We start from the raw sequence: 54,014 nt of genomic DNA, 5'->3' as shown, positions 1-54,014 counted from the left end.
GCCTGCTGGTGCGCGGTGACGTCGTACGCCCGGCCCCGCACGGCGTTGGCGGTGGCGGTGGCGCGCAGCTTCTCTCGGACCACCGCACCAGCGAGGACAGCGCGCTCGTACTGCAACGGGATGCGGGGGATCTCCCGCTCCCCCGCGTCCTGGCCCTGGGGCCGGGGCGCAGCCGGCTCGCCGGGACCGGCCGGGGGCGGTCGGTCCGGATCGGGCACGGCGGGCGTGCGGCGGCGGGCGGGGAGATCGGACAGGGACCACCGTGCGGTGTAGAGGCGGTAGTTGGCCTCCAGGCCGCGTACGGTCTTCGGCTCGCTGATGTCCAGGCAGTGGATGGAGATGGCGGTGGTGACGATCCGGTCGTCCAGGCCGGGGTCGCGGCGGCGGCCGCGCAGGACGAGAGCGAGGTGGCGGCGGGCTTCGGCGAGCAGGTGCCGGCGGTGGAAGCGGCCGCCGTCGTTCATCACGAACACGGTCGCGGTGACGTCAACGGCCGCCAGGGCGACGTCGACCACGGCGGCGACCCGTGCCCGGATCGCCCCGGCCGCGGCACGGGCGTACTCGAGGAGGGAGGTGATGACGTCGGCGGCCACACCGGAGGTGAGGATCGCGCTCGCCTTCCACCACGCGCGCAGCTGCGCGAGCGGCAGGGTCTTCTGCTTGGGCGGGCGGGTCTTGCGGGCGGCCATCTGTTTCAGCTTGGCGCGGGCCCTCTCGGAGACCACGGGCAGGAACCTCAGCTCGCCGTCGTCGTCGACGGCGGTGACGTACTCGTGCTCCAGCTCGGCCAGGCAGGCGGCGATCTGGTCGCTGCGCCGGGAGGTCCAGCGGATCAGCTCGTGCGGCACCCCGGCAATCTCCATCACCGGCCGGCGCCCCGGCGTGACGGTGCGGGGCCCGGTCGCCAGCCCCAGCGCCTCACAGACCTCAGCGGCCACGATCTCGTTGTAGAGCGCGGAGGCGGCCACGGTGTTCTCATGCAGGGCCAGAGTGTGGATCGAGCCCCACTTCCCGTCCAGGCGCTGCCCCTTCACCGACAGAAGCAGATGGTCATGGAGCAAAGGCATCCCGGAGCGTGCCTCGTAGTGGCGGAAGCGCGCAGCGACCAGACCGCCGGGCGGCCGCACCCGGTAGATGCCGTCCTTGCCGTACCGGATCACCGCGACCTCGTCCTCGATCCACTCCAGCACGCGTACGATCGCCCGCTCGTGCGCGGCCTCGATCACCAGCCGGGTCTCCTCATCGCCCAGCGCCCACAGGAGGTAGATGCTCGGCTGCGGCCGGAACACGAAGTCGACCCCGGTGACCGTCACCCGGCGACCGAGGGCGCCGGCCTTGAACGCCTGCTTCGGTGAGGCGCCCGCAGCGAGCAGGTCGGCCTCGATCCGGTCCGCGTCGGGATGGCGGCCGCGCTCGCCGAACAGGTTCCGCAGCTGCGCCTCGGTGACTTCCTCACCCGGCGCCAGCCCGAGCGCGGCAAGGCCGCGGCCCATCCAGCGCCCGGCCGGGACCCCGGCCTGCTCCTGGGCGGCGCGCAGCGGCGTGCGGGCCGGGCGGCGGGCGTCGCCGACGACGGTCTCGCGGAGGTAGTAGCGGTACATCTGACCGGCCCGGATCACCCTGATATCCACTGTCATACAGACCACGGCACACGGCTCTGACCTGCATGAAAAGGCCGATCAGCGGGACGTCCCGCCAGGCGGGAGCAGGGGCCGAACTTTCTTCGTCGGTGCCCGCCGGGCGGGACGCGGCCCCGGGCCGGACGCGAATGTCATCGCTCTCCGGCAACCCACCCGACACGACTTGAGACGACACCGAGCACCAACTGAGCACCACCGAGTGCCAAGGAAGACGCACCGCCAAGGAAGCACCGCCTACACAGCCCCCGGCACCCGCCGGGGGCTTCGTCGTGCTGCCCGGAGGAGAACACCGTGCCCACCTTCGAGACCCTCTCCCGCTTCACCGCCGACCTAAAACGCCTCAGCCCAGCCCAGCGCCAGCGCTTCCGCTGCGTCGTCCTCGACTCCTTCGTCCCCGATCTCCGCACCGGCCACTTCCGCCCCGGCCTGCGCATCAAGCGCATCCAGCGCGCACCTGGCGTCTACGAGCTCACGTGGGCCGGCAACGGCCGGGCGACCTGGTCGTACGGGAAGGAGAAGATACAGAGCACGCCACACGTCATCTGGCGCCGTATCGGCACCCACGACATCCTCACCGGACCATGACCACCAAGCCAGGCTCGAAGCCGCATGGCTCTGCTACCCGGTGTCCGCCGGTGGAGCGGCGCCATGTCGGCCCCGGGCGCGGGTTCGTTCGAGAGGCTGTTCACCTGCTCTGAGCAAGAGTGAGACAGGGCGTGCTTCATTGCAGCGGCTGCGGCTTCCGGCTGCGGTCCGTCTCGCCCGCCGGGCCGGATACTGGGCAACGCCGCCGCGCCAGGCCAGGCCGGTACGGCGGGTGCCTGGCCGCACTGCCTTCCGGGCGGTCCGGACCATACGGTGTGGGACATGGCAACGGACAGCTGGACCGCGCACCGGGAACTCGTGGTGCGCTGCCTGACCGAGGCGAAGATTCTGTGGCAGGAAGGCAAGTGGACCGTCAGCGATGCAGAACGGACCGCGGCCCGCGCGACCGGCCTGACGATGGCGGCCGCGTACGACTACCCGGCCCTCCCGGTCCGCGACCTGGCCGCCCCGCCGTCGTGGCTGCAACGGGCCTGCCGCCTGGCCGCCCTCGCCGGAACGCTGCGCGCGGCCGCCGACTCCCTTCCCGCGCAGGGGCCGTTGCCGATGCTCCTCGGCGCGACGGCGGATCTATGCGAGCAACTGCGCGACGACGTCGACCGACTCGAGTCGCAGTGGGCCGCCGACGCCTCGGAGGACGGGTCGGAGGCGTGGGAGCTGGATAACATCTCCAACGACGTGTGTCGCCGGGTGATCGAGGCCGACATCACGGTGGCCCGCCTCACCCGGTTCCTGAGCTCGATGCTGGTCGCGGACTGAGCGCCAGGCGCTCACCATCAACAAGGGGGACGGATGCGGGACTTCTTCGCGGGTGTCGAGACTCGGTGGCCGGCCTATCGGCGTGATCTGCACTGGCATCTGCTGCCGCCCTCCACGGAGCAGGCGGTGGACGACCTGCTGGGTCCGTACGCGGAACTGATCCGCTATCCCGGCATGGAGATGGTGACGCCGAAATGGCTCCACGCGACCGTTCTCCACGCCGGGCCGCGCGAGGAGGCCACCGATGACGAAATCGACGAGATGGTGGCACGGGTCCGCGACGCCGTGACCGGCACGGGGCCACTCACGCTGACTTTCTCACGGCCGTCCATCGGCACCGTCGCGATCGGGCGGGCCGCCCGGCCGGGGGCGACGGTCCGGCAGCTCTGGGATACGACCTGGACCGCGACGACCGCAGTGGTGGGGGAGCGCTGGAACCTGCTGCCCGAGATCCCCTACCCGCACATCACGATCGCCTACGCCGGGCGCGACGCCGCCCACGCCGACCGCGCCGCCATGAAGGCCATGCTGAGCGACATCGACGCCGGCGAGGTGACGCTCGATTTCCCCGCCCTGACGCTCGTCTCGCAGTGGCACACCCACCAGCACATCGTCTGGGAGCCCCTGGCGACGGTCCCGCTGTCGTGAGCCCGTTGTGAGTGGCAGGCCCTCAGGGCGTCGGTGCGGCTCAGGATGTCCTTCATGTCGTCGGCAGCTGCGGACAGCCGGCCCGAGTACTCCGGGTCGGCGACCGCCTCCCGTCCCGGCGGAGAAGCTGAGCAGTTGGAAGCAGGCACTGAACCGCGCGGCGCTACAGGTGCTTCTTCTGCTCCAGGCCGTCCAGGCGCTCCCACAGCCTGCGCACCGCGAGCGCCAGGACAGCCTGGTCGGCTCCGTCCAGCCGATCCGAGTCCACCTCGGGTGCGGCGAACTCCCCATCGCGGATCCGGCCGGCGTGGAGGGTCACCCAGGTGGATTGCAGGCTGCTGGTGACGCCGATCCACCGACCGTCGTCGTGGTGCTCGATGCGCTCCTGGTCCGGGGCGAGCCACGTCGTGCGGACCGTCTGCCAGCCCATGACGCTGATGATGGTCTTCGCGACGTCCGCCGCGAGCAGCCCGTTGATGTCCGCCACGGCCTCCCCTTCCTCTTGGTAATCGCCGCCGACCCTACTCTGCGAATAGCCCGGAAAATCTGACTTCGCACAGAACCCCTCGCTGTGGGGAAGTAGACGCGGGTCCGGAGCCGATACGACCAGGAGTGCGACGAGAGGCCCTACCCGTATCGGTCTGGCCGCCACGTTTGTCGCCGCTGCCGTCCAGGCCCGTGACTCAGGCCGCGACCGACGAGCCACGCTGGAGCAGTCCGAGGTCCGATCCGCGCAACCGTCTTTCTACGCAGTGAAGAGCACCGAGTTTCTGAGCTGACCGAAGGACTGCAACAGGCCAGCGACACGGCAGAGGGCCGGTTTCCCAGAAGGTCTGGGGACCCGGCCCCCTGCTTGCTGGTTCGGATCAGCTCATGTCGCCCGCGAAAGGAAGGCGTTGGCCCTCGCGGCGGCCTTGTCCGCTGCGGTCTTGGCCGATGCCAGAACGGTGGCGGTCGCGGTCGCGTCCTGTTCGAGCGCCTTCTTGATGCTGGCCGGGGCCAGGGCTCGGTGGCCGGCCTCCAGTTGCGTCACGGCGTCGCGCAGTGCGTCCAGCGCGGACGCCCGCTCGCCGCCCGTCTGCTGCCCGTGGCTGGTCTGGGGCGGGTTGCCAGCGAGTTCTCGAACGAGTGCGGTCAGCTCGTTCTGCGAGAGCTCCTTGTCTTTCTTGCGGGGCAACTGCTGGACGATGCCCGTGATCGCCTTCACGCTGACCGTCTTGCCGGTGGCGTCCTTGATGGTCTCGTGGACAGCGACGGAGGTCTCGGGGCCGTAGTCCTTGGTGATCGGGTTGAGGGCGCCAGCCGCCTTCTTACCGATGGCGGGGGTGTCTGCACGTGCAGACATTCCGTTCGAATTCTCTTCGAACGCTTTGTCTGCACGTGCAGACACCAGCTCACCGATCGCGTACGCAGTCATCTCTTCGTAGGCTATCGGCCGGGACTTGTTAAAGACTTCCTGGGCGAAGTCGCCGAAGGTGGCGTGGGTCTTGCGGTACAGACGGCGGTTGTTGATGTTGGCCATGGCCTTGCCCATGACCCACCAGGCGTCCTCGAACTGCTGGACACCTCGCATGCAGAGCAGGAGGATCTGCTCTTCTTCGTCGCTGAGGTCGCCCGCCGCGTCCGGGGTCTCGATGGGCTCCGGCAGGTCGGCGAGCGTCATCATCTTCTCCGGCCGCCCCTGCGCGAAGGTGACCGTGTCCTGGACGTGCCCTGAGTCGGCGTCAGCGCTCGGCCCGGCAGACAGAACTCCCTGCTGACCAGGGACGGTCGCCTGCTCAGCAGCCTTGCGAGCCTGACGGTCCTTGAAAGGGTTGGGCTTGGTCACGGCAGCAGCCCCCGCTCTTCCATCTCTGTGACCAGCGATTCGAATGCCGATCCCTTGGCCAGGATGTCGCTGCCCTCGTGGGTGCGCATGTACTTCACGACGGATGGCACCACGGTGGTGAAGACGTTGTAGCCCTCTTCCTCCAGGTACTCCCTGACCTGCTTGATCTCGCTCACGCCGGTCGGAGCCTTGCACAGCAGAATCCAGGTGGCCGGCGGCTTGCTATCCGCCCGTAGCGGCGCGACGTTCTTGATGAACTCCTTTGTGGGGAGCTCCTCCATGCGCTCAACGTCGTTCATCGACGGTGGCAGGTTGATGACGGCCAGGTCCGCGAGGCGCAGTACGGACGCGCCTACCGCTTGATGGTCTTCGAGGTGGCCGACGTCAACGACACCCACACCGTCCTCGAACCCGGCTGGGATCGTCTGGGGAACGTTGAGGTGGAAGGCTGGGGTTGCCGCCTGTTGGACGATGAAGGGATAGGTGCCCGCAGCCTGCCAGCGGCTGAACTGCCTGGAGTCATCCGCGTCGTAGCCGATCACCTTACGTCCGCGCTCGTGCAGTGCGTGACCCATCCACGCGGAGTTCGTGGTCTTGCCCGTACTGCGAGGGCTGACATTGGCGATGTAGTACATGGCGTGAGCGTACCGAGCCGACAACCTCCCCGAGCACCAGAGGCAGGGGTGAACTGCGCCCGAAACGCAAAAAAGGCGCCCCCTTTCTCCGGTAAGTCCCGGGAGAAAGGGGCCGCTTCGTGGTCACGGCGCCTTGGTGGCGAGGGGACAACTTCCCTGGGCGGGTCGCCGTCCGACTGCAGTGGGAGCGGCGGCCGCCGCTCGTCCGTCGGCCTATCGGCGATGCCCGGCTGCGGTCCGCTAAGTGTGCTGGTCGGGTAGCCGGAACCCATTGCTGGGTCCCGGCTACCCGAACACACAGCTAAGGCGCTTCGGCGGGGCCACGGATGGTCTGTCTATGGTTTCGTCATGACGAAAGACCACCCGTCGGCGGCCGAGAGCGACGGCGTCCAGGAGCACGAGCACGGCGATGTCGTCGCAGTGCACGAGACGGCCGTTGTCCAAACGCGCCTGCTGAAGCGTACGTGCGGGTATTGCGGCAAGCCGGTCACCTATGCGGGCACGGGGCGGCCTCCGAAGTACTGCAGCGACGGCCATCGGAAGTTGGCCTCTGCAGAGCGGCTCGCGCTGGCGCGGGCCGGCCGGTCAGGCGACGACGACCAGTCTTCGGAGCCGGTACGGGAGGTGGTGGAGCGTACGGTCACGGTGACCCAGACAGTGGTGCGCCAGGGGCCGGTTCGCCAGGTGCCGGCGACGCGCTTGAGCGGTGAGCCGTACACGCTGCCCGCAGATCCGATCGAGTGGGCGCAGGCCTTGGCCTATCTCCGGGGTGAAGCTACCCGATTCCTGCCCGCGCACCGCGCGTCGCTGGCGCAGGCTTGTGAGCTGACGGCCCGCGTATTGCGCTCCGTGGAGTAGCTGATGTCTGTCGCGGTCCAGCGGACCTGCGGCCCGCCCATCTCAAGGCAGCCATCCGTACCGTGCCGCCCCCAGTTGATGAAGAACAAAAAAGGCGGCCTTCCGCCCCGGGTGGTCCCGGGGCGGAAGGCCGCTTCGTGATCAGGGCGCCTTGGTGGCGAGGGTGTCGTCGATGAGGATCTCGGGTGCTGGGTCGGAGGTGGAGCGTGCCGTGGTGGCCTTGTCGATAGCGGGGGCGAGTGCGTCGTAGACGCGGCCGGAGAGGGCTTCCCGGTTGGGAAGGTTGGGGCCCATCCAGCCGGGGTGGGCGTCCTTGTCCAGCTCGGTGAGGTAGGTGACGAGTTGGGCGCCGGTGAGCGTGACCCGGATCATGCCGCGCTGTCCGCGGGGGCCATCAGCTGCGGTGGTCGTGACCTTCTTCAGCTCATCCGGGCGGGTGCCCTCCCAGACGTCCTTGTTGCAGATGATGTCCAGGGAGCCGATACCGGCGGCTTTCTTGGCGCGGCTGTCGTGGTGGGCCGGGGACTGAGTGTCGGCGCCGCACCCGGTGAGTGTCAGGACGACGGTCAGGGCGGTGGCGGCCAGGGCTGCGGTGCGGCGGATCTGCTGCACGGGGTTATGCCTCCAGGGTGAGATCGGGTTGGACGGGGCCGCCCGGGCCGTGGTGATCCCGGCGGCCGGGCGGGCGGGAGTCAGCGGGTGGCCGGGGCGAGCGCGGTCTTGTGGCTGTCGCGGTGGGCGCGCTGCGCCGGTTCGGCGAGGACGCGGAGGCCGTGCGGGTCGCCGACCGTGCCGCAGTCGCTGCACACCACGGCGTAGTTGCGGCGGCCGGCGCATCCGGAGTCGGCGTCGCGGGGCTTGCCGGAGGGCCGGACGGCGTGGGTGCATTCGGTGCCGTCCGGGTGGAGCGGGGCGATCTTCACGCTGATGCGGGCCATGGGCTTCGTCTCCTGGTCGGGTTCGGGGAGAGGCAGTTGGTGGAGCGCGGCCGCCGGGACGCGGGCCCGGGTGGGGCGCGGCGGGGTGGGCGGCTCGGTGCGGACGAGGGTCGTCTCGGGGAGGAGCCCGAGCTGTCCGGCAGCGGCCGCCCGGGTGCGCCAGGCCGCAGTGGCCCGTGCACTCGCAGCGGCCGCCCGCCCTCACGAACCGGATCCGCGCGCTGATCTCGTTCCAGTCGCGCGGGTAGCGGTGCAGGTTCTCGGGACGGATGGGCACGGCCGGTCACTCGCCGCCGGCGGCCTGGCGGTGCTCGAACGCCTCGATCAGTTCGCCCAGCGCGCTCGGGTCACCGGCGGTGCCGACCCAGATCCCCGCTTCGGTCCACACCGGGACCTCGCCGAAGTCTTCGGCGTCGAACCAGCAGACGTACGGCCCGTACCGCTCGATGGCGGCCGTGGCGATGGCGGCCGGGTCGGACAGCAGCGGCGCGGTCTCCAGCACGGTGAGGGTGGTGACGGCCAGCCACATCGGCTCGTCCGGCGTGCGGGGCAGCCGGAGGTAGCCGGTGACGCGGAGCTTGTCGCCGGGGACCAGGTCGTGCAGCACCGTGTGTGCCAACTCGGGGTCGGCGACGCTGCACGGCAGGATCATCTCGTCCGTGCGTTCGTCCGTCGGGGAGACGGTGAGGCGGAACCGCGCCGTCGACCCGTGCAGGTCGCCGGGCACGGTCTCCTCGTCCAGGAAGCCGTCCAGGGCTATCGCGTCGCTGGCGGCCACGGTCAGCCGGCCTTCCGGACCGGCGCCTGGTGCGCGGCGTCGTATGCCTCGAGGACCCGCTTGGGCACCATGCCCTGGTCGGCGACCTGGTGGCCGTGCTCGCGTGCCCACGTCCTGATGGCGGCGAGTTCCTCCCGGGTGCGGCCGCTGCCCAGGCCCGCGCGGATCGGGGTGGGCGCGGCGGCCGCGGTGGTGGTGCGGGTGCTGGCCTTCACGGTGCGCAGCTGCTCCTGCGCCTTCTCCAGTTCGGCCCGCGCCTTGGCGACCTTCTCCTCCGCCTCGCGCTGCGCGGCCTCGCTGTCACGGCGCTCGGACAGCTCGGAGAGGTCGGCGGTGATGCGGGCGGCGCGGCTGCGGACTCCGGCGGCCGTGTGCGCGGCCGCCCAGTCGAGCAGCTCCTGGACGGCGTTGGTGACGGGCAGCGCGACGACCGGGACGTCGATGGCGGGGGCCTCGGTGGCCGAGGTGTCCGCGGCCGCCGGGGGGAGTTCCAGGGCGTGGTCGGCGATCAGGTCGCTGAGCTCGGTCTCGCTCAGGCCGGTGGCCTCGCGGATCGCCTGCTCGGAGTCGCCGTTGTTGTGCATCGAGATCGCCATGGCCTCGAACGCGGACAGGGCCGGGGCGGGGGTGTTCGTCATGGTGGGTGCGTCTCCGGTTTCCGGGATGAGGGGGAGCAGGGCGGTGAGGGTGTCGGTGTCGGTGGACAGCCCGAGGACGTCCAGGAGCAACCCGAGGTCGTCCTTGTCGCGGGAGCTGCGGGCGGTGACCCGGGCCGCGGCGGCGAGCTGCTGCGCCGGGGTCGGGTCCAGGGGCAGCGACTCGGCTTCGAGGGCCTCGGTCCAGTCGGTGAACATCACGCCGCCTTGCCGCTGGCGACCAGCGCCAGCACGCGCAGGTTCGACGCCGCGCGCTGGGGGGTGATCGGTTCCTTCCAGCGGTTGTACGGCGCGGGCCGGGTGGGGATGGACTCCAGCTCCAGGCGGGCGAGCGCGAGTTCGCGGACGGTCGGCGGGACGACGCGCGCCGCCCGCTGCCGCTCCCTGCGGAGCCGGTCCTGTTCGGCCACCACGCCGACCCAGTCCTCACCGAGCCGCGCCACGAGCTGCTTGCGCAGCTGCGTGCGGTCGCGCTTGGTGGTCGCCGCCCACACCCCGGTCTTCGTCATCGTGGGGTTGGCCAGCGACCACTTCAGGCAGTCCTTGACGATCGGGCAGCCGGAGCAGGCGTGCTTGGCCTGGGCGAGCGCCTTCTCCCGGGCGCGGGGCTCCTTGTCGGTGTCGTGGATGTCCTCGATCTGGAACAGGGCCGGGCTCGTACGGCAGCGCAGGACCTGGTCGGTCTCGGGGAAGGGGATGCGGTCGTCGGCGAGGACGATGGTCGGCGCGTTGGGGACGCCGGTGCGGTTGCCGTTGCCGCTCATGAGGTGACCTCCGGAGCGAGGTGAGGGAGCTGGAGGAGGACCTGGTCCACGAGGTCCTGCGGGGGGCGCCACGGCCCGAGCTGTCCGTGCAGCCACGGGATCGGCAGCGCGAGCTCCTGGACGTCGGCGAGGACGAGGTGGAACGCGTCGGCCTGCGCCCAACGGGAGCACGGCGAGGCGCCGGCGGCGTCCTGGTGGCAGTCAGTGAGGCGGGCGACGCCGATGACGGCCCGGGTGTGCAGGGCGCGGCCGCGGATTGCGGTCGCGACCAACGGGTCGCGCATCGGGGCCCGCTCGGTGGCCTGCCCGGCGTGCAGCAGCAGCCAGCCGCGCCAGGACCAGGCGGCCGGGCGGTTCTCCACGTCCTTCCCGGCGAGGATGCAGGTCGTCCAGGGCTGGCGGATCGTGATGCCCCGGATCCAGGTGCCCGGGTCGACCGGGGTGGGGGTGTTGCTCATGCCGCCTGCCCCAGCGTGTGGGTGCCCGGCCGTCCGGCGCGGCGGCCGTTGATGGATGGCACCGTGGCGTGCGAACGGTTGGCGAGCACGGCGCGGCCGGTGTGCTTGCCCGCGTACATCGCGGCGTCGGCGGCCCGCTGGAGCACGGAAAGGTCCGTCGTACCGAGAACGTCGGGGCAGGCGGCGCCGACCGACGCGGCGACGTCGACCAGGACGCCGTCCTCGACCTCCACCGGCTGCGCGAGCAGCTGCACGAGCTGGGCGAGACGGATCTCGCGGCGGGCGGGTCCGATCCGGACCGCGACGGCAAACTCGTCCCCTCCGAGCCGGCCGACCGCGCTGCGGCTGCCTGCCCAGGCGGTGATCCGGGTCGCGGTGGCGGCCAGGACGCGGTCGCCGGCGGCGTGCCCGCCGGGTCCGTCGTTGATCTGCTTGAAGTGGTCCAGGTCCACCAAGACCACCAGGGCGGCGTCGCTGTACCGGTCGGTGATCTGCCGGGCCCGGGTGGTGAAGCCGTCGCGTCCGAGTAGCCCGGTGAGCGGGTCGCGGCGGGCGGCGGCGAGCTTGCGGTGCAGGCTGACCGCGTGCACGGTCCAACCGGTCAGCGGCACGGCGAGCGTGGTGATGAACAGGGCGCGTTGCCCGATCGGGGCCTGTACGCGCACGGTGGAGGCCATACTGGTCTCTCCCTCTCGTCTTGTACGGGATGGGTAGGCCCGGGGCGGCCGACTGGTTTTCCGGCCTTTGGCGGCCGTCCCGGGGCGGATTCAGAACGTGCGGCGCGTGCCGAACAGGCCGTGGGGGTTCACCCACGGAGCGGCCGTCGCCTTGTTCCAGTCGAGGTCCCAGTCGGGCCGCAGCCCCTGGGCACCCCAACCGCTGACGAACTCGTGCGGGATCTCCTGTCCGGCCTGGTGCAGCAGCCGCGCCTTGTCGTATGCGTCGTGCGCGGCGTTGCGGGCAGCGAGGGGGTCGTCGGCCAGGCCGACGAAGATGTGGATGCGCTGCCCCGGCTGGTCGTGGTGCTTGGTCGGGACGTCAACCTCAAAGTAGCGAAGCGGCATGACGCCCATCTCCTTCCATTGCTGGTCGTGGCGGAACACCGCGACCGCCCCGGCCGGGAAGGACCGGGGCGGCACGGAGGAACGCCGCGCTCGCGCGGAAGGGATCAGCGCTTCGCGGCGGCCGCCACGATCTCGGCGTGGTCGAACGCGAGGTCGGGGAGCTTGTCCAGCGGCCACCAGCGGGCGGCGGTGGCGTCGTCCCCGGCCGCCGGTTCGACCAGCGCGGGCAGGGTGGCCGTGTAGGCGACGCTGACGTACCGGCCGCGCGCGTCACGGCCGACAGCATCGAAGGCGCCCACCTGCCGCAGGTCGGCGGCCGGGACGGTGATGCCGGCCTCTTCCTCCAGCTCGCGCACGGAGGCTTCCAGGCTGGTCTCTCCCTCGTCCACATGACCGCCGGGCAGCGCCCAGCAGCCCGCGTGCGGATCCCAGCCGCGCTCGATCAGCAGGACGTGCCCGGCGGCGAACAGGACGACGTCGGCGGTGAAGCGGATCGTCTCGGGGGTGGTGTCGGTGCTCAAGAGGTGCCTCCGGATCTCGGAGCGGAGCCCCGGCCGGGCGGCCGGGGCGGGGCGGAACGCCGTCAGGCCGGGACGGGGGCGGGGGTCTCCAGTCCGGCACCGAGCAGCAGACCGCGGATCGACTGCTCGTACTCGCCGGAGCGGATCCGGTCGAACATGAGCTGGCCGGCGGCCAGGCAGCGGGCCCGCAGCTGGATCAGGGCGACGGCGTGCGGGTCGGCCCCGGCCTCGGTCGCGGCCTGTCCGGCGGCTTCCCCGGCGAGCTCGTTGGCCGCCTGGAGCGCGGCCTCGCGCCGGGAGTACTGCGCCCGGCAGAACGCCCACCCGGTCAGCGCCCGGGTGCGGTCCACCCTCTTCTCCCACGCCGTGTACGCGGCGCGGGTGCCCTCGGGGTCGGCGGCCCACTCGGTGGCCCACTGCCGAGCGAGGTCGGGCAGCTGCGCGATGGCGGCCAGGGTCTGGACGCCGCGGTGCCCGAACGCACGCCAGGAGTCCGTCTCCTCCACGACGCGGATCTGCTGGGACATCAACCAGTACGGGGAGAAGTCGCCGCCCCAGTTGCCGGTCTCACCGAGCGGCTCCACGATCCAGAGCCGGATCGGCCAGCCGTCCTCGATGCGCTCCAGGATCTCGCCGGGCCGGGTGTACATGTGGAAGTAGCCGAAGGGGCGGTCGGTGTACCACTTGCGGCCGGGGCTCGGGTGGTCGATGACCTGGCCGATGTTGTCGGCGAGGTTGACGGTCGGGATCGTCTCGCCCTGGGCGCGGTGGTAGCGGGCGAGGTAGTTGTCGGTGGGCGGGACGGTGCCGTCGGGCCGGGTCGCCATGTAGTGGATGACGGGCCGGGCGCTGCGTGCCATGACTTCCTCCGTGTCGGTCAGGAAGGTGTGGGCTGACGTGCCCCCGCACCGTCCCGGCCGGGGAGGCCGGGGCGGCACGGCGGCGCGTCAGGTCACAGGCGGCGGGCGAGGTCCGTGGTGATGCGCTCGGCTTCGGCTCCGTCGGCGAGGATCTGCGCCTGGAGCTTGTTGGCCTGCCGCTTGCTGAGCGGTGCCACGTTCATCTCGTGGCGGACCCAGGCGACGCGGTTGTCGCGGGCGCCGGAGCGGATGAGCTGGTCGACCTCGACGAAGCCGCGCAGCAGGCTCAGCTTGAGCTGTTTGGGGTCGCGCATCTTCGGGGCGTTGATCAGCATCCACATCGCGCCCTTGGGGGCGATCACGGTGGCGACGCGGAAGTCCTTGGGCTTGCCGATGATGCTCTGCTGGACGCCGACAGACTTCCAGGTGTTCTCCGGGACGCCGGCGGCTTCGCCCTGCGCCTCGTTGGCGAGGGAGAGCAGCAGGCGCGGCTTGGTCAGGATGATCGTGACCGCGCCCAGCGGGCGGCGTCCGAAGTGGTCGTGGACCAGGTTGCGGACGGTCGGCGCGTAGAAGGTGACGCGCTGTTCGGCGGTGCGGGAGACGAACGCGCCGTAGCGCAGGACGCTGAGCTGGGAGGGCCTGTTCCTGGTCGCGGGCATGGTCGATGCGGTCCTCTCGATGGGGGAACGGGGTGGGCTGATTGGCCACCGCACCGCCCCGGCCGCGCGGGCCGGGGCGGAACGGGTAGCCCGTCAGGCTTCGAGGACGGCCTTCATGTGGGTGTCGAGTTCGGCGATCGTGCCCGCGACCTTGTCCTTGGCGGGCTCGGTGTCGCCGGTCACCGGGACGGCGGGGAGGCCGGCGGCGCGGGCGGCGAGGTGGTGGCGGATCTGCTCCATGCCGGTGATGACCACCGGCTCCTCGCCGTCGCCGGTCAGCAGCGTGAAGTGGTGCTTGTAGTCGTCCCTGTCCGCGCGGTGGTGGAGCACCACGCCCGGGGCGAGGTAGAAGGACGCCTCGCCGTCCTCGTAGCCGCGCCACCGGTCCTCGCTGCGCAGGAAGTTGTCGCTGTCGTCGATGCGGAAGGCGGCGCTGGCGGCGCGGTGCGCGGCGTCCTCCTCGGTCGCGACGACGACCTGGGCGAGGGCCTCGTCCAGCGTGGCGGCGGGGGCCGGGGCGGTGTCCCTGCGCGGGGTGGTCGACTGAGCGCTGCTGCGGGCCTTGGTGAGCAGGCGGCGCAGCGGGGTCAGGATCAGCTCGGCCAGGGAGTTGACGGCGACGGCGGCCACGACCGCGACGCCGCCGGCGAAGGCCAGGCGCCAGTCGCCGGACCAGGTGTCGGGCGAGTAGGTGTAGCCCGCCCAGGCGCCGATGGCGCCGCCGATCACGACGGTGACCATGTCCAGGCCCTCGGTCGCGGCGTCGGCGACGGTGAGGGTGGCGCGGCGAACAGCTCGGTTCATGATGGGGTGCTCCTTCTTCTGTCGGATGCGCTCTGGTGGGGGAAGGGGTGGCTCCGGGGCGGCCGGGTTCGATGCCTGCGGCCGCCCCGGGCGCTCAGCTGGCCGCGTGGAGCGCGGCGGTGGTGCGGACGGTGTCCGCGAGCAGCACGGTCAGCTCGTGGCCGTGGTCGACGACGTCCTCCAGGCGCTCGATGAGCTCCGGGGCCAGGCCGCGTGCGCGGGCTCCGGTCAGGACGCCCTCGAGGTAGAGGACGTCGGCGAGGACGCGGCCGCGGACGTCCAGGACGCCGGGCTGGACGCACAGGGCGTCCGCGTTCTTCGCGGTTGCCAGGGCCGCGTGGTCGGCGGCCTCGGTGTACGCGGTCTCGGTCTGCTCGGTGAGCAGCTCGTTGACGGCGGTGGTGTCGCCATAGGCGCGGCGCCAGCCGAAGCGGGCGGCGGCGGCCTCCATGAGGGAGCGGCGGGCGAGGGACACGGTGACCTCCGGGGGAGGGCCGGTCGTCCGGTCTCGGCTGACCGGGCGGACACCGCGTCGCCCCCGGCCGCCCACGTGCGGCGGGCGGGGACGCGCGGAGAGCGCCGGTCAGCTCTCGATCATGCGACGGGCGTAGTACCGGGCACGGCCGCTGTACTCGCAGCGGTCGGTGCGCAGGATCTCCGGCTGATCGACCGCCAGTTGCTGGAGCGCGGCCTTCAGCGAGTCATCGGTGCGCTGGAGGGTGAGCCTGATCAGGTCCAGCGACTCGATCCAGACCTGCTCGTCCGCGCCGCGGTTGCGGGAGGCGGTCACCCAGGTACTCAGCCGCTCGTGCACGGCGTGGTCGTCCGGGCGGGCCGGGATGTCGCGGGGCAGCGCGCGGCAGCTGGTGGCGTGGTCGTTGGCGACCGCCGCTGCCTCCTTCAGTTCGAGCCACCCGTGGCTGGTGAACTTGTTGCTGGCCTTGACGAAGTGGCAGCCCAGGCATGCGACGTTGTGCCGGTAGTTCTGCGCAGCGGTGTAGACGAGGACAACCGCGTGCGCCTGGTTGTAGTACCGCTGGGCGATGGAGACGCCCTCGGGCTTCCAGGTCTCGCCGATCTCCGGCCACGGCTCGGGGGTGACCTCCGGCTCGGCGGCGTTGCGGGTACGGGAGAAGAGGGTGGGTGCCATGGGCTTACGGCTCCTTGTCGGTGTCGGGACGTGCGGTGAGTCGAGTGCGCCGGGCGGCGATGGCGGCCACGGCGATGAGGACCAGGGCGTGCGCGTACGGCCAGCTGCTCATCCGATGACCGCGAGGGCGGCGGCGACCAGGAGCAGGGCGAGCGCGGTGAGGATCGTGTCGATCGCGCGGGCGAGGCGTGCGTACTTGGCGACCGCGATGTTGGAGAGTTTCTTGATGCGGGCGGCGCGGGTGTCCTGGTCCATGGAGGCCCGGATGGTGTCCGCGTCCTGCTGCGCCCAGTGAGGGAAGGAACCGGGTGCCGGGGAGCGGCCTCCGAGGTTGGGCCGTACGACCAGGAGCAGCAGCACGGCGGCGGCCGTGAGCGCGAGGGCGGCGGCGGCGCCCATGAGCTGGGCGGGCAGTGGCAGTTGCTTGTCGGCGAGTCCGGCGAGTCCGAAAAGGACCGCGCCGTCGAAGGCCAGTAATAGCGAGGCCTTGCTGTCGGTGCGGGCGATCTCGCTGGTGACCGCGGCGCAGGCCGCGTCCAGGTTCTTGCCCGGGTCGCTGGTGAGCGTCGCGGTGTCGGTGGCGAGGGTCATGTCGTCGGTCCCTTCCGGCCGGGCTGTCCGGCTCCCCGTCACCACCCGGCCCGCAGTGTGCGGGGCGGGTGGATCAGGCAGCCGCCAGACCGTCAGCGGGCGGGGTGGTTGTTGTTGATGATCAGCGGGCGCAGGGACAGGCCGCGTAGCGCGAGGAAGCTGCCGGTGGTCCAGGCGAGGACGGCCAGGGCGGCGGCGACGGGGCGCCCGGCTGCGGGGGAGGCGTCCCACACCATGAGCACCGAGCAGGCGCCGTGCGCGGTCCAGGTCAGCCGGGCTCCGACCGCGCCGGTGAGCCATGACAGGGCCAGGGAGGCGATGCCGACGCCCTGCCAGATGACGAACGCGCTGGAGGCCGTCAGCGGGAGGCCGGCGGTGTGTGCGCTCAGGTAGGCGTGGACGGGGTCGGTGACGGTGGCGGTCCACTGGGTGAACCAGGACCAGTCCTGGTGGTGCGACCAGGTGATGACCTTCGGCAGGCCCCACTTGAGGGTGAGGAACATGGCGATGATGCCGACGACGGCGAAGGCGGCGATGGCTCCGGGCGGGACGTCGTCGACGGTGCGGATCGGCTCCGGCCGGGTCGGCAGGGGGCGCCGGGGCGGCGGGACACGCTGGCTGTCGTCAATGGTCTCCAGTGGCGGGACTGCGGGGTCAGGCTTGTTGGGCTCGGTCACCGGTGGTTCTCCTTCGCGGTGCTCGACGGCGTCGCGGACGGTGTGCTGTGTGCGGAGCGGTGGGGCCGTGCTGGGAAGATCCCGGCTATGCAGGACCTGGTGGCGGTGGGCCTCCGCCAGGGCGGCGGGCCGGGTTCGGTCAGACGCCGATCACGGCGGGCGGCTTCTTCGCCATCGGGGGTGGGCTCTCCCAGGCACAGGGGACAGGTCATGTGCGCGGGGCCGGACTGCCTGGCTCCCCTTCACCACCCGGGCCGCGGCGTGCGGTACGGGTGGATCAGGCAGCCGTCAGGGGTGAACGGTCATGCTGCGGCGGCCCGTTGGTCACCGGGTGGGTGCAGGTAGCTGCCGGGTGCGGCTGGCGTGCCGTCGTAGCACTCCAGGCACGAGCCGAGGGATTTGAGCGGGAGGCAGTGGTAGTACCGCCTCGAACACGACGGGCACGTTTGTCGTTTCGCCATCGCTTTGTCGAGCGCGACTTCCTTGGCGAAGGTCATCGGCCGTACCGGCAGCGCACGCTCGATCTCGTACAGCCATGCCATGCGCTTGCCGCCACGGCACTCGATGACGGCGACCGGCTCTTGGCCGCCGGGCCGTAAGCGTCGCTCCCGCAGCTGCCGCCGGGTGGCGAGCCCTTTCGGGGCCTGTCTCCAGCGGTAGACGGGAAGGGTGCCGAACGCGGTGGCGTAGACGTCGACGTCCCGGGCGGCCGGCGGGGACGCAGGTTCAGCGGCGGCGGCCACGGTTGTGTCCGCGGCCGGTGTGGATCTGGACCCTGGCGCGGCCGCGGGCGCTCACGCTGATCCGGCCGGGAGCACTGGAAGGGACGGAGAACAGCTTGATGAGGACGAAGCCGCCCACGAGGACGACGCCCAGGAGCACGAGCGCCTGGACCAGCTGCACGAGGGCGGCGGCCAGGAAGTAAATGCCGATACCGGCGACGCCCAGGATGAACGCGACCAGGGCCGCTTTGACGAGCAGCGGGGTGACGATCGGCTGCGGGGCCGGGGCGGGCGGTGCGGCGTAGTAGGCGAGGGGTTGTCCGCCGGGCCCGGGGACGACGACCACGCCGTCGATACCGGTGGTGGGCGGGTAGACGACCGTGCCCTGGGGGAGCGGGACGACGTGCTGTCCCAGGGGCATCGGCTGCCCGTGCGGCTGGAGCGGTGCCGTTGGCTGTCCGTAGGGGTGGTGGAGGGGAACCGGCTGGTAGAGGGGCTGGGGCTGGTCTTCGTACGGCATGATGAGAGGTCTCCTCTTCGGGGGAGCCGGGCGGATGTCATGTGGCGTGAGGTCACGCCCGGGTGAGGCTCCGGCCTCTTCAGGGGTCCCGGGATGGCTTCAACATCCCGGGGCCCTTGGAGTAGTCGGAGCAGATCTCGTGGCAGCGGTGAGGCCCGGACCATCGTGGTCCGGGCCTCACCGCTGTTCGTGTTTCTGGCCGGGCCGGGCTGGCTTCAACAGCCCGGCCCTGTCTGTCAGCCCGTGAGGTGGTGGAGCCGGGTGGGGAGCATCTCCGGTCCGTGGAGCAGGATCGTCGGCGGATGACCGGGGCCGTCCCCGCTGGGCAGCAGGTCCGTGGGTTCGGGCTGCTGGTGAACGAAGTCGAAGCTGAAGCCGGTCTGGGTCTCGTTCTCGGTGTCGTCCATCGGGTCCTCTTCCAGGTGGTCGGTTCGGTGCGGGCGGGTCAGGCTGACTCGTCCAGGACGAGCAGCCCCTCGGCGATCTCCTCGTTGAGGATGTCGGCGATGTCCTGCAGGGTCCGGGTCTTTCCGGTGAGGCCGGCGGCCTTGAGGGAGCGGCGCGAGACCTTGCTGGATCCAGCGCGGATGATGCCGCGGGCGAGGTCGCGTGCTTCGGCGAGCTTCATGTCGTCGATGTCGGGCCGCGCGGGAGACGCGTGGTGCTCGCGGTAGCGGGTGGTCCCCCAGTCGGTGTCGCTCTGCGCGGCGTGGTCCCCGAAGGTGGGGGCCGCGGTGGTGAACCCGTGGGCGCGGGGGCCGGAGTTGGGGGCCGTGGTCGCGGTGGTGGTCCCCGGCGCGGTGCCGTGGTCCCCGGCGTCCGGCTCGTGGTCCCCGGTCGTGGTTCCCGGCGTGAAGGGCTGGTCCCCCGTGGTGGTCCCCGGTGTGGCGGGGTGGTTCCCGCTCGCGGTCCCCTCGTTGGGGGCCGGAGTGCCGGTGGTTCCCGGGGTGCGGGAGTCAGCGGCAGCGGCGGGAGCCGGGAGGGGGCCGGTTCCCGTGCTGGTGAGCGCGTTGGGCGGTACGGCGGTCCCCATGGGTGCGGGAGCCGGGGGGACCGGGGCGGGGGCCTGGCCGGGGGCCAGTTCGGCCGCCGGAGGGACCATGGTTCCCGTGATGGCCAGCGCGGTCCCCGCAGTGGGGGCCGCGAGGGCGGGATGGTTCCCGCCGGAGGGCTCGATGGCCCCCTGCTGGTCCCCGGTGAGGGTCAGCGCGAGGTCCAGCATGCCGCCTCGAAGGGGCCACTGCTTCTCGTGGGGGGCCACGCGGCGCCAGCGGCGCCCGTACTCGGCCCGGAGGTCCCCCTTCAGCTTGCGACGGTGCCCTTCGAGGACCAGGCCGGTGCGGTAGGAGCGGACCTCCCACAGGATCATCCGGCGCCAGATCCCGAAAGTTCCGGCGGGGTCAAGGGCCCACCGGCTGAGCCGGATCCCGTCCATGCGGCGCTGGGAGACCATGCCGGTCCGGCGCCGTACGGCGTGGCGGGCGCCCTCCATGAAGGCGATGAACAGCAGTGGCATTGCCGCGTGCATGCCCTGGCCGGTCAGGCGCTCGTTCCAGGGGAGGTTGGTGTCGACGGCGGCGATATTGAACCAGACCGTTGCGGCTGTGAACGTCCAGGCGAGCCATCGCAAAGGGGGGAGAGCCATGTCGAGCTGCTCCAGGAGCAGGTCGGCCACCAGGAGGGCGAGAATGCCCAGGTCAACGCCGATGGGGACGATCCATGCGTGGTCGCCGAAGCCGTATTCCCGGGCCACCTTCTCGACGGCGGCGAAGGAGCCGTATCCACCGAGGCCGGCGAGGCCCGCGAAGAAGAGTCCGGCAACAATGACTGCCCATTTCTGGGCCTTGGACAAGACGGGGGGAGCCTGGGGACGGTCCGCCATTGCGGTTACCTTCCGTAGTGTTCGAGGAGTGTTCGCGCGAACTGTTCGCGCGGCACAAATGCTGATCTTTCGGNAAGACGGGGGGAGCCTGGGGACGGTCCGCCATTGCGGTTACCTTCCGTAGTGTTCGAGGAGTGTTCGCGCGAACTGTTCGCGCGGCACAAATGCTGATCTTTCGGGCGGTGTTCGTGGTGTTGGCACACGAACAGAGCCGAGTTCCTAAGGTAATCTGGGGGTGCGAACAGTTCGGGACTCCGAACTGTTCGCACCCTCCCGCCAGTTACTCTCAGTTGTTCTCAGTGAGGGGGTCGCGGACGATGTCGTACTCGCCGTACGTCTCGGAGTCCTCGATGACGCCGGACTCCAGGAGCTCCGTCCGCAGCCGGTTCCACCAGTTGCGCGGGGTCTTGAGACTGACCCGCAGCCACAGGTCCGACACCTCTTTCGGCTCGAACGATGACTTTCCGTTCGCGAACCATTCGTGGAGGCGCTGGAGGATGGCCTGACGGCACGCGTCCTGGCTGAGCTTGTCGTCGTCCGCGGCCGGGGAGGGCAGCTGGAAGGTCGGGGCGTCATCCGCCGGCGCCTCGATCTCCGCCTCCACGGTCAGATGCTGGGTGACGCCCGGCTCGGGATCGGAGTCGAGGATGCTCTGGATCTCTTCCATCATGTCCTCGGTCTCCTTCGCGAGCAGTTCCTCATCGATCTCCACGTCCTCGTCCTCCTCGTACTCACTGTCGTCGTACGCGGAAGCCGGATCCGTGCCACCCGCACCGGTAGACGGCGCTGCCGGAGACCGCTGCGGGAAGCCGCCGTCTTCGCCGCCCTCCAGGAGCGGGGTGGTGTAGAAGGTGCGGTTGGTCCACAGCGGTCCGAACGCTTCGGCGGTCGTGGCGTCCATGGGGGTGCGGACGTTCATGCCCGCGGTGACAGCCGCCGCCAGGGTGGGCCGGTCGACGGAGTACGTACGGGCGACGACGGCCCACCGCTCCTCGGGGATGCCCATCCCGGCCCAGTAGGAGTAGCCGGGCTTGCGGTTGCCCCAGCCGGGGAACGCCCCGGCCTCGATCGCCTCGGGCGGCAGCACGTACTGCGCTTCGGCACCGTCAGCGAGACCGAAGGCGACGCCAGCTGGGTGGTTGGCCCGCGCGGAGGTGTCCATCTGGTCGTGCGTCGCACGCTGGATCTCGGATTCGACCCAGCCGCCGGAGGAGCGGATGGTGCGCAGCACCTTCCCGTACGCGTCGCCGTCGGCGTAGTCGGCGGCCTCCCCGCACACGATCATCAGGAAGTTGATGCCGCAGCCGGGCTCCCAGCGGGCCAGGCCCTTGGACGCCAGGTACGAGGCGCGGGCGTTGATGACCGGACCGAGCTGCTTGAAGAACCTCTTTGCCTCCTTCTCGTTGGTGATCACCATCTCGGCCGCGTGCCGGATGTGCCCGTAGTCCTGCATGAACTTGGCGCAGTTGACGATGATGATCGACACCTCGGAGCGCGTCGCCGCGTCCGTGATCAGGGACGCGTTGCCCTGTGTCTTCCCCGACCCGTTGGTGCCCTGGAAGATGCAGTGCTCCACGTTCCCGGTCTTCAGTCCCTGGGGGTCACGCAGGACACCGGGAAGGTTGACCTTGAGCGTCTCGCCGTCCTCGTAGCGGCCCAGGTGCAGCGGGCTGTCCCCGAAGCCGGTACCGAACGCGGACGGGCCGGGCCAGGGGAAGCCTTCCTTGAGGAGGTCGGCGACCTGGACCCGCATGGTGATGTCGGAGGAGTCGTCGTCATCCACGGTGTGGGTGATACGGCCGGCCCCCAGCTTGAGGGCGGAGGCCATGGCGGGGATCCGGCGGGCGAACTCGTCCGCTGTGGCCCCGTCCTTGGCCTCCACCTTGGCGACGACCGTGCCCTTGCCGTTCGACTGAGCCTCTTTCAGCTCGTGCTTGGCCAGGCCGATCTCCTTCTCCAGCACCGACCACTTGCCGCCGCTCTTCTCCCCCGCCGACTTCTTGTAGAGCGCGGACCAGATGTTGTTGCCGATGGACAGACCGGCGCCGGCGAGCAGCCAGGAGCCTGCGGTCGCACCGGTCTCCAGGCCGACGACCGTACCGAGCGTGACCCCGGCCGTCGTCGCGATCGAGTTGACCTGGTGGCGGATACGGACGTCCTTGTCACGCTTGGCCTTGACGTCGATGTGGCTGATCAGCTTGGTCAGCGCGGCACCGGTCCCGGCCAGGCCCAGCGCCGCGAGGGCCAGGCTGGCGGGGGTGGCCGACAGCAGGACGTGGCCGGTCTCCGCGACGACGCAGCCGCCGACGGTGATGGCCCACGGGCCGCCGTAAGTGACCCAGGCCTTCTTCGACGCCTGCTGCTCTTCCTCGGTACGGGTGTCGATCTTCTTGGCTCGGGAGCGCAGTGCCATCAGGCGGCCCTCCCGCCGGCCTCGCCCGGACGGCCCGTGCCACCGCGCGGCTTGTCACCGATCGAGAAGCCGGGCTTCTTGGCGTCCTTGCCCTCACGGGCCTTCTTCTCCGCGTCGATCTCGGGCTGGATGAAGTGCTTGACGAAGGAGGCGTACATTTTCACGCCGGACAGTCCCAGGACCTTCGCGGCGTCCGCGCCGCCCTTGAGATGCGCGCCGACCAGACGGGCGCGGATCTTGGACTGGACGCCGAACGTGTACCACTTGCCCTTGTACTGGCCGAGGATCGCGGACACCATGTCGGCGTCCATCCCGACGCGCATGTGGAGCTCCAGGCCGATCGCTCGCAGGATCCGGGCGTACTGGTAGAGGTCGCGGTCCGTTCGGAACTCGATCTTCTCCAGCTGCTGTACCAGCTTGGCGAGATTGGAGCCGATCTTCTCGTCGCCGTCACTCATGGGGTTCCTCTCAACAGGTGGGATGGTGCGGGGGATCGGGGGCTCTCACCTCCCCGCGACCCCGGACCGCAGTCCGGGACCACAGGCATTCGAGAGATCACTCGCTGGCGCTGTTGGCACTCTCGATCGCTGCGCCGACGCCGGTGCCCAGGCCGTCGATCGCGCCGCTGAGCGGCGAGGTCGCCAGGGCGTAACCGCAGACCAGGGCGGCGAGCAGCAGCGGGACCCGGAGGTCCATGCGGAGGAAGAAGTACGTCGCGAGGCCGGCCAGGAGGAAAAGGGGCAGGCTGATCACAAGAACCTCCGGTGGGTGGTGCGGTGGTCCGGACTGTCCGGCTCCCCTCTGCCTCGCCCGTACCGGCCGGGCCGGGACGGGCGGGGGAGGCAACCGACAGGCGGTGTCAGCTGGTGGCTGTCGTCTCGGTGTACTGCTGACGGAGCCAGGCGACGGCGGCCGGCGTCAGGGCGGTGTCCTCACCGAGCGGCGCGGTGTCGATGTCGTGCATCGCATCGAGCGGAGGCAGCAGCCGCATGTAGTCGGGGGATGCGTCTTTAATGACACGGTGGGTCTTCAGGCAGACCAGGTCGTAGCGCAGGAAGAGCTGGCTGGCCTTCCAGGACGCGATGATCCGGCAGACGAACGTGTGGCCTCCCTCGCCCGCCCAGAACTTGTCGGCGTCGCGGTAGACGACGTAGTCGCCGGTCCTGTAGGTGGTTTGCTGTGCCGGTACGGCCAGCGTGTGCGGCTGGGTGTTCACGTGGGGATCTCCTCGCGTCTGCGAACCGAAGGGGAAGGCCGCCGGACTCTGGTCGGCGGCGGATGAATCTCACGGACCGAGTGACCCGCCCGGTAAGCCGCGGCGGCCGTCATCGCGGCAGCCGCCAGCAGCACACGGGCCAGGGGATGACCGAGTCCGAGACGAGCGGCTGCTCGGGCCGCGCGGTGCTGCGCGGCCCGAGCGGCCGGTATGTGCGGAGTCAGGATCAGGCTCCTGCGTCAGCGGCGGCCCTTGCCGGGCGGCGGGGGCTGGGGCGCGGGACTCTGGCCGCACGAGCACGCCTCGTGCCGCACGGCCTGGTAAGACTTTCCGTCCGCGCCGGTCTTGTTGAAGGTGACGAGCTTGTCGGGGTGTCCGCAGGCACTCACCGGACCGCCGCCGATCCGGTGAGGACCAGCAGAGGCTGAACGGTGGTACCGGGGGACATCTGATCGAGCGTCCGCCGGGCGCGGCCGCCCAGACGTACGGCCCGCTGGTCGCCGTCGGCGACCAGGTGACGCACCAGCTGGTGGAAGTCATCGTCGGGCGTGAGCGTCTTGCCCGGCTCACGCTGCGGCAGCGGCGGCCGGTCCGGGTTCGCGAGCAGCGGAGTGCCGAGCGCGGCCTCCGGCTCGTCCTCGTAGCCGTTGCCGTCGCGCCCGCTGGTGTCCTCCTCCCGCTGGATCTCCTCAACCGTCGCGGCCCGGGCCGTACGGCCGGTGCCGAAGACAGTGGCGAGCAGACCGGTGTGTGTCGGAGTAAGGGGGAAGCCGACCGGCCGGTCGCCTCGCGGCCTCGGCTCGGTGGGGGTGGTGACGACCGGAACCGGCCGTGTCATGATCGTGGCTCGCACAGGGGTGTCCTTCCTACGGGGTTCCTGTGTGGCGCCGCCCGGGAGGTCAGAGTCCCGGGCGGTTTCTGCTACTGGCGGGCTCGGGCGGGCTGCCCGGCTCCGAGCGGCACGTGAGTACCGCAGTGCCCCGGACCGGACTCGAACCGGTTGTCGTGCTTCCAACGGGGCCCGCGATCTTCGCCCTTGTCTCACCGCGCGTTCGGATCGCTTGTCCGCCCGTGAGGGCGGCAAGGGAAAAGGTGCTTCGGAAGCTGTCTGCGCGGCAGGGCTGGCTTGTCGCTGGTGCCTGTCCCGCATCTCGCCTGCGGGCTGGCGGTCCGCATCCCCTGCGGACTGGGCCGGTTCAACCAGAGGACTCACCTGGGGGCACCCCTCCGCAGATCTTTTGCTCGGAGGTGCCGGCTAGTCGTAGCGCCGGATGTTCGCTGTTGAGTTGAGAAGGAACGGCTACTCCGGGGATCCGGCCCACCGCAGTGGCGGGCTTCACCCAGGGCGTCTGTGCTAGCGGGGACCGTGTCCGGCTCCCTCATCCGGCGCCGCCCGCGAGGGCGGTTCCGAGTGGGGGAGCCGGGTCCGAAGACCCGGCGGGTGGATTGGGGAAGGTCAGGCCACGAGCGGCAGAGGCGCCGCGGCGGCCGACCGCCGCGTGATGCGCAGATGCGTGGCGTAAGGAAGGAGGACGAGGACGTCGACCAGGCGCTCGCGGACGAAGCGTGGGATGGCCGGGTCGGCGGTAGTGATGTCGCGGGCGGCGTGGAGCCGGGCCCGGCGGGTGGTGTCCGCCGTGATGAGCGCGTCGACAAACTCCGTAGGGCCCATGTCCGAGGTGGCGGTGACCTGCTCGTGCGGGAGGAGGCCGGCCTCGTACATCGCGAGGGGCGTCCCGAAAGCGATGTCGAGGTCGATGTCGCCGAAATCCGGCAGCTCCACGGCGACCGCATCGAGAAGCGCAAGCGTCTCAGCGTCGAAGGTCTCGGTGGCGGGGCTGGCGGCGGGGCGACGGGTGGCGTTCATGGCGTGGTGCTCCTTTCAAGTAGACGGGCTCGTGTAATCCCGAGAAGTGGCAGGTGGGGGCCTTCTTCGACCGCCCCACTTCGTCGATATACATAACTTAGCTGATACAGTCGGGGGCGTGTCAAGCGCATGATTGAGGAAGCTATGGAAGCTAGCTAAGTCGAGGGGGTCGACCTACGATGTCGCTCATGAGCAACGAGGCCGTGCAGCCGTACCAGCGAATCGTTCAGGATGTCCGCGACAAGATCCGCACCGGTCGGCTGACCGCCGGAACGAAACTGTCGAGCACGCGAGAGTTGGCCGAGGAGTACGGCGTTGCGCCCGGCACCGTCCAGCGGGCCCTGACCGAGCTGCGCACGGCCGGGCTCATCTACTCCCACCAAGGACGCGGTTCCTTCATCACGGACACGGCTGCCCAGACCAGCGAGGACTCGACTGCCCTCGCCCTCAAGGCACTTGAGGAACAGGTCGCGGACTTGGCCGCCCGCCTCGAAAAGATCGAGAAGGAGCGCAGTGACTGACGTCCTTCCTTGCGTCTCGCTGCGCATCGCCATCCCTTTCCGGTGGGGTCAACTTCGTTAGCAAAGTTGTAGACCCGGCCGGGGTTCGAGTTCCAGATCAACCGTGTATCCAGCCGCCGGATACACCGAGTGGAGACATGGAGGGGGCACCAAGTGGGCCAGCAGCCCAACGCGTTGACACCGGAGCTATCGCCCCAGCACCGCTTCGGATACACGCTTCGCGAGCTGCGGCGAGTCCGTCAACTCTCCCTGCGAGGGCTGGCTGACAAAGCTTTCATGTCGCACTCCAAGCTGCAGAAATGGGAGAGCGGCGACAGATTCCCGAAAGACCAAGCGGAGGTTGAGCTGATCGACTCTCTGCTCCGCGCCGGCGGAATCTTGGTCGACCTGTGGGAGCGGATCGGCTCGCCTGTACCCGCACCGGGCCGTGTATCCGTTTCGGTCCCTCATGTATCCGAAGCGTCGGTTGGGCTGGCCACAGCCGCCTCCCAGCAGGCAGCGTCTGACCATGAGGGGATTTTTGTCCCCGCTCGTCTACGGGATGGATCGGTGGTTTTCGTGGCGCTCGATCGACGCGTGATGCTGCGCGGTGGGGTGGGGCTCGGTGCGGCGGCTGCGCTGGGCGTGGGGACGCCAGCAGTCGCAGGGTCCAGCGCAGTACCGGGCCTGACACGACCTGCACGGTCGGCTGCCGCCTACAGCGGTACGCCGGTGGAACACTTTCAGCGAGCGCGCCGTTTGCTGATCGACAACGACAACCTCCTCGGCCCCAGCCGAGCCGTCGCCACTGCCCGCGAGTACATCGAGCACATCAAACATCTGCGCCAGGACGCCAAGGGCTCGGATCGTCACGCCCTCATGGAACTCCAGACGCAGTACGCGGAGTTCACTTCCTGGCTCTACCAAGACCTGGGTGACTTCGACAGCGCGCAGTTCTGGCTCGACAGGGCGTTCCAGTGGAGCCACACCGTCGGGGACGGCGACCTGACCTCATACGTGATGGCCCGCAAGGCTCAGCTCGCCGGCGAGATGCGGGACCTGGTCGACGTCGTGGATCTCGCCGAAGCCGCGCAGCGCATGGCCCGTCCCCGGAGCCGGCTGGCCGCAGTCGCCCGGACCTACGAGTCTTACGGTCACGCGCTGCGTGGGGAGTCAACCAACAGCGAGCGCGCGATCGACGACGTACGCAATTCTCTCGATCGCGTCTCCGGCGACACGACTCCCTGGGGGGTGTGGCTGAACGAGCAGTACGTGGAGGTACACCGGGCGCAGGGCCTGGCGGTGTTGGGCCAGCACGCGAAAGCCGCAGAGGTCTTCACCAACGCCATCAAGTCGCTGCCCGACGGCTACCACCGTGACCGCGGTGTCTATATGGCTCGGGCCGCTGTGGCCCATGCCGGTGCTGGCGCCCCTGACGAAGCGGCTGCAGTCGGCCTCCAGGCCCTGACCGTGGCCAACGAAACGGGCTCGGGCCGGATCGTCCGGGAGCTCGCCCGTCTCGACAAAGCGCTGGTCCCCTGGCAGCGCCAGCCCGAGGTCGCAGAGTTCCGTGCGCACTTCGACGGCCTGCTCGCCCATGAATCCTGAGAAGAAACGGATCACACCACCAATGACCACGCGTCCTTACGTCATCCTCTCCGCCGCCATGTCGGTCGACGGCTACCTGGACGACACCAGCCCCGAGCGGCTACGCCTGTCCAACGCGGCCGACTTCGACCGTGTCGACCAGGTCCGCGCGGAGTCCGACGCCATACTGATCGGCGCCACCACCATGCGCCGGGACAACCCGCGGCTACTGGTTAACAGCGACGCCCGCCGCGCGCAGCGCGTGGCCGAAGGCAAGCCGGAGTACCCGCTCAAGGTCACGGTCACCCAGAGCGGGGACCTCTCCGCCGACCTCAGGTTCTGGCATCACGGCGGCGACAAGTTGGTCGTCACCGTGGACGACGCAGTGGAGAAGGTCCGCGCGACGCTTGGTGACCTTGCCGACGTCGTCAGCGTGGGGCCGGAGCTCGACTGGGGCCTGGTTCTCGATGAGCTCGGGCTCCGCGGCGTCGAGCAGCTGATGGTGGAGGGTGGCGGCACGATCCACACCCAGCTCATGGCGGCGGACTTGGCTGACGAAGTGCACTTGGCCATCGCTCCGCTGCTGGTGGGGCAGCCTGATGCGGCCCGCTTCTTGGGCGCCTCCGAGTACCCCGGCGGGTCGACCGCCCGGATGAAGGTGCTGGAGGTCCGCGCGATCGACGACGTTGTGCTGGTCCGTTACGCCCCGAAGGAGCGCACCGCCTGATGTACGCGCCCGACCGGGACCAGGACCGGCGCTGGATGCAGCGTGCGATCGACCTGGCCGCACTGTGTCCTCCGGCCTCAGGCGCCTACTCGGTCGGCGCGGTCATCGTCGGCGAGGATGGCACCGAGCTCGCGACTGGCTACTCTCGCGAGACCGGACCCCGTGAGCACGCGGAAGAGGTTGCCCTCGCCAAGCTCCCGACGGGCTACGCGCGCCTTGCCGAGGCCACCATCTACAGCACGTTGGAACCTTGCTCTCAGCGCAGCGCGGACCGGACACCGTGCGCACAACGGATCGTCGCCGCTGGTATTCCTCGCGTCGTCATCGCGTGGCGCGAGCCGTCGTTGTTCGTAGCCGACTGTGTCGGCTACGAACAACTGGCTGAAGCTGGCGTGATCGTGGTCGAGCTCCCGGAACTCGTTGAGGCGGCCAAGGCCGTCAACGTGCACCTGGGGTTGAAATGACTGCCCAGGTGTACGGGAGCGTCGACTGCCGGCCGACCAGCGAGCCTGAGTCGGCGTCAACTGACTTCGGAGAGCGGGGGCAGTGCTGTGGTGACGACACGTGACCCCGGCGGGCACCCGCGATACCGCCGGAACGGTACAGTGGCCTCCGACGTTGATCAAAAGAATGGCCCCCACGACCTTAGGCAAGTCGAGGGGGCGGGGCCGAAGGACCTTGTAACGGGGGTCCCGCAGCCTGCCGAGCACCCTTTTACCCAAAGGAAGGTGCCGACGTGATCAGGGTACCCGTACCCGACACCCGACACACCGCACCCCGCCGTGGGGTCAGCAGCCGTATGCGCTGCTGGTCCTTCGACGGGGTGATTGTGCTGCCCGTGCGTACCCCGGTCCGCCCCTCGTGTGAGGGGGCCGGGATGACGTAGGTCTGCGGGGGCGGCGCCCTCTCGGGTCTTCATGCCGCCCCGGGTCACTCAGCCATCAGGTGATTGGCGTCACCTGGGCTCAGTGCCCATCACATCTCCGGTCTGGCCTGCCAGGGCTTCCCGGAGGGGTTGTTCGACCCGGTGCCATCCGGCTTCGAACGGTTCAACTTCAGGTTCCACCAGAACCAAGCCACCCTCGCGGGAGGCTCCCATCGTGCTTCCCGCCTTAACAGGAGGCGGTTTCATTTTGCACGACACCAAGGCGGGCCGCCAGCTTTGGCATGCCCGCAGTTCCCTGTTCGACCCATACGAGCGGCTGTTCAGCCGCCCACATGTGGTGGACATCACTCGATTCGGTGCCCCCCGCCGAGCCACGGCGGTCGCACCGTACGGGGCTGCAGAGAACCTGCTCCCCGGTCGGGGAGGGACTTGCGGGGCTAGCCCCTCGGCGGCCGAGAGTTCCGCCATGATCTTTCCTTCCTTCATCACCATGCCCGGCAGCCCCTGTCCTGCGTTTCCGTCCTTCTGCGCGGGTGCGCGGTGAGTGCCGTGGCGGCGAGGGCCGCTGTGGTGATTCCGTCGCCGCGGTCCGGAGCGGGGGAGAGCGGTGTTTCCGTGCCCGCTGGGCTCGGGTTCGCGGTGGTGCGGGGGCGTCAGCAGGATGTGGTCCGTACGGGGTCTCGGCGTGCGGAGCCGCGGGTGTGGCTGCGGTCGGTGGTGTGGCTGGTGGGTGCGGGGCTGCATCCGAAGGCCGGGCCGACGACGTTGGTGGTGGCGGAGGATCTGGCGTCGCGGATGGATTTCCGGCGGGGGATCGTGCTGTACGACCTGGAGGGCACGGCTCGTCGGGTCGGGGTGTCGGTCGCGACGGTGAAGCGGCATGTTGCGGTGCTGCGGGAGCTGGGTGCGCTGGTGTGGCTGGTGCACGGCTCGAAACGCAATCTGCGTCTGCCGGGGCGGGCGTATACGGCGACGGCGACGGTGTACGGCGCGGTGATCCCGCGCGTGTACGACGCGGCGATGGGGCACCGGCTGTCCGGATCCGGTTACGAGGCCCGGGTGTGCGGGGTGACGGGCGCCGGCCGTGAGCGTGCGGTCGCCGCAGCCGCGTCCAAGGCGAAGCCTGTGGATAACCGGGCTGTGGATAACTCCAGTTCAGCGTGCCGTGCGCCCCATTCTCCTGGTCGTTACCACCGATCACCTGAAGCTGAGGTTGAGAGTGGTAGTAAAGACACCTCGCGCGAGCGCGCGAGCCGTTCCACAGCATCGCCCCGCACCCAGAAGTCCAACACCAGCAGCGACAGGGAGCCTCGCCGGACGGCCGGTCAGGTACGCCGGTCGGTCTGGATCACCCGGCAGGTGCGGGCCCGCGTCAACTGGACCCAGGGCGAGCGGCTGCGCCGTCTGGAGTTCGTACTGCGGCCCTTCACGGATGCCGGGTGGGACGCCGACACCATCGCGGCCGAGCTGCACTCCTGGATGCTGACCTGGCGCCCCGCCCACCCGGCCGCGTTCATCCGCGCCCAGCTCGCACAGCAAGCTGCCGCCGTCCACCAGGCCGAGCAGTTCGATACGGCCGAGGGCTGGGACGAGACCGAAGCATCCGGAGCCTTCACCGCATCCCGTCCCGACCTGGTCCGCAGCGTCCTCGACGGCCTAGCGCAGGGCATGGCCGCTTACTCCGCCCGCCAGGCCGAGCAGGGCCTCGACGACCTGACAGGAGCCGACGCGGCCGCCGACATGGCCGCCTTCCTCGGAACGGGAGTTGCGGCATGACCGACACCACCTCCACGACGGAGCTGAGCGGCGTCGACCTTGCCCGGGTTGCGCTCCTCAACGCCCGGGCCGCCGCGAAGAGCCGGCCGGAGCCGAAGCGACGCACCGGTGCGTCCCCGACAAGGCGGGCCCTCACCGGGGACCGGGACCCTCAGCCTTTCGGAGCCGCGATCACACAGATGATGGCCGAACGCGGATGGGACATGGCCGCCCGAGGAGGCATCGTCATCGACCAGTGGCCGACCATCGCCCCGGAACTCGCGGGGAAGGTCGCCGCTGTCGCGTTCGACGAAGACACCCGCACCCTCCACCTGCGGCCCGTCTCACCCGCCTACCGCACACAGATCGACCTCTACCAACGGCAGATCACCGCGAAGATCAACGCCACCGTCGGTGACGACACAGTCCGGCACCTGAAGATCCTCGTCCCCGGCCCGGTCAGCTCCACGGCCGATCCGAGGCCCGTCAACGCTCCAGCCCGCGGCGTACCCGCACCGGACGGGCAGCCGGCCGAGCCCCGCCCAAGGAATCCCGGATACCTGAAGGCGCTCGCCGCCCACCAGACGAGCAGGCTGAACGCAGACCGGTCCGAGGATCCAGACAGCCGCCGAACGAGAACAGGCCCGCGAACCCGAAGAACGGCACGGTGCGCTTGAGCAGGCGGGTGGCCCACCGGCGCCGCGGGCCTTCTCCGTGACGCGAGGCCGCATCGACCCGTCGATCGCGGAGGCGGTGGAGCGGCAGTCGCATGCGATGCGGGCGCTCAGCCTCCAGGCGTTCCCCGAGCCGGAGCTGGCGGCCGACGACCAGCCAGGCCCCGATCGAGCAGACCCGCATCGAGCGCCGCCGCCAAGCCGACGTCTCCCACGCCGCGGCCCTGCGCCGGGCCCGTGCGGAACGCGCGGCGAGGGCGGCCGGGACGGCGGCCGCGGTCCCGCAGGCGGCGCCGCTGGGGAGGACCGCGTGAGGGGAGGAGAGCGCTGGGTGTCAGGGGCGGAGGCCGCGCCCGGACCTCTGGACCGTACGGCGTGATCGAACACGGTATGCGCCGGGCGGGTAAGCAGGGTGATCAGCTGCGAAGCGAAGGGGTCGGCTGTCACGCTGTGTTGAGAGGAAGGGTGGGGGGGCACGTGCGGCGTGATAGACGGCAGATCCAGACAGCGGTTGTCGGCAGCGCGGATTCCGAGGAGCCGCTCGTCCTGCCGCTGGAGGCCATCGAACTCGACGCCTTCCGCAGCCTCCACGAGAACGACTCCTTCTGGTGCGGGCTCCTCCTCGGAGGCTGCGGTGGCCAGCTGACGACGAAGCTCTACACCGACCGGGTGTGCCACTTCGCCCATCACCCCGGCCCTGACGGCCAGCCCCACGTCTGTGGCCGGCGGGCCCGCAGCGTGAACAGCGCAGACCACCTCTACGTGAAGTCCGCGGCCGCGGCCTGGCTCCACAACCGCGGCACGCAGGCCGACGTCGGCTTCGCACAGCCGGACGGAACCCCGCTGGGCTCCGTCGTCGATATCCAGCTCGCGCACAAGAGGCTGCGTGTGCACCTAGACCAAAGCGTCGCACCGGAGTGGGACAGCCCGCACGAACCGGTGCTCGGCATCTCGGTCCCAGTGGACCAGGACACCCTCATCAAACGCTGGTACGTGCACCGCATTCGCCTGGACAGCGAAGGCACCAGCCGACGCGTCCGCATCGGGACCGAGGCCTTCGCGCGGCCGACCGAATGGTTCTTCCTGGAGGAGTGCGACGTTACCGAGCGAGGACTGTCCACCCCGGCCGTCGAACGGATCATCCAGGCACACAGCACGCCCGAACCGGCGCGATGGACCCCGGGGCAGAAGCAGAAGACTTCGCCGCAGGACGAGCGGGCACAGGAGTTGATGCGCCGACTGCTCTACGCCCGCCGGACCGAGTCACCCGACCTGACGGCAACGGTCTGCCGTGAGATCACCGAACTTTCCGGGGCCGGCCCTCAGCTGCAGGGACGGCTGGATGCCGCGCATCACAGCGCCTCGCTCTGGGTGGAGAAAGAACTCGAATCCCGCCGGACGCTGATCTCCTTGCTTGATCAGGCTGTGGGCACGCGGAAGCTCAGACAGATTCAGAGCTTGATCAAGCAGGCTAAAAAGGCCACCAAGGTGGACCAGACCAGGCAGGAGAAAGAGGCGATCCACGCAGCTGTTGACTACCTAGCAGCCGAAATTCCAGCCACAGTCAATCGACTGGATGCTCTTCTGGAAGAAGTGAGCTTCATTCCAGCCAACGGCGCCCCGGAGCTGCTGAGTAGGAAGGTGCACCAGATCTCCCGGGAGATTGATGAACTCGGAAGAGTCGGAAAGGGCGTGCCGCACCAACGCGCCCAGCTCGCTCTGTGGGAGGAACGGCTCAAGTCGCTCCTCGTTCTCCCTCCCGCCTCTACGGCGCCAGGCCCGTTGCACCAGCTGGTCGGCCGGGGGTACTGGACCACGAAAGTGTGCCCGCTCTGTGGGGCCGATCACGGACAGCAGTGCGTCATCCTTGATGGCCCCCGCACAGGGCAATTGCGAGAGACACCCCACGCTGACCGATTGCGGCTCCTCATCGGGGAAATCAAAGAACGCCAGACGGAAGACATAAGGAGGGCTCCGACTGTATGGCAGGTGTACGACGTAACCTGCCCCGTCTGCCAGAAAGAGCCGGGGGCCTGGTGCCAGACACCTGGCAGACCGCACGCACTACGGTACAAACTCGCCGCAGATTTTACGCAGCAGAGAAAACCGAATTCGAAAGAAAAGAACCGTCAGCGAGATATCGAACAGGCTGCACCCGGCGCTCCGGAACTATGAGTTATCGGATTCAGTAGAGGAGCGAGGACATGACCACGGAACCTACCGCAGCGACGTTGATGGAGGAGACGTCCTACCAAGGGTTCAGGCTGCAGTTCGGGAACACCCTGATCGAGGTGCGACCCGTCGCCGGGCAGAATCTCGCCAGGGCCGATGCGGAGATTCAGATCGACGTCTTCATGGTGGACGAGAAAGACACACAACGGTGCGCACTGACCGAACGGGTGACCGGAGCGCAGCAGTTGCGCAACGCCCTCACACAGTGGCGAGCGATCCTGTCCTGACCCTCGCCATCGCGGGCGGTCCGGCTGGACGGGCCCGGACGATGTTGAACGCGGCAGTGGCCGTGGCCCTGAAGACAACCAACCTTCTTCGGAGCTACGGCGACTGCCGCGTTACGACTGCGCGCGAGGAGGTCAGTCGGGCAGAGGCACGCGGATGACGGGGTCGAAGGGGTGCTGGTTGAAGCCGGTGCGCAGATTGCGGCAGCCCTGTGCCGTGCACATGAAGAACGCTTCGACGTTTTTCATGCCGGTCCGATTCTTTAGCCAAACCTTCTCATTGGGGGTGATGGGGCGGTGCTTTTCATCGGTCTCGCAGGTGTAGCAGTACATCGTGTGGGGTTGCACGACACCTCCCGAAACAGGCGGATAGGCCGACTAGGAGCCTATGAAGGCGAGTTGGGTGGGCGGCAGTACGTAACTGGCCGTCTCCAGGCTGGCGAATCCGGGCGCTTCCTTCCCCGGGGGCACGAGACGAGAGCGTCGCCGTGGCCCCGCCCACCCCAGCTACGGCGCTGAGTCGCGGTCAGGGCGCCGGCGTCTGGCCGTTGCTCATGATCCGAGCACTGTCTCGCCGTGCTCCCTCGTCCAGGTCCTCATCGCCTGAGACTGCCCGTGGCCCGACTGACGGCTGAGGATGATGCTCACCGTCGTGTGGTCGCCGTACAGGCCGACGAAGGAGCGGAACTTCCGGACGGCAGTCTCACGGCTGCTCCACTCACCGGTGACGGCCGGGCCGCCGACCGTGAACCGGACGGCGACCTCGAATCTCACCGCCAGGTCCTCCGCGTGCTCCACCAGTGGGCGCACCTCAGGGCTGCGCTGCAATGATCTGCACGTCAGAGACGCCATCCTGCGCCTCCTTGTACCGCTTGTAGTCCTCAGCGGCCGCCGGGCTGTAGCTGACGGCGGACTCCCAGCGCTCCTCCGACCCATCCTGCGTCCACGTGATCTTGACGGTTTCCATGCTCGTGCCCCTTCGTCGCCCTGGTTGCCCGGCGACGCATCGGCTTCAAGGTGAGAACGCCGCCAGGCCCGTACAGGGTCGCATCCGCCACCGACAATGCCGTCTGACCTGCGCAGAAGCCGACGATGGAAAGCGTCCTGCGTTGGATCCGGCCAGGAGTTCACTTTGCGTCATCCGCTGGTAACTGAGGCGCATGGCTGCTCAGTTCGGGCTACACAGGGAAGCCGGGATTCTGTCCGCGGTCGGGCGCGGACGGCTGGCATCTGGCAGGAGGTCTGGGCCGTGCTGACGATCAACGTGGCGGTACTGCTCGCTGTCATCGTGATCCTTCGGCTGCGTCGGCGCACCGAGGCCAGGAGCAGGATGGACGAGCGGATGACCGTGGTGATCGTGCTGGCCCTGGGCGTGCTGCTCGCGCCGACTCCGGTGGGGCAGTCGATCCTCACAGTTCTGGGAGAGATCGCGGGCAGTATCACTGAGGCCGGCGGCGACTGACCCACAAGCAGTTCTCATTGCCGGGCCTGCAGAACATTGCCCTGCCTAATGGGGCCGGGAGCACGGATCCAGTGTCGCGAGCGCCCCGCCCGTCTCAGGGGGCGGGTTCACAGACGTCGCATGCTGTCGCCCACCCGTGCTTCACGAAGGTCTTGGCCTGAGTGGTGTCGGCCGGGGTGAGGCGTCCTGCGGCAGTCCAGCAGCCGGCCCGGTGGAGGAGGAGCTGCTTGGCGGCGGGGAGGGCCTGGAGTATCCACCCCGCGGCGTCGGTGGCTTGCCGGGTGGGGACTTCGCTGTAGTCCTCGCCGTCAATGGGCCGGGCGGCCGTGGAAGGTACGTCGATTGAGACCTCATACCACCACCGGCCGTCACTGTCCCGGCGCCGGGCCAGTAGGTGGCCCTCTATGACACGCCCTCCGGGGAGGGTGACGGTCACCCTCGGGGCCAAGTATTCGGTCATGAGTTCGAATAGTAGTCCCGCGCCGTATGTCCGGAGGACGCGTGCGCCCAGGGCGATGCGTCGGATCCTGTTCGCGGACAGCCCGGCGCGCACCCACGTCCACGCATTCGAACGTGCGTATTATTCACAGGTGCCCACACCGTACGACTTCCCCCAGGACCTCATCGACCACGAAACCGGCCTCCAGCAGACGCGAGCCGACTACAAGGCGCTGTGCGCCACCCTGCCCTGGTCCGTCGACCCCGCCCCCGGCTGGAAGTCGGACAAGCAGCCCCTCAGCGACTACCTGGCCGACGTGCCCGACAGCCCCGGATACACGGACGAGCAGAAGAAACGGGAAGCCGAACTCCGCGAGAGGCTGGTCGACCTCTCCACCGCCGTCACCACGCACCCGTACTGGGCGACACTGGACCGCGGCGACGTCGTGGAAGCACGCATGGAGCTGAAGAAGAACGCGCGCGAGGCCCTGACCGGATAGCCGTACCAACCGCCCGCCTCCCCGCGAAGAAGACGATCGCGAGAAGACCGCGAGCCGCCGGAAACGCAACGCGTCATAGGCCGCGGCGGGGCCGGGCCCTCCCGGACCGGGCCCCGACCGGTGTACCAGAAGCGCAGGCGTCACGCCCGGCGGGTGTGAGGGGAGACACCGGCCGCCGCGACACGCCACACTGGCAGTACGTGATGGAGGTGGAGGGGAATGAGCGTTGCCAGCTTTGCTCAGCACCACGGGCCCTGGACCGTTGACGACGTCCTTGGCTTGCCCGAGGACCGATCGGTCCGCTACGAACTGCTGGGGGAGTCGCTCGTGATGTCCCCCGCCCCGGGGCTGCGCCACCAGCGCGCCAGCTACCGCCTGCACGTAGCGCTGGACGAGGCCGCCCGTGCCGCCGGCGCTCCGGTCGAAGTGCTGGAAGCCATCAACGTCACCCTGCCCTCCGGCCTGGTTGTCCCGGACATCGTCGTCGCCGACGCGGGCGCGACCGCCGAGGACGGCGTCAGTATTGACGCCGAAGCCGTGCAGCTGGTCATTGAGGTGGTCTCGCCAGGCAATCGGACCATGGACCGCAAGCTCAAGCCGATGCTGTACGCGGAGGCTGCGATCGAGCACTACTGGCGCCTGGAACTCGAACCGGCACCACGGCTGATTGTCAGCGTGCTGGACGGTGGCCGGTACGCGGAAAAGACGACCGCGCTGCCGGGCGTCACCACCCGGATCGAGGCGCCGTTCCCCCTCGCGATCGACCCTGCCACACTCGCCCGGCGGTAACACCAGGGCCGACCGATCGTTTCCCCTGGCTCTGTCGATGACGAAGAGCAGCGTTTCTCTGGCAGTTCGCGAGATGCTGCCCGCGCCGAATGTCCACGGCTTCGGACGGCAGCTCTGTGGTGACCGGCGAGCCGCCTGTCGACCGCCTGTGCGGCCCTTGGGCAAAGAGCGCTGGCTACGGGCGCAGGTGACAGTCGGCGAGACGGGCGGAATCCGCCGGGTCGGGTACCGGACAGCCGCGATATCGTGGGCCCTTGATGTCCGCCCGTGTTCGTGACCTGGCAGGAGCGCCCCGCATGCCCGAGGACCCCATCGCGCACAGCGAGCTCGCCGCGCTCACCCGCCGTTTCGAGCGAGCGGAGGAGAAGACCGACCGGGAGTTCGGGATCGTCAAGAGCGATCTCACCGCGCTGCGGCTCCAGGTGGGCAACCTTGACCAGAAGGTGGCCAACCTCGATGAGAAGGTTGACCGGCTTGCCGATGAGGTGCACGGCCTGAACGAGAGGATCGACCGCAATCAGGCGCAGATCGTTGAGCTGCTGTCCCGTCTGGTGGGCAAGGATGTGGGCACCGCGTAGACGGTGACCGGCCGGAGGGGCCGCGTCCGCGATCCCGGTACCTGACCAGTCTGACCACCGCCTGGTCCGCGATCCCGGTACCTCTGACCACCGCCTGGCGGAACTCGTTGGGTCCCTCGCAACGGCTGCGGCCCCGGACACACCACGCGGTGTCCGGGGCCGCAGCCGTATGTGTGCTGGTCAGATGGTCGCTGGGTGAGCTGCCTGTGTGGCCTGGGCGTTGAGTGCCTGGTGGTGGCGGCGGGTGATGGTGGCTGTGCCGATGAGGAGTCCGTCGGGGGTGAAGTGGGGCGGGCTGAGGTGCTGTTCGAGGGCGGGCAGGTAGTTCCACCGGAGGCCGGGGTGGGCGGAGTGTGCGTAGTGGTGGAGGTCGCCGTAGGGGAGCCATGTGGTGGCGGCGATGGCCGCCAGGGCGCGGTTGTGCGGGTACAGGCGCAGGCAGCGGCCGGCTTCGATCTGGGCGGGGGTGCCGGTGCGGTGGTCGGGGTCGAACCAGGTGTGTTCGGCCAGCAGGGACATCCAGGCGAGCTGTGGGTAGAGCAGGAGCCGCGGGATGAGCAGGCCGCACAGCAGGGCGGGCCACCCGCCGGCCGCATACGCGGCCGCGCAGAGGGCGGCGGGGACGGCGGTGCGGTGCCAGGCTCCCGGGCCGCGCAGGTGGGTGGCGAAGCCGACGGCGGTGCCGCGTATGCCGCGTGGGGTGAGCGGGTGGATCAGTGCCGTCGTGTAGGCGAGGCCGGTGGTGTGGGGGCGCAGGCCGGCCTGGCGCAGTTCGGCGAGGTTGGGGTCGTCGGCCTGGGTGGCGTTGGGGTGGTGGTCGCGGACATGGCGGCGGCGGCGTGAGGTGACGGGTCCGAGTCCGAGGGGGTGGTGGGCGAAGACGTCGGCGAGCAGCTGGTTGGCGCGCGGGGTGCGTGCGAGGACGCCGTGGACGGCCGCGTGGCTGATCTCCTGGAGGTGGCGGAAATGTACGGCGACCGCGGCCGCCGCGAGGACGGCGGGAAGGGGGCCGTGAGCGGCGAGCATCCACCAGCCGGTGATCTGCATCCACTGTCCTGCCAGGAGCAGGAGGGGGGTGAGGTTGTTGGCGCGTGTGCGCTGGAGGGCTATGAGACGGGCGGCGTCGGCGGCGTGGGGCCGATGGCGGGCGAAGTGGATGCGGTCGATCTGGCGCAGTGCGGTTCCGGTGATCAGGAGGGTTAAGCACAGGGGCATAGTGGTCCCGGGTGATGAGGGGCGGGCGACTCCCACCGATCACCACAGAGCGTACTTATTAGTCCACCATTTTTTTGCGCGAAGGCCCGGCACAGGGCCGGGCCTTGGTATGAGGGAGGACAGCTGCGCTTCTACAGGGTGTCGACGGCCTGCCGGATGCGGGCTTCGTCCCAGGCGGAGTCGAGCAGCCGGCGGGCGGCGTTCTCGTAGGTGCGCAGCGCCGCGGTGGCGGAGTCGGCGCCGTTGCCCCAGGCGGACTCAAAGCGCGTGATCCAGCGGTCGACGCCCTTGAAATGCACGGTGCTGCGGCCCTTGGTGTAGTCGGCGTCGCCCTGTTCGTCTTCGACGAGGGCGGCGGCCGCGGAGATGATGATGACGTCCACGGCCTGGTCGGCGCGCAGCCTGTCCCGGACGGCCAGCCCGCAGGTGACGCCCATCTCGCGCTGGAAATCGATGAGTTGCAGCAGGCTGCGGGCATAGTCCTCGCGGACGAGGTCGCGTTCGTAGGCGATGTAGAGCCGGTTGACGGTGCCTCCGGCCTGGAGCAGCTGCCGGTTGGCGGCGAGGTACTCGCGGCGGCGGGTCAGGAGGCCGGGGTCGGTGGTCAGGTCGCTGGCGAGGATCCGCTGCGGCTGCGACTGGGACTCCAGGAGGGTCTGGACCAGCATGACCGACAGGCGCGGCACCTCGCTGGCATAGACCTGGAGGTGGCCGTCGGCAACGGCACCGTAGTCCGAGACGAGTTCGTGCTCCAGCTTTGCGCGGACCAGGTCGTAGTAGTGCGCGTCATCCATGTCCCGCAGGTTATTGGCACGCCGGAGCTGGATGAAGCGCTTGCGCAGCCAGATGTGTGAGCCCACCAGCATCATCACGATCACCGTCTCGGCGACCAGAAGCGCGTTCTTCGTGGTGCCGCGCGCGGCGAGCCACGCGATGACCGGGGTGACGATCCCGATGAGCCCGATCAGATTCGTGAGCACGGGTGACACTAAGACGTCGACGGCCCGGCCTGTGGAGTCGCGGCGCGGTGCGGCCATGACCTTCCCCTCCCTGTTGACGGCCCGGGGCCGCGATGTCTGTCGATGGCCAAAGCCAACCCCCGCCCGGTGGGCGCGGGCGCCCCGGCGAACCCGGTGTCAGGTGCGGGGCACTGGTCCGAGGGGGATGTCGTACGTGATGTCCCACCGCTCGGCCGGCACCAGGATGTCCGCGGTCTCCACGGGCCGGCCGCCGGTGTCGTAGTGCGTGCGCTCGATCAGCACCGCCTGCGCGCCGGGCGACGTACCGAGCAGCTGCGCCGTCTCGCGGTCGAGCTGGACGGGGCGGGGCACTTCCGTTGCGCGCGCGACGGTGATGCCGATCTGGGCCATCCGCTCGGCCACACCGCGGCCGGCCAGAGGCCCGCCCTCGGGCAGGACCACCGGCGTCCTGGCGGTCAGGGCATAGGGCTCCCAGCTGGTCGCCGTCAGCACACACCTCAGGTCGGCGAGCACCTCGTAGTCGGTGCGCACACAGAGGTCGCCCGCCGCGATGCCCAGGCGAGCGGCGATCCGCGCCGGCGCCGGGACCTTGGCCGTGCTCTCCGCCTCCACGCTCGTGGGGGAGCCGGCCGGGGCGAGCCCGAGACGGCCGGGCGCGACGGTGAGGGTCAGGGTGCGCGGCAGGATGTGGCGCTCGCGCGGGGCGCGGACGTACGTGCCGCGGCCGCGGCCGCGGAAGCTCTCCAGCAGACCCTCGGCAAGGACAATCTCCAGGGCCTGGCGGACTGTGTTCTCCCCGACCCCGAACTCGGTAGCGAGGGTTGGCTTGTTGGGGAGTTTGTGACCGGGCGGCCAGGTGCCGTCAGCGATGCGGTCCCGGATGGCCTGGGCGACACGCAGGTACCCCGCCTCCTGACGGTCAGCCATGCATCTCCCTTTGCCCACGGCTTGGTTGAAACGGATTGACAATTTAGTCCACCAATAAAAAAATGGGGGACCAATAAGAGCGCGCAGTAATCAATAATTCGAATGTGGGTGCCGTGGGCTACGACCGCCACCAGGGAGCCGCCATCCGTACCGCGGCCGCGACAGTCGCCCAGCAGCTCACCGAGCTGACCGGCACCCCGCCCCGCGTCACCGTCGAACCGGGCGCGATCCACATCGAGACCGACGTCACCGACGCCGCACTGAGCCACTGGGTCCGCCTCCTGGCCGTCCTCGAACTCGGCACCGAATACGGCGTCAGCAAAACCCCCGACGGACAGATCGCCTGGCTCCGCATCGAATTACGACGACAAGGCCCCCGCCCATGATCACCGGTTCCCGGATCACCACCATGCCCTTCGCCAAGGGGCACGGCTGCGAGAACTCCTTCCTCATCCTGCCCGACCCCCACGGCCGCTTCCGCCTCACCGCAGGGACCATCCGCCGCCTCGCCGACCCCCACACCGGCGCCGGAGCCGACGGCATCCTGCGCGCCGTCCGCTGCGCCGCCGATCCCGAAGCCGCCGCCATGGCCCACATTGCCGAGTGGTTCATGGACTACCGCAACGCCGACGGAAGCCCCGGCGCGATGTGCGGCAACGGCATCCGCCTCTTCGCGCGCTACCTCGTCGACACCGGCCGGGGCACCCCGGGCGACTTCGCCATCGCCACCCGCGCCGGCGCCCGCCACGTCCGGGTCCCCGACCGCAGCGACGACCTCCAGGGCCCGGTCACCGTGGCCATGGGCACCCCCGCCTTCCCCGGCCCCGACCGCATCACCGTCACCGCCGCCAACCAGAGCTGGCCCGCCACGCATGTCGACGTCGGCAACCCTCACGCCGTGGTACTCATCGACGACCTCGCCGACGCCGGGGACCTGACCACCCCGCCCGCCGTCGAACCGGCCAGCGCCTACCCCTACGGCGTCACCACCGAGTTCGTCACCGCTCTCGGCCCGGACCACCTCGCGCTGCGTGTCCACGAGCGGGGCGTGGGCGAGACCCGCGCCTGCGGCACCGGTGCCTGCGCCGCCGTCGCCGCTCACCGGCTCCACACCGGCCGGACTGGGGCCGCCGACTACCGCGTCGACCTCCCCGGCGGAATCCTGCACGTATCCGTCAGTGCCGACGGCGCCATGGCCCTGACCGGACCTGCCGTCATCACCGCCCAGGGCACCATCCGCCTTCCCCGCACAGAGGAGAGCGACGGCTGACCCGACACCGTCCGGAACTTCGGTGCGTGCGGCGGGGGAACAGCCGGATTCGGGCGGTGGCCGGCTGCGGGGCGCCGGGGCTGCTGCGCTGGGCGTCGAACGCGCCCGGGTCCTCGCCCGGCGCTCCGTGGCGGCGGGTGTGCAACACGCCGTGCAACAGACCCCTGCAATGCCGCCCGCGTTTCACCCCTGACCTGCATGAACACGGGCGTTGCGCTGCTTGCCCGTCTCCGTGTCGCCCTCCCGTCTTGTGCGATTCATGCGCGATTGAATGTGCGAATCGACGCGCGATCGGGTACGCTGTCTATTGGAGGTGACCTCTGTGTCCACTGAGAACGAGCTGTTCAGCGCCGTCGATGCACTGCTGAAGCAAGTCGCGCAGGACGAACTGCCGGACCCTGCGGAGCGCAAGCGCCTGCGGGAGGCGGCGGGCCTGAGTCAGGCGCAGATCGCCACGGCGCTGAACGCCCGCCGGGAGGCCGTGGGGAACTGGGAGATCGGGAAGAGCGAGCCGCGGCCGCCGAAGCGCGCCGCGTACGCCCGACTCCTCGAGGGCCTCGCCGCCCGCTTCCCCACCCCGGTCGCCGACGTGCCCGCCGCTGCCCCGGCCCCGGTGGTCCCGAAGTCGTTCACCGGCCCGGTCCCGGAGCCGGTCCCCGCCGCTGTCCCGCCGTCCCGCCAGGCGGCGAGCAACACCGCCAGGCCGTCGGCGACGTCGCGGCGCCCGGGTGCGAAGAAGGCGGCGAAGAGCACGGCGACGGCGGCCGCCGTCGACCCGCGCTTCGAGAACGGTCCGCTCGCTGTCGTCGACGCCGACGCCAACGGGCAGGTGTCGGCGTACTGCGTCGGCGGCCTGGTCCTGGACGTGCCCGCCAAGACGATCCCGGCGCTGGTCGACTGGACGCTGACCGAAGCCCGGCTCGGGCAGGCCCGTCTGCACCGCAACGGCCGCGACGCCGACCCGATCCTCGTCCTCACCGCGTCCGCGCTGGAGCGCTTCGGCCTTCCGGTCGCCCTGTCGGAGGAGGAGCGGCACGCGGGCCGCATCCCGGCCGGCCACAAGGTGGTCAAGCAGATCGAGCGCGCGGGCCTGCAGATGACCCAGCGGGGCTTCGGCCCGTGGGCCAGGCTCTACCGCGACCCCGAAGGCTCCCGGCGGCGCTGCGTCCAGCTGTGCATCCTGCCCTGGCACGCCCTGGACGTCCGCGAGTGGGGACGGAAGGACGACCCGGAGCTGCTGCTGACGATGCACCCGGCCGATCTGGTCCAGTACCTCGGTCTGTACGCGGCCCGGGTGATGACGCCGCGCGGCTCCACCGCGACGACCGGCCTGGAGCTGATGACCGCGCTGCGCCCGCCGACCCGCGCGGAGAAGAACCCGGCGACCGGCGAGTTCGAGCGGGCGTACAACGAGGACGCGCTCACCCAGCTCTACCCGGTGGTGCCGTGCGAGGTCCCCGACGAACATCCGATCCTCAAGGGCCAGTTCGCCCGGCATCACCTGCGCACCCCGGCAGAGATGCTGATGGAGGAGCCCTACGACTGGTGCCGGCCGCTGACCGATGAGGAGTGCGCCAACCCGTACCTGGTGGTCGTCGACCTCAACATGTCGTTCGCCGCGGCCGCGAACGGTCTCACGGTCGGGTTGAACGGGCCGACGCACCTGGAGGACAACCCGGCCTTCGACTCGGCGCTGCCCGGCTCGTGGCTGGTCGACCTCAGTCATGTGGATCTGTCCCGCGTCCGGGTCAACGGCCGTACGGTCGACGGGTCCCGGCTCCCGAGCCCGTTCACGCCGAAGGGCGACACCCCCACCGGCCCGGCCTGGTACGCCACGCCCACCCTCCAGTACGCCGTGGAGCTCGGCTACGACGTCGCCCCGATCGAGGCGTACGTCCGCACGCAGACCGGCCGCTACCTGGACTCCTGGTACAAGCGGCTGCGCGACGCGTACGTGGCGACGATGGCCGACATGGGCGTCACCACCGACCTCCAGGGCGAGGAGTTCCTCGAGGCGATGGCGCGGCGCAAGCAGACCGATCCGACGATGGCGCTGCTGGAGACCGCGATCAAGGCGACGGCGAAGGGCGCGATCGGGAAGCTGCGCCAGCGCAGCCGGGGACAGGTCCCGTACTACGAGCCCTACCCGGCGCTGGACCGGTGGACGTGGCGCCCCGATATCCGGGCCGCCGTGCTTGCCAACCAGCGCACCGGCCTGCACCGCAAGCTCATGAAGACGGCTGCCGCCGCGGACCTGTACCCGGTCGCGATCGGCACCGACGCGATCGTCTACCCCTCGTCCGGGCCGTCCCCGCTGGACGTCCTGCCGACCACGCCCGAGGGCAAGCCGGTACCCGGCGGCTTCCGGCTCGGGGTCTCGCCCGGCATGGTCAAGTGGCAGGGCACCCAGACCGTCCTGTGGGCGGAATCCCAGTTCGAGGAGCGCGGCGAGGTCTTCAACATCTCCAACCTGATCAAGACCGCCGATCCGACCGCCGGAGAAGGGGAGTAGGCCGTGGTGGACTCGCTCGGGGACAGCCTGGACCGCGCGCTGGAGGGGGCGTTCACCCGTCGCATCCCGCAGTCCGCTCAGGCGCAGATGAAGTACCTGGTCAATCAGCTCAAGGGCACCAAGGCGGCGGCGCAGGCGCTCGGGATCTCCCAGCGCACGGTGGAGCGGTACGTCGCGGGCAAGCTGAAGCGGCCCCGGCAGGACCTGCGCGGGCGCATAGAGCGTGAGGTCAAGCGCCGGTGGCAGCCGCAGGTACGGGCGAAGGCGAGGAAGAAGGCGGCCTCCACCGGCGGCCTGGTCGTCTCCACCCGTGCGCGGTTCGGGTTCACCGCGGCCTCGGGCACCACCGACGACGCCCGGATCCGCGACATCACCCAGGCCCTGCCGCCCGTCTACGCCGACCAGCTGTTCACCGCCCGCGAGCAGGGCGCCACCGAACAGCAGCTCCAGCAGATCGCGGCCGACGGCCTCGCACAGATGTACTTCCGCGCCAGCAACACCAGGGCGCACGGCCTGGGCGTGGAATTCACCGATGTGGAACGCATCGAGATCGAGCTGTAGGGCGCGACCGGGAAGCAGTACGCCACTTTGTGAAGGAGCCGATCATCTCGACTACTTACGGCAGCGCCCAGCACATCGGCGACCGGTCCCACCAGTGCGACGCGACCGCCGTACGCACGGCACCAGACGGAACCCGCGCGTTCGTTCTGCTTGACGGGATCGGCAGCTCGGACACCGTGCGCACCTGGACCCGGACCGCAGCCCGCCGCCTCGCACAGGCCTGTGCCCTCCACGGACACGCCGAAGCCGGCCTCCGCGCCGAATACACCCGATACGCGGCCGAGCCCATCCGCCAGGACGACGCGCGGCGGAGCGAGCCGCCCAGTGCCGCAGCGGTCGCCGCCGTCCACTCCCCAGCCGGTCTCCTCTCCATTGCCTGGGCCGGAGACACCCGGGCCTACCTCCTCCTCGACGGTGTGCTGAGCGAGCTCACCGAGGACCACAACCTCCGCCGCGTGGACGGAGGCTCCCGGGACATGATCACCACCTGTCTGGGCTCTGCCTGGGACGACCGCCGTACGCAGGAGAGATGGGGGCATCCCGCCATCGAGTCGATGGCCGCACCATTGACGCGGCCCGGGCGCCTGCTGCTGGCGTCGGACGGCGCCTACGAGCCCTACGAGGACACCGGCGGCCTACTGGCCGATCATCTGGCCGGTGCCCTGGAGTCAGTGCCCCACAGCCTGACCGAGGGCGCTGTCGCCCTCGCCCGGGCCCAGCCCGCGGCCGCCGACAACGCCACCGTGCTCGTCATCGAGCTGTAGCACGCCAGCCACCCACGAGGCCCCGCACCCGCGCCAGAAACACGGTGCGGGGCCTCGTGCCCTGGGTCAGCCGGCGGCCTTCCGTTCGGCCAGCCGCTTCTGGGCCTGCTGCAAGTCCTCGTACGTCGCGGCCTGCAGCGTCTCCATCCGGCTGAGCACCTTCGTGGTGTCGTCCGGCTTCATCGCGCCGCCGGAGAACTCCAGCAGCAGCTCCACCATCATGTGGCTCTTCCAGTGCCGCAGTTCCGCCTCGTTCACGAGCTCCGGGCCGCCAGCCTCCATCATGTCGACGAGCCGCTCCCGGGCCCGCCACTCCCGGCGCCGACGCCACCAGCCCCCGCCCGGCCGGTTGAGATCCCGCAGCTTGCGGATCTGCTCCACCATGGCCCTGATCTGCGTCTCCTGCTCGGGCGTCCATGCCTGCCCAGAGCCGTCAGAGAGCGCGTGGACGGCCTCCTGGGCGGCCTCGCTGCCGTCGCCCGGCCCGTCGCCGCACAGCTGCTCCACGGCCCTCCTGAGCGACGCTTCCGCCGCCGTGGTGTCGTCGTCTTCGGACACGCTCTCCCCTTCTTCCCGCCGAACGCGCAGCATGCCCGCCGTACCGCTCCCCGGGCAATCGGACGGCCTGGCCTACTGGGCGCCCGGGCCGGCCTCGCCGGGCGCGGCCGCCGTACGACGGGAGCGTCGGCGGATGAGGTCGGGCAGCCAACGGGCGCCAGAGGCCGGGATGAAGAGCAGTCCGATCACGCCGAGCTGTCCGGCAGGGCCGTCCGCGCCTCAACTCCGGGGCCAACGAGACCATCGAAGTTGCCCATTGCGGTGGACGCTTCGCACACGCCGGTGGCGTCAGTGTCGACGGGGGTGAGGGTGCCGTCACTTCGGACGGTCCAGGCCACCAGCGGGTCCACGGTGGACGTGCCGTCCCCGTTCTTGAACCGAGCACTCCACCCACCTCCGGGGATGGCGGCGACAACAGGATGCCCGCCCTCCGAGAGCCCGTTGAAGGTACGGCCGTTGTTCGCCGGGACAAGCTGGCCGCTGCGCTCGTCGACGACGAGCGCCTGGCCCTCGTCGTCCCAGGCGATGACGGGCTTGCTCCTGTAGACCGTCCGGCCGTCCACTTCCTGCTGGTAGTTCGCTTCGTAGGGGTGCTGTGCTGGGATCACTGCGTCTCCTGGGCAGGTTGGTGCTGGTCTTGGTGTGACCGTACGGCCGGGGCGGTCTGCCCGTCCGGGGTTTGATCAGGTCAGACCGGCCGTACGTCGCCACGTCACCGGGCCTCTGTCCACAGGCTCGATCGGGCCTGATGATCACATGACTGATGACGACGTGAAGCGCGCTCGTACCCGCGCCAGGATCCTGGAGGGCTTCGCCCGCGCGGAGCGGGCCCTGTTCACCCGGCCCGCGCCGAAATCCGCGCGAGCGCAGATGAAATTCCTTCGCACGCGGGAGAAGGGCTCCACCAAGTCCCTGGCCGACCGGCTGGGCGTCTCCCGCAAGACGGTGCAGCGCTACCTCTCCGGCGCCTCCACCAAGCCCAACAAGCGCCTCCAGGCCGCTCTGGTGCAGGAGACCGAGTCGGAGTGGCAACCGCAGGTCAGGGCACAGGCCAGGCAGCGCGCGGCGTCCTCAGGTGGGCTGGTCATCTCCTGCCGGGCGTACTTCGGACTCGGCCCGGAGGGCACCTCGGACGCAGGCCGGGTCCGGGACGTCACGGTCGCCGTCAGCCCCTCCCACGCGGCCGCCATCATCGCCGCACGGGAGGAAGGCGCGACGGAGAGCGATCTGCACGACGCGGTCGCGGAGGCCATCGCCGACGCCTATTTCCGTCAAGGCGGTGGCGGCCGTGCGGGCCTGGAGGTGAAATTCGCGGACGTGGAATGGTTGAACATCACGTTCTAGCAGCGCGCAATTCGGGCGTGCTGTAGACCTGTGTGACCGGCCCACTGAGCCGCATTACCGGCCGGGCCCTCATTTCCGTATCCGAGCTGAAAGCGAGTCCTGATGAACACGTCCGACAGGCGGCCGACGCGCCGTGTCCCCGAGGCCCGCAGCCGCACCGGCGCCCCGCACACGCCGATCGACCGCGCGAAGGTCGGCCGGAGCTCGGTCCGCCGACGCGCCACCGGCATGACCGCCACCGAGGCCGCAGCCGCCCTCGGGGAAGCCCGGCTGCACCAACACATCGACCGCGACCGCGAGGACCTGGCCGACGACGAGCGCGGCCCCGCCGAAGTCGCGGAGTGGGAACGCGTCACGCATCTGCTCGCCGCAACCGGCGGGACGTACGACCCGAAGGCCGACACCGTCGTCCAGGACGAGTACGCCGCCGAAGCCGAACTCCGCGAGCTGGAGATGGAGCAGCAGCGGCAGGAGTGGCTGCACTCAGGCGGGCTGCCCGAACGCGCCCACATGCTCATGACCCTGGAGAAGGCCGGCCTGCTCGGTACAACCCGTGCGCACCACGGCGCCGAAGGCCCGCTGGTGCTGCACGAGCCCGAGGACGCGTACGCGCTCGACTACCTGAACGAGTACGGCGAGTTCTTCGAGATGTCCCTCATCCTGGAGGGCCACGGCATGGCCCCTCCCAGGGACCCGGACGCCGTCCCCGCGTCGGTGCGGGCGCACAGCGCGCTCCTACGGGCCATGGCGCGGGCCGGGACGCTGGAGGGCTTCGACGCGGGCCACGCGGTCCGCCTGGCGCAGGCCGACCCGGACGCCGTCCTCGCGCTCGCCGCCTGGATCAAGGCCTCCGCCAGGAGCAGCCGGTGAGCACCGCCGACCGCGTGGGCGCCACGTGGGCGCAGTCGACCGGCTGCGGTACCCGGTACGAGGAGCTGACGGCCGACGGTCAGGTCCACGTCGACTACTCGCCACCGCTCGGGGAGCCCTGGTTCGACGGCGACGGCGACCCCGACTACAACCCGATCTGCTCCTGCCCTACGATCTGGCCCCGCTCCTTCTCCTTCTGCCTGGAGTGCGTCGGCTGCTCAGCATGCGGCCACTGCCGGTGCCACCGCCCGCTCCTCATGCTCCTCCCTCAGACACGACGCTGAGTCCCCCCGGAGCTGCGACGCGGACCCGGGGGGACTGGGGCCCAGAATGCCCGAATCACCCTGAAGACCTGGGGGATATCGGACGTAAAACCCCAGGTGGAAGCGATATCCGAGAAGAGCTGGGGGTCTGGGGGTGAAACGCGCCCGACACCCCACCCGAGCGGGATCAGGTTCACAGAAAGTGAGCGTGACACCGCCTGTCACGCTCACTACGAAGAAGTGTCACGCCATCCTCAACACATCCCGTATGCCCGATTCTGGGGCCCCGTCGCGGCTCTCCCTATCCCGTGCCACTGCACCTTGACCGTTTGCCACCGATCTTGTAGAGACGCGAGTTATTGTCAGCGGAGGTTGAGTACCGCAGGTCAAGGAGGCGCGATGTCCGAGCCCAGCCCCGACGATTTCTACTGCCCTCGCTGCGGTGTCCTGCCGGAACCGCTCCTCTGCGTCGGCCACAACCCCGATGGCACGCCCTCCAGCGACATGCCTCCAGCGATGCTCGCGCTTGAAGCCGAGCTCGGCCTTGCCGAGGACGCTCGCCGCCGGGCCACCGGTGCCGTGCTCACCGATGCCCAGACCGTCGCGTTGCTGCGCGCCATGGCCGACGACCCTGAACTGGGCACCAACAACAGGGAACACGGGCGCTGACCAAGAACGCGAATACGCGGACGAGGTCGACGGAGTCCGGGTGATCTACTACGTCACCGCCTTGAGGACGATCACGATCGTGGCGTACGTCGAAGCCTGATCACAGCAGCAGCGCCCCGGATCCGCTTGGGTCCGGGGCGCTGCTGTGTCTGCTGCTCGGTTGCTGCTGCCGGTGGTTCGTGGCTGCCGGAGAGCGATGACATTCGAAGGCCGGTCCCGGGCGCGGCCCGTGCAGCAAACGGGCGTTCGTCTGATGCACGGGCTGCTGCAACCGGTCAGTCGGCGACGCCGGTGGCCCACCGCTCCAGGTCGCTCACCGGCTTGTTCAGCAGCGTGCGCCGACGGGACTGCGCGGTCGCCCGGCTCTCCAGGTGCATCGCCGCGGCCAGGTCGGCGTGCGAGACGTCCTTGGCGGCGGGCTGGCGCAGGGAGGCGTTCCGTACCGCTTCCAGCCGCTCCAGCAGGCCGGTGGTGCCCTCGATGGCGGCTGCGAGCTCGGAGGCGCTCGCACAGCCCGTGCGCAGCAGCGCTAGGCCATGCAGCACGGTGGCGAGCAGCGCGGCCAGCTGCTCGCCGTCGCTGCCGAGCGCGGCGACGTCCTCGGCGGCGAGCGGGACCAGGAGCTGCTCCTGGCGGTGGTTGTCGGACGCGGGGTCGGTGCTCACCGCGGTCTCCTTCCTCGGGTGGATCGGTCAGCGGTCGGTGACGGCCCAGCCCTGGCCAGGCCGGATGCGGATGATGCCGCCGGGGGTGTGCAGCTGCCCGCCGCCCACCCCCAGGCCCAGCGCGTCGATCTGGTTCAGCAGCACGGCGGCCTCCTCCGCGAGCTCGCGGGCCTGCGCCTGGCGGGCGCGGAGCTCTCCGGCGGTTCCGGTGAACACGGTGTCTCCCTCGTGGGTGCCGGGCGGGGGTCTACAGCCAGCGAAAGAGGTCGCGGACCTGAGAGGCCGCGCCGGAGAGGTTGTCGGCGTCCAGGCGGGCGTCGAAGTCGAACAGGTCCACGGTCTCGTCCATGACGTCCTCGGACGCGGCCGCCAGGACGTCGGCGAACCGCTCGTGGACGGCCGCCTCCTTCAGGGCCTGGACGACGCTCTCGCGGTCGGCGGTGCCCCGCTTGATGGCGTCGGCGAGCAGTCCCAGCGCGGCGGCGGCCGCCGGGGCCAGGTACGCGAGCTCGCTGTCGACGGCGCCTCGGTCGGCGATGGCGGTGATGTCGGCGGCCTTCACGATCTCGGTGGACGACGTGCGCTCCATGACGGGCTCTCCTCTCGGCTGGCGGGGTCTCAGGCGGTACGGGCGAGGTAGGCGGCGGCGACGTCCACGAACTGGTCGTGGGCCACCTTCGCGGCCTCGCGGGCGGCGGTCAGGGCCTCGGTGGTGGCGTAGGCGTCGCGCAGCGCGTACGTCAGCGTGACCATCTCGTCGGCCGCGGCGCGCACCGCCTGGTCCTCGATGAGCACCCGCAGCGCGACCAGCGGGCGGGTGACGGCGGACCGGGTCATGTGGCTCTCGCCGCGCAGTGCCTCGATCCGCTCGGTGCCAGCCTCCTTGAGGACGGCGTCGCCGCGCATCCACATCGCCCGGCGGTGGTCGCTGACGGCGCAGGCGAGGGCGGTGACGGCCTCCAGGCGGTCGCGGCGGATCGCCTCGCCGTGGCTCACGCGGACGGACCGCTCGGCAGCGCGCTCCTGGAAGCGCCCCGAGACGATCGAGCCGAGCAGGGTGCCGACGATAGCGAGGGCAGCGGTGACGAGGGTGACTAACACAGTGGGCTCCTCCCCCTGTATGAACTTCAATACATGTATTGAAGTTCATACAGGGGGAGGGCGCAAGGGAATCTCTCATGATTCTTTTCGCGGGGCTGTGGCCTGCGCGTTTCCCGCCTGCGGGAACCGTGTGCCCGAATCTGACACTCGCTGCCCACCGACGAGAACGGCGCCGCGCCCCCTGCCGGAGAGCGCGGCGCCGAACGAGGCGCGTGACGAGCTGTTTAGCCCTGCGCCGATGGACTTTTGTCCACCTGGGCAGGGAACTTTCGTGTCGGCGTCGACACCAAGCACGCGATCGGCGCTGCACCCGAAGGCGCAGCGCCGATGCCCGTACGAGGCCGACCGCCGGATCAGCCGACCGCGTGAAGTGTGCCGCGGCGCTTGCCTGCGGCCACCTTCTTCGCGGCGGCCAGGGCGGCCCGCTTCTTTCGCTGCTCAGCAAGCTGATCCTGGTAGGCGGCGACGGCCCTGTGGTAGTCCGCCACGTAGGTCCTGCTGTCCAGCCGGTCCACCTTGGGCATCGCCTTGACGGCGTCCAGGGCGTCCTCGGGGGAGTTGTAGCCGGCGAGCATCGGGTTGATCTGATAGACGCCGTTGCGGACCTTCTTGACGAGCTTGGCCAACTCCAGTTCCCGCAGTGCGGCGTTCACGCTGGGGCGGCTGAGCCCGAGCAGCTGACCGAGGGTGGCCTGGTCCATCGCAATGCGACCGCCGGCCTCGCTGCGCGCCCGGAGCTTCAGCAGTGCCCGGTAGGCGGCGGGCGGCAGGTCCAGATCGGCGAGAAGGCTGTCGGCGTTGGTCGCCGACCACTTCAAGGTACTCACTGGGCTGATCCCTCCTCCTGGCGCTGCGCACGGGCAAGTCGGCGTGCAGCGCGTTCCTCGGCCCGCTTCTTCCGCAGCTCCTCGATCGCTTCGCGCATGTGCTCCAGCGACGGGAACCGCACCAGGTCCGGCAGGCTCTCATCCTTGCGGATCTTCGCGATCATCTTGTCCTGGTCAACCTGCACATACTCGGCTTCGACCAGCTCCGTGCCCGGGATGAACTCCGCTACACGGTACGAGTAGGGCGGGTTGAACTGGTAGACGCCACGACGCACCTTGAAGACGATGCCATGGCTCATGACCGCCTGCAGCGCCTCGTTGATCTTCCCACGATGCACGTCCAGGACGGTCGCCATCTCCTCCTGCGTCAGCCGGATCTGCCCGCCGGCCTTCTGGCACGCGATCATCAGCAGGATCAGCCGCAGCGGCAGGGCCTCGCGGAAGTACTGCGCGATCAGGAAGAAGAACTCAAGTGAGTCCATGGAGAACGCCTTGGGGCGCTCAGGGGTGTCGTAGAACTCCATCGGCTTGCGCTCGCTGCTGAGCGAGAGCTTCCGGCGGGGGTAGCGACGAGCGACCGAGTCGAGGTCCTCAACCGGCTGGACCGGCTTGGACCACGCCTGGATCTCATCATCAAGGGGCAGCTCCGGCAGCCGGCGCGGCGCGTGCTTCGGTGCGGGACGGCGGCGCTGTGGCTCGGGTGACACGAGGCTGCTCTCCACTTCGCTGATCTTGGACGGCAGAAGTATGTCAGCCACGCCGACATATATGTCGGTCTCGCTGACGTTCCGGCGTGTTGCGTCCCCTCAGGCGGGACAGATCTCCTCCGTTGGACGCTCTGACGGACCGTCCAACGGGACGGCTGGAGAATGTCGGTCTCGCTGACGTTTCGGCCCGGAAACTGTCGGCCTGGCTGACAGTTAGCTCTTGATGCGTCTCCTCAGTCGGTACATAGCGACGGCGATGTGTACCGACTGAGCGGACAGATCGTCAGAGTTGCATGCTTCTGACCAGCGGGTTCTTGGTATCTGTAAGTATTAGGTGGCTGAGATCCGCGCAAACCGCTCCACCAACCCCCGTGTTCCAGGGGGCGTGCGCCGTATGTCCGTGCCGCCGCAGGCTGGCCACCGACGGCCCTCCGTCCCAACACCCCAGAGCTCGAACGCTGACCGAAGCCAGCCCCTCAACCGACACCCGGCACTGACTCCAACCGAACCGCGAAGCCCCCCCGCTCCTACGGAGCGCCTCACGGGCTCGCTCACGGCTCTGCTCACTTCCTGTGCTTCGCAAGACTTTAAGCCGTCTCATTTTCCACCGTCACCGCGCTCGTTATTCCTGAGCTTCTGTTCACCAATCACGCGTCTTTTTGTTCTCCATTACCTGCTGTATCTCCGAAGTATTCCGTAACCTTTATTGTCTGCGTGGAGGTGGCCTGGAGTCATTCCAGTCTCAATCTAGCTTCTATCTTTGAAGCACATATACAGCCATCCCGCCTGTGCCCGCCCTCAACTTTGTTCGACCCTTCACCCGTCCCGACTGTCCGTCACCACCCCTTCCTGTTGCTGCTGCTTGTGGCGTGAGCCCTGGTGGGCATGCCGCGCGGAGCGTGGCACGCCTGGCCC

69 protein-coding genes (1 of these 69 running past the window's edge) are annotated in these 54,014 nt (G+C 69.8%); 25 read left to right on the top strand and 44 right to left on the bottom strand.

The window, feature by feature from the left end:
• On the bottom strand, positions 1–1,637 hold the 5' portion of the coding sequence (gene mobF / locus M1203_RS36115) for a MobF family relaxase (RefSeq protein WP_249954097.1). Its footprint begins 334 nt before the window's first position; the window shows 1,637 of its 1,971 coding nt (coding positions 1–1,637); the start codon lies at positions 1,635–1,637; its stop codon lies beyond the left edge, outside the window.
• 294 nt (positions 1,638–1,931) lie between these two features.
• On the opposite strand from mobF, the gene M1203_RS36110 reads away from it, so the two are divergent.
• The 3 genes from M1203_RS36110 to M1203_RS36100 all read left to right on the top strand — a co-directional run bounded on the left by M1203_RS36110 (position 1,932) and on the right by M1203_RS36100 (position 3,650).
• Positions 1,932–2,225 carry a hypothetical protein gene (locus M1203_RS36110; RefSeq protein ID WP_249954096.1) on the top strand — a complete coding sequence of 98 codons (294 nt, stop codon included), beginning with the start codon at positions 1,932–1,934 and terminating at the stop codon, positions 2,223–2,225.
• Between the two features lie 282 nt (positions 2,226–2,507).
• Positions 2,508–3,002 carry a hypothetical protein gene (locus tag M1203_RS36105; RefSeq protein ID WP_249954095.1) on the top strand — a complete coding sequence of 165 codons (495 nt, stop codon included), beginning with the start codon at positions 2,508–2,510 and terminating at the stop codon, positions 3,000–3,002.
• A 33-nt stretch (positions 3,003–3,035) separates the two neighbouring features.
• Entirely contained in the window at positions 3,036–3,650 is a 615-nt protein-coding gene (locus M1203_RS36100; RefSeq protein WP_249954094.1) for a 2'-5' RNA ligase family protein, read from the top strand.
• A gap of 163 nt (positions 3,651–3,813) precedes the next feature.
• On the opposite strand, the gene M1203_RS36095 is transcribed toward M1203_RS36100, so the two are convergent.
• The 3 genes from M1203_RS36095 to M1203_RS36085 form a co-directional block, all read right to left on the bottom strand.
• Complete coding sequence (locus M1203_RS36095; RefSeq protein WP_249954093.1) at positions 3,814–4,137, bottom strand: hypothetical protein; 324 nt, start codon at positions 4,135–4,137, stop codon at positions 3,814–3,816.
• Between the two features lie 384 nt (positions 4,138–4,521).
• Positions 4,522–5,478 carry a hypothetical protein gene (locus M1203_RS36090; RefSeq protein WP_249954092.1) on the bottom strand — a complete coding sequence of 319 codons (957 nt, stop codon included), beginning with the start codon at positions 5,476–5,478 and terminating at the stop codon, positions 4,522–4,524.
• Positions 5,475–6,113 (bottom strand): plasmid partition protein, encoded by a 639-nt coding sequence (locus tag M1203_RS36085; RefSeq protein ID WP_249954091.1) that lies wholly within the window; start codon positions 6,111–6,113, stop codon positions 5,475–5,477. Before M1203_RS36085 ends, M1203_RS36090 begins: the two co-directional genes overlap by 4 nt.
• 348 nt (positions 6,114–6,461) lie before the next feature.
• Here M1203_RS36085 and M1203_RS36080 point away from each other — a divergent pair, with 348 nt between their 5' ends.
• A complete protein-coding gene (locus tag M1203_RS36080) occupies positions 6,462–6,971 on the top strand; it encodes a hypothetical protein (RefSeq protein ID WP_249954090.1) in 510 nt (169 codons plus the stop codon).
• Positions 6,972–7,112: 141 nt separating this feature from the next.
• Here M1203_RS36080 and M1203_RS36075 read toward each other — a convergent pair whose 3' ends face one another.
• From M1203_RS36075 to M1203_RS35950, 26 genes are all read right to left on the bottom strand, one after another.
• Positions 7,113–7,583: a hypothetical protein gene (locus tag M1203_RS36075; RefSeq protein ID WP_249954089.1), complete on the bottom strand. Its 471-nt coding sequence runs from the start codon at positions 7,581–7,583 to the stop codon at positions 7,113–7,115.
• Positions 7,584–7,663: 80 nt separating this feature from the next.
• Entirely contained in the window at positions 7,664–7,909 is a 246-nt protein-coding gene (locus M1203_RS36070; RefSeq protein ID WP_249954088.1) for a hypothetical protein, read from the bottom strand.
• 283 nt (positions 7,910–8,192) lie between these two features.
• On the bottom strand, positions 8,193–8,687 hold the full coding sequence (locus M1203_RS36065) for a hypothetical protein (RefSeq protein ID WP_249954087.1): 495 nt from the start codon (positions 8,685–8,687) through the stop codon (positions 8,193–8,195).
• A gap of 2 nt (positions 8,688–8,689) precedes the next feature.
• On the bottom strand, positions 8,690–9,541 hold the full coding sequence (locus tag M1203_RS36060) for a histone-like nucleoid-structuring protein Lsr2 (RefSeq protein WP_249954086.1): 852 nt from the start codon (positions 9,539–9,541) through the stop codon (positions 8,690–8,692).
• Entirely contained in the window at positions 9,541–10,107 is a 567-nt protein-coding gene (locus M1203_RS36055) for a WhiB family transcriptional regulator (protein ID WP_249954085.1), read from the bottom strand. Before M1203_RS36055 ends, M1203_RS36060 begins: the two co-directional genes overlap by 1 nt.
• The gene (locus tag M1203_RS36050; RefSeq protein ID WP_249954084.1) at positions 10,104–10,565 is read right to left on the bottom strand and encodes a hypothetical protein; all 462 of its coding nucleotides are present in this window, start codon (positions 10,563–10,565) and stop codon (positions 10,104–10,106) included. The genes M1203_RS36055 and M1203_RS36050 overlap by 4 nt, the downstream gene beginning before the upstream one ends.
• Entirely contained in the window at positions 10,562–11,242 is a 681-nt protein-coding gene (locus M1203_RS36045) for a GGDEF domain-containing protein (RefSeq protein WP_249954083.1), read from the bottom strand. Before M1203_RS36045 ends, M1203_RS36050 begins: the two co-directional genes overlap by 4 nt.
• 90 nt (positions 11,243–11,332) lie before the next feature.
• Positions 11,333–11,629 (bottom strand): hypothetical protein, encoded by a 297-nt coding sequence (locus tag M1203_RS36040; protein WP_249954082.1) that lies wholly within the window; start codon positions 11,627–11,629, stop codon positions 11,333–11,335.
• Between the two features lie 104 nt (positions 11,630–11,733).
• A complete protein-coding gene (locus tag M1203_RS36035) occupies positions 11,734–12,150 on the bottom strand; it encodes an NUDIX hydrolase (protein WP_249954081.1) in 417 nt (138 codons plus the stop codon).
• Between the two features lie 62 nt (positions 12,151–12,212).
• Positions 12,213–13,010 carry a hypothetical protein gene (locus tag M1203_RS36030; RefSeq protein ID WP_249954080.1) on the bottom strand — a complete coding sequence of 266 codons (798 nt, stop codon included), beginning with the start codon at positions 13,008–13,010 and terminating at the stop codon, positions 12,213–12,215.
• 92 nt (positions 13,011–13,102) lie between these two features.
• Positions 13,103–13,672 carry a hypothetical protein gene (locus M1203_RS36025; RefSeq protein WP_249954079.1) on the bottom strand — a complete coding sequence of 190 codons (570 nt, stop codon included), beginning with the start codon at positions 13,670–13,672 and terminating at the stop codon, positions 13,103–13,105.
• Between the two features lie 93 nt (positions 13,673–13,765).
• Positions 13,766–14,476, bottom strand: a complete 711-nt coding sequence (locus tag M1203_RS36020; protein WP_249954078.1) for a hypothetical protein — start codon at positions 14,474–14,476, stop codon at positions 13,766–13,768.
• Between the two features lie 94 nt (positions 14,477–14,570).
• Positions 14,571–14,951: a hypothetical protein gene (locus M1203_RS36015; RefSeq protein ID WP_249954077.1), complete on the bottom strand. Its 381-nt coding sequence runs from the start codon at positions 14,949–14,951 to the stop codon at positions 14,571–14,573.
• 108 nt (positions 14,952–15,059) lie between these two features.
• A complete protein-coding gene (locus M1203_RS36010; RefSeq protein ID WP_249954076.1) occupies positions 15,060–15,626 on the bottom strand; it encodes a hypothetical protein in 567 nt (188 codons plus the stop codon).
• A 108-nt stretch (positions 15,627–15,734) separates the two neighbouring features.
• Positions 15,735–16,217 carry a Pycsar system effector family protein gene (locus M1203_RS36005; protein WP_249954075.1) on the bottom strand — a complete coding sequence of 161 codons (483 nt, stop codon included), beginning with the start codon at positions 16,215–16,217 and terminating at the stop codon, positions 15,735–15,737.
• A gap of 92 nt (positions 16,218–16,309) precedes the next feature.
• Positions 16,310–16,894 carry a hypothetical protein gene (locus M1203_RS36000; protein ID WP_249954074.1) on the bottom strand — a complete coding sequence of 195 codons (585 nt, stop codon included), beginning with the start codon at positions 16,892–16,894 and terminating at the stop codon, positions 16,310–16,312.
• 302 nt (positions 16,895–17,196) lie between these two features.
• Positions 17,197–17,637 carry an RRQRL motif-containing zinc-binding protein gene (locus tag M1203_RS35995; RefSeq protein ID WP_249954073.1) on the bottom strand — a complete coding sequence of 147 codons (441 nt, stop codon included), beginning with the start codon at positions 17,635–17,637 and terminating at the stop codon, positions 17,197–17,199.
• Positions 17,621–18,136, bottom strand: coding sequence for a hypothetical protein (locus tag M1203_RS35990; RefSeq protein WP_249954072.1), 516 nt, complete (start codon positions 18,134–18,136; stop codon positions 17,621–17,623). The genes M1203_RS35995 and M1203_RS35990 overlap by 17 nt, the downstream gene beginning before the upstream one ends.
• A 236-nt stretch (positions 18,137–18,372) precedes the next feature.
• The gene (locus M1203_RS35985; RefSeq protein WP_249954071.1) at positions 18,373–18,543 is read right to left on the bottom strand and encodes a hypothetical protein; all 171 of its coding nucleotides are present in this window, start codon (positions 18,541–18,543) and stop codon (positions 18,373–18,375) included.
• Positions 18,544–18,581: 38 nt separating this feature from the next.
• The gene (locus M1203_RS35980; RefSeq protein WP_249954070.1) at positions 18,582–20,018 is read right to left on the bottom strand and encodes a DUF2637 domain-containing protein; all 1,437 of its coding nucleotides are present in this window, start codon (positions 20,016–20,018) and stop codon (positions 18,582–18,584) included.
• 286 nt (positions 20,019–20,304) lie between these two features.
• Positions 20,305–22,431: a hypothetical protein gene (locus M1203_RS35975; RefSeq protein ID WP_249954069.1), complete on the bottom strand. Its 2,127-nt coding sequence runs from the start codon at positions 22,429–22,431 to the stop codon at positions 20,305–20,307.
• Positions 22,431–22,889 carry a hypothetical protein gene (locus M1203_RS35970; RefSeq protein WP_249954068.1) on the bottom strand — a complete coding sequence of 153 codons (459 nt, stop codon included), beginning with the start codon at positions 22,887–22,889 and terminating at the stop codon, positions 22,431–22,433. Before M1203_RS35970 ends, M1203_RS35975 begins: the two co-directional genes overlap by 1 nt.
• Before the next feature lie 97 nt (positions 22,890–22,986).
• Complete coding sequence (locus M1203_RS35965; RefSeq protein WP_249954067.1) at positions 22,987–23,184, bottom strand: hypothetical protein; 198 nt, start codon at positions 23,182–23,184, stop codon at positions 22,987–22,989.
• A 106-nt stretch (positions 23,185–23,290) separates the two neighbouring features.
• A complete protein-coding gene (locus tag M1203_RS35960; RefSeq protein ID WP_249954066.1) occupies positions 23,291–23,647 on the bottom strand; it encodes a hypothetical protein in 357 nt (118 codons plus the stop codon).
• A gap of 385 nt (positions 23,648–24,032) precedes the next feature.
• The gene (locus M1203_RS35955; protein ID WP_249954065.1) at positions 24,033–24,500 is read right to left on the bottom strand and encodes a hypothetical protein; all 468 of its coding nucleotides are present in this window, start codon (positions 24,498–24,500) and stop codon (positions 24,033–24,035) included.
• A gap of 603 nt (positions 24,501–25,103) precedes the next feature.
• A complete protein-coding gene (locus M1203_RS35950; RefSeq protein ID WP_249954064.1) occupies positions 25,104–25,514 on the bottom strand; it encodes a hypothetical protein in 411 nt (136 codons plus the stop codon).
• A gap of 188 nt (positions 25,515–25,702) precedes the next feature.
• Here M1203_RS35950 and M1203_RS35945 point away from each other — a divergent pair, with 188 nt between their 5' ends.
• The 8 genes from M1203_RS35945 (at position 25,703) to M1203_RS35910 (ending at position 34,102) form a co-directional block, all read left to right on the top strand.
• Positions 25,703–26,035 (top strand): GntR family transcriptional regulator, encoded by a 333-nt coding sequence (locus M1203_RS35945; protein ID WP_249954063.1) that lies wholly within the window; start codon positions 25,703–25,705, stop codon positions 26,033–26,035.
• A gap of 129 nt (positions 26,036–26,164) precedes the next feature.
• Positions 26,165–27,622, top strand: coding sequence for a helix-turn-helix domain-containing protein (locus M1203_RS35940; RefSeq protein WP_374404779.1), 1,458 nt, complete (start codon positions 26,165–26,167; stop codon positions 27,620–27,622).
• Positions 27,623–27,644: 22 nt separating this feature from the next.
• The gene (locus M1203_RS35935) at positions 27,645–28,328 is read left to right on the top strand and encodes a dihydrofolate reductase family protein (protein ID WP_249954061.1); all 684 of its coding nucleotides are present in this window, start codon (positions 27,645–27,647) and stop codon (positions 28,326–28,328) included.
• Positions 28,328–28,792, top strand: a complete 465-nt coding sequence (locus M1203_RS35930; RefSeq protein ID WP_249954060.1) for a deaminase — start codon at positions 28,328–28,330, stop codon at positions 28,790–28,792. Before M1203_RS35935 ends, M1203_RS35930 begins: the two co-directional genes overlap by 1 nt.
• A 1,037-nt stretch (positions 28,793–29,829) precedes the next feature.
• Positions 29,830–30,990 (top strand): cell wall protein, encoded by a 1,161-nt coding sequence (locus M1203_RS35925; protein ID WP_249954059.1) that lies wholly within the window; start codon positions 29,830–29,832, stop codon positions 30,988–30,990.
• Positions 30,987–31,646 carry a DciA family protein gene (locus M1203_RS35920; protein WP_249954058.1) on the top strand — a complete coding sequence of 220 codons (660 nt, stop codon included), beginning with the start codon at positions 30,987–30,989 and terminating at the stop codon, positions 31,644–31,646. The genes M1203_RS35925 and M1203_RS35920 overlap by 4 nt, the downstream gene beginning before the upstream one ends.
• A 474-nt stretch (positions 31,647–32,120) precedes the next feature.
• The gene (locus tag M1203_RS35915; RefSeq protein WP_249954057.1) at positions 32,121–33,818 is read left to right on the top strand and encodes a hypothetical protein; all 1,698 of its coding nucleotides are present in this window, start codon (positions 32,121–32,123) and stop codon (positions 33,816–33,818) included.
• A gap of 29 nt (positions 33,819–33,847) precedes the next feature.
• Positions 33,848–34,102, top strand: coding sequence for a hypothetical protein (locus M1203_RS35910; RefSeq protein WP_249954056.1), 255 nt, complete (start codon positions 33,848–33,850; stop codon positions 34,100–34,102).
• Between the two features lie 549 nt (positions 34,103–34,651).
• On the opposite strand, the gene M1203_RS35900 is transcribed toward M1203_RS35910, so the two are convergent.
• Both M1203_RS35900 and M1203_RS35895 read right to left on the bottom strand, forming a co-directional pair.
• Positions 34,652–34,897, bottom strand: coding sequence for a hypothetical protein (locus M1203_RS35900; protein WP_249954055.1), 246 nt, complete (start codon positions 34,895–34,897; stop codon positions 34,652–34,654).
• A 13-nt stretch (positions 34,898–34,910) separates the two neighbouring features.
• Complete coding sequence (locus M1203_RS35895) at positions 34,911–35,066, bottom strand: hypothetical protein (protein WP_249954054.1); 156 nt, start codon at positions 35,064–35,066, stop codon at positions 34,911–34,913.
• Between the two features lie 282 nt (positions 35,067–35,348).
• Here M1203_RS35895 and M1203_RS35890 point away from each other — a divergent pair, with 282 nt between their 5' ends.
• Positions 35,349–35,561 (top strand): hypothetical protein, encoded by a 213-nt coding sequence (locus M1203_RS35890; RefSeq protein ID WP_249954053.1) that lies wholly within the window; start codon positions 35,349–35,351, stop codon positions 35,559–35,561.
• Between the two features lie 94 nt (positions 35,562–35,655).
• Here M1203_RS35890 and M1203_RS35885 read toward each other — a convergent pair whose 3' ends face one another.
• Positions 35,656–36,021: a DUF6233 domain-containing protein gene (locus M1203_RS35885; RefSeq protein WP_249954052.1), complete on the bottom strand. Its 366-nt coding sequence runs from the start codon at positions 36,019–36,021 to the stop codon at positions 35,656–35,658.
• A gap of 130 nt (positions 36,022–36,151) precedes the next feature.
• On the opposite strand from M1203_RS35885, the gene M1203_RS35880 reads away from it, so the two are divergent.
• From M1203_RS35880 to M1203_RS35870, 3 genes are all read left to right on the top strand, one after another.
• Positions 36,152–36,499: a hypothetical protein gene (locus M1203_RS35880; RefSeq protein WP_249954051.1), complete on the top strand. Its 348-nt coding sequence runs from the start codon at positions 36,152–36,154 to the stop codon at positions 36,497–36,499.
• A 219-nt stretch (positions 36,500–36,718) separates the two neighbouring features.
• Positions 36,719–37,288 (top strand): Uma2 family endonuclease, encoded by a 570-nt coding sequence (locus M1203_RS35875; protein WP_249954050.1) that lies wholly within the window; start codon positions 36,719–36,721, stop codon positions 37,286–37,288.
• A gap of 296 nt (positions 37,289–37,584) precedes the next feature.
• Positions 37,585–37,866, top strand: a complete 282-nt coding sequence (locus tag M1203_RS35870; RefSeq protein WP_249954049.1) for a hypothetical protein — start codon at positions 37,585–37,587, stop codon at positions 37,864–37,866.
• A 180-nt stretch (positions 37,867–38,046) separates the two neighbouring features.
• Here M1203_RS35870 and M1203_RS35865 read toward each other — a convergent pair whose 3' ends face one another.
• From M1203_RS35865 to M1203_RS35855, 3 genes are all read right to left on the bottom strand, one after another.
• The gene (locus M1203_RS35865) at positions 38,047–39,081 is read right to left on the bottom strand and encodes a fatty acid desaturase (RefSeq protein ID WP_249954048.1); all 1,035 of its coding nucleotides are present in this window, start codon (positions 39,079–39,081) and stop codon (positions 38,047–38,049) included.
• 131 nt (positions 39,082–39,212) lie between these two features.
• Complete coding sequence (locus M1203_RS35860) at positions 39,213–40,118, bottom strand: hypothetical protein (RefSeq protein ID WP_249954047.1); 906 nt, start codon at positions 40,116–40,118, stop codon at positions 39,213–39,215.
• Positions 40,119–40,217: 99 nt separating this feature from the next.
• Positions 40,218–40,988, bottom strand: coding sequence for a GntR family transcriptional regulator (locus M1203_RS35855; RefSeq protein WP_249954046.1), 771 nt, complete (start codon positions 40,986–40,988; stop codon positions 40,218–40,220).
• Positions 40,989–41,092: 104 nt separating this feature from the next.
• On the opposite strand from M1203_RS35855, the gene M1203_RS35850 reads away from it, so the two are divergent.
• The 5 genes from M1203_RS35850 (at position 41,093) to M1203_RS35830 (ending at position 46,095) form a co-directional block, all read left to right on the top strand.
• Positions 41,093–41,374 carry a hypothetical protein gene (locus M1203_RS35850; RefSeq protein WP_249954045.1) on the top strand — a complete coding sequence of 94 codons (282 nt, stop codon included), beginning with the start codon at positions 41,093–41,095 and terminating at the stop codon, positions 41,372–41,374.
• Positions 41,371–42,258 carry a diaminopimelate epimerase gene (gene dapF, locus M1203_RS35845; protein ID WP_249954044.1) on the top strand — a complete coding sequence of 296 codons (888 nt, stop codon included), beginning with the start codon at positions 41,371–41,373 and terminating at the stop codon, positions 42,256–42,258. Before M1203_RS35850 ends, dapF begins: the two co-directional genes overlap by 4 nt.
• Positions 42,259–42,580: 322 nt before the next feature.
• Positions 42,581–44,770, top strand: coding sequence for a helix-turn-helix transcriptional regulator (locus tag M1203_RS35840; RefSeq protein WP_249954043.1), 2,190 nt, complete (start codon positions 42,581–42,583; stop codon positions 44,768–44,770).
• Positions 44,771–44,773: 3 nt separating this feature from the next.
• Positions 44,774–45,331: an XRE family transcriptional regulator gene (locus tag M1203_RS35835; protein ID WP_249954042.1), complete on the top strand. Its 558-nt coding sequence runs from the start codon at positions 44,774–44,776 to the stop codon at positions 45,329–45,331.
• 29 nt (positions 45,332–45,360) lie between these two features.
• Entirely contained in the window at positions 45,361–46,095 is a 735-nt protein-coding gene (locus M1203_RS35830) for a mucin-2 (RefSeq protein ID WP_249954041.1), read from the top strand.
• A 66-nt stretch (positions 46,096–46,161) separates the two neighbouring features.
• Here the strand turns inward: M1203_RS35830 and M1203_RS35825 are convergent, their stop codons facing one another.
• Both M1203_RS35825 and M1203_RS35820 read right to left on the bottom strand, forming a co-directional pair.
• Positions 46,162–46,653 (bottom strand): hypothetical protein, encoded by a 492-nt coding sequence (locus M1203_RS35825; protein ID WP_249954040.1) that lies wholly within the window; start codon positions 46,651–46,653, stop codon positions 46,162–46,164.
• Between the two features lie 185 nt (positions 46,654–46,838).
• Positions 46,839–47,261 (bottom strand): hypothetical protein, encoded by a 423-nt coding sequence (locus tag M1203_RS35820; RefSeq protein ID WP_249954039.1) that lies wholly within the window; start codon positions 47,259–47,261, stop codon positions 46,839–46,841.
• Positions 47,262–47,409: 148 nt separating this feature from the next.
• Here M1203_RS35820 and M1203_RS35815 point away from each other — a divergent pair, with 148 nt between their 5' ends.
• The 4 genes from M1203_RS35815 to M1203_RS35800 all read left to right on the top strand — a co-directional run bounded on the left by M1203_RS35815 (position 47,410) and on the right by M1203_RS35800 (position 49,799).
• A complete protein-coding gene (locus tag M1203_RS35815) occupies positions 47,410–47,997 on the top strand; it encodes an HTH domain-containing protein (protein WP_249954038.1) in 588 nt (195 codons plus the stop codon).
• Between the two features lie 102 nt (positions 47,998–48,099).
• The gene (locus M1203_RS35810) at positions 48,100–48,867 is read left to right on the top strand and encodes a hypothetical protein (protein WP_249954037.1); all 768 of its coding nucleotides are present in this window, start codon (positions 48,100–48,102) and stop codon (positions 48,865–48,867) included.
• Entirely contained in the window at positions 48,864–49,151 is a 288-nt protein-coding gene (locus tag M1203_RS35805) for a hypothetical protein (RefSeq protein ID WP_249954036.1), read from the top strand. The genes M1203_RS35810 and M1203_RS35805 overlap by 4 nt, the downstream gene beginning before the upstream one ends.
• Before the next feature lie 378 nt (positions 49,152–49,529).
• Positions 49,530–49,799 (top strand): hypothetical protein, encoded by a 270-nt coding sequence (locus M1203_RS35800; RefSeq protein WP_249954035.1) that lies wholly within the window; start codon positions 49,530–49,532, stop codon positions 49,797–49,799.
• A 275-nt stretch (positions 49,800–50,074) separates the two neighbouring features.
• Here the strand turns inward: M1203_RS35800 and M1203_RS35795 are convergent, their stop codons facing one another.
• The 6 genes from M1203_RS35795 to M1203_RS35770 form a co-directional block, all read right to left on the bottom strand.
• Entirely contained in the window at positions 50,075–50,464 is a 390-nt protein-coding gene (locus M1203_RS35795) for a hypothetical protein (RefSeq protein WP_249954034.1), read from the bottom strand.
• A gap of 27 nt (positions 50,465–50,491) precedes the next feature.
• The gene (locus M1203_RS35790) at positions 50,492–50,680 is read right to left on the bottom strand and encodes a hypothetical protein (RefSeq protein ID WP_249954033.1); all 189 of its coding nucleotides are present in this window, start codon (positions 50,678–50,680) and stop codon (positions 50,492–50,494) included.
• A 31-nt stretch (positions 50,681–50,711) separates the two neighbouring features.
• Complete coding sequence (locus tag M1203_RS35785; RefSeq protein ID WP_249954032.1) at positions 50,712–51,053, bottom strand: hypothetical protein; 342 nt, start codon at positions 51,051–51,053, stop codon at positions 50,712–50,714.
• 29 nt (positions 51,054–51,082) lie between these two features.
• Complete coding sequence (locus M1203_RS35780) at positions 51,083–51,565, bottom strand: hypothetical protein (protein WP_249954031.1); 483 nt, start codon at positions 51,563–51,565, stop codon at positions 51,083–51,085.
• Between the two features lie 353 nt (positions 51,566–51,918).
• Positions 51,919–52,392: a helix-turn-helix domain-containing protein gene (locus M1203_RS35775; protein ID WP_249954030.1), complete on the bottom strand. Its 474-nt coding sequence runs from the start codon at positions 52,390–52,392 to the stop codon at positions 51,919–51,921.
• Positions 52,389–53,150: a hypothetical protein gene (locus M1203_RS35770; protein ID WP_249954029.1), complete on the bottom strand. Its 762-nt coding sequence runs from the start codon at positions 53,148–53,150 to the stop codon at positions 52,389–52,391. The genes M1203_RS35775 and M1203_RS35770 overlap by 4 nt, the downstream gene beginning before the upstream one ends.
• Positions 53,151–54,014: the final 864 nt, after the last annotated feature.

The organism is Streptomyces sp. 35G-GA-8 (genome assembly GCF_023534745.1).
Classification (GTDB): Bacteria; Actinomycetota; Actinomycetes; order Streptomycetales; family Streptomycetaceae; genus Streptomyces.
This window is presented reverse-complemented; position numbering and strand designations above follow the sequence as displayed.

Coding starts and splice junctions, on each gene's coding strand:
- M1203_RS36105 (WP_249954095.1), top strand. CDS start 2,508: ATGGCAACGGACAGCTGGACCGCGCACCGGGAACTCGTGGTGCGCTGC.
- M1203_RS36100 (WP_249954094.1), top strand. CDS start 3,036: ATGCGGGACTTCTTCGCGGGTGTCGAGACTCGGTGGCCGGCCTATCGG.
- M1203_RS36085 (WP_249954091.1), bottom strand. CDS start 6,113: ATGTACTACATCGCCAATGTCAGCCCTCGCAGTACGGGCAAGACCACG.
- M1203_RS36080 (WP_249954090.1), top strand. CDS start 6,462: ATGACGAAAGACCACCCGTCGGCGGCCGAGAGCGACGGCGTCCAGGAG.
- M1203_RS36070 (WP_249954088.1), bottom strand. CDS start 7,909: ATGGCCCGCATCAGCGTGAAGATCGCCCCGCTCCACCCGGACGGCACC.
- M1203_RS36060 (WP_249954086.1), bottom strand. CDS start 9,541: ATGTTCACCGACTGGACCGAGGCCCTCGAAGCCGAGTCGCTGCCCCTG.
- M1203_RS36055 (WP_249954085.1), bottom strand. CDS start 10,107: ATGAGCGGCAACGGCAACCGCACCGGCGTCCCCAACGCGCCGACCATC.
- M1203_RS36050 (WP_249954084.1), bottom strand. CDS start 10,565: ATGAGCAACACCCCCACCCCGGTCGACCCGGGCACCTGGATCCGGGGC.
- M1203_RS36045 (WP_249954083.1), bottom strand. CDS start 11,242: ATGGCCTCCACCGTGCGCGTACAGGCCCCGATCGGGCAACGCGCCCTG.
- M1203_RS36040 (WP_249954082.1), bottom strand. CDS start 11,629: ATGCCGCTTCGCTACTTTGAGGTTGACGTCCCGACCAAGCACCACGAC.
- M1203_RS36030 (WP_249954080.1), bottom strand. CDS start 13,010: ATGGCACGCAGCGCCCGGCCCGTCATCCACTACATGGCGACCCGGCCC.
- M1203_RS36025 (WP_249954079.1), bottom strand. CDS start 13,672: ATGCCCGCGACCAGGAACAGGCCCTCCCAGCTCAGCGTCCTGCGCTAC.
- M1203_RS36020 (WP_249954078.1), bottom strand. CDS start 14,476: ATGAACCGAGCTGTTCGCCGCGCCACCCTCACCGTCGCCGACGCCGCG.
- M1203_RS36010 (WP_249954076.1), bottom strand. CDS start 15,626: ATGGCACCCACCCTCTTCTCCCGTACCCGCAACGCCGCCGAGCCGGAG.
- M1203_RS36005 (WP_249954075.1), bottom strand. CDS start 16,217: ATGACCCTCGCCACCGACACCGCGACGCTCACCAGCGACCCGGGCAAG.
- M1203_RS35990 (WP_249954072.1), bottom strand. CDS start 18,136: ATGCCGTACGAAGACCAGCCCCAGCCCCTCTACCAGCCGGTTCCCCTC.
- M1203_RS35985 (WP_249954071.1), bottom strand. CDS start 18,543: ATGGACGACACCGAGAACGAGACCCAGACCGGCTTCAGCTTCGACTTC.
- M1203_RS35980 (WP_249954070.1), bottom strand. CDS start 20,018: ATGGCGGACCGTCCCCAGGCTCCCCCCGTCTTGTCCAAGGCCCAGAAA.
- M1203_RS35975 (WP_249954069.1), bottom strand. CDS start 22,431: ATGGCACTGCGCTCCCGAGCCAAGAAGATCGACACCCGTACCGAGGAA.
- M1203_RS35970 (WP_249954068.1), bottom strand. CDS start 22,889: ATGAGTGACGGCGACGAGAAGATCGGCTCCAATCTCGCCAAGCTGGTA.
- M1203_RS35950 (WP_249954064.1), bottom strand. CDS start 25,514: ATGAACGCCACCCGTCGCCCCGCCGCCAGCCCCGCCACCGAGACCTTC.
- M1203_RS35945 (WP_249954063.1), top strand. CDS start 25,703: ATGAGCAACGAGGCCGTGCAGCCGTACCAGCGAATCGTTCAGGATGTC.
- M1203_RS35935 (WP_249954061.1), top strand. CDS start 27,645: ATGACCACGCGTCCTTACGTCATCCTCTCCGCCGCCATGTCGGTCGAC.
- M1203_RS35930 (WP_249954060.1), top strand. CDS start 28,328: ATGTACGCGCCCGACCGGGACCAGGACCGGCGCTGGATGCAGCGTGCG.
- M1203_RS35920 (WP_249954058.1), top strand. CDS start 30,987: ATGACCGACACCACCTCCACGACGGAGCTGAGCGGCGTCGACCTTGCC.
- M1203_RS35910 (WP_249954056.1), top strand. CDS start 33,848: ATGACCACGGAACCTACCGCAGCGACGTTGATGGAGGAGACGTCCTAC.
- M1203_RS35895 (WP_249954054.1), bottom strand. CDS start 35,066: ATGGAAACCGTCAAGATCACGTGGACGCAGGATGGGTCGGAGGAGCGC.
- M1203_RS35885 (WP_249954052.1), bottom strand. CDS start 36,021: ATGACCGAATACTTGGCCCCGAGGGTGACCGTCACCCTCCCCGGAGGG.
- M1203_RS35875 (WP_249954050.1), top strand. CDS start 36,719: ATGAGCGTTGCCAGCTTTGCTCAGCACCACGGGCCCTGGACCGTTGAC.
- M1203_RS35870 (WP_249954049.1), top strand. CDS start 37,585: ATGCCCGAGGACCCCATCGCGCACAGCGAGCTCGCCGCGCTCACCCGC.
- M1203_RS35865 (WP_249954048.1), bottom strand. CDS start 39,081: ATGCCCCTGTGCTTAACCCTCCTGATCACCGGAACCGCACTGCGCCAG.
- M1203_RS35860 (WP_249954047.1), bottom strand. CDS start 40,118: ATGGCCGCACCGCGCCGCGACTCCACAGGCCGGGCCGTCGACGTCTTA.
- M1203_RS35855 (WP_249954046.1), bottom strand. CDS start 40,988: ATGGCTGACCGTCAGGAGGCGGGGTACCTGCGTGTCGCCCAGGCCATC.
- dapF (WP_249954044.1), top strand. CDS start 41,371: ATGATCACCGGTTCCCGGATCACCACCATGCCCTTCGCCAAGGGGCAC.
- M1203_RS35815 (WP_249954038.1), top strand. CDS start 47,410: ATGACTGATGACGACGTGAAGCGCGCTCGTACCCGCGCCAGGATCCTG.
- M1203_RS35810 (WP_249954037.1), top strand. CDS start 48,100: ATGAACACGTCCGACAGGCGGCCGACGCGCCGTGTCCCCGAGGCCCGC.
- M1203_RS35800 (WP_249954035.1), top strand. CDS start 49,530: ATGTCCGAGCCCAGCCCCGACGATTTCTACTGCCCTCGCTGCGGTGTC.
- M1203_RS35785 (WP_249954032.1), bottom strand. CDS start 51,053: ATGGAGCGCACGTCGTCCACCGAGATCGTGAAGGCCGCCGACATCACC.